At 55.7% G+C, this 57,671-nt stretch carries 57 protein-coding genes and 1 riboswitch (2 of these 58 only partly in view); of the genes, 52 read left to right on the top strand and 5 right to left on the bottom strand.

Annotated features, from left to right (window positions below):
* From SDD30_RS03265 to SDD30_RS03025, 49 genes are all read left to right on the top strand, one after another.
* Positions 1 to 1,687: the final stretch of a PolC-type DNA polymerase III gene (locus tag SDD30_RS03265; RefSeq protein WP_434073501.1), read on the top strand. Its footprint begins 1,958 nt before the window's first position; only the last 1,687 of its 3,645 coding nucleotides appear in the window; the start codon falls outside the window, past its left edge; the stop codon is at positions 1,685 to 1,687.
* A 533-nt stretch (positions 1,688 to 2,220) separates the two neighbouring features.
* On the top strand, positions 2,221 to 3,267 hold the full coding sequence (locus SDD30_RS03260; protein WP_434073500.1) for a LacI family DNA-binding transcriptional regulator: 1,047 nt from the start codon (positions 2,221 to 2,223) through the stop codon (positions 3,265 to 3,267).
* Positions 3,268 to 3,688: 421 nt separating this feature from the next.
* A complete protein-coding gene (locus SDD30_RS03255) occupies positions 3,689 to 3,979 on the top strand; it encodes a hypothetical protein (protein ID WP_434073499.1) in 291 nt (96 codons plus the stop codon).
* A gap of 178 nt (positions 3,980 to 4,157) precedes the next feature.
* Positions 4,158 to 5,282, top strand: coding sequence for an ABC transporter substrate-binding protein (locus tag SDD30_RS03250; RefSeq protein WP_434073498.1), 1,125 nt, complete (start codon positions 4,158 to 4,160; stop codon positions 5,280 to 5,282).
* A gap of 78 nt (positions 5,283 to 5,360) precedes the next feature.
* On the top strand, positions 5,361 to 5,699 hold the full coding sequence (locus SDD30_RS03245) for a hypothetical protein (RefSeq protein WP_434073497.1): 339 nt from the start codon (positions 5,361 to 5,363) through the stop codon (positions 5,697 to 5,699).
* Between the two features lie 32 nt (positions 5,700 to 5,731).
* Entirely contained in the window at positions 5,732 to 6,520 is a 789-nt protein-coding gene (locus SDD30_RS03240) for an ABC transporter ATP-binding protein (RefSeq protein WP_434073496.1), read from the top strand.
* On the top strand, positions 6,517 to 7,302 hold the full coding sequence (locus tag SDD30_RS03235; RefSeq protein WP_434073495.1) for an ABC transporter permease: 786 nt from the start codon (positions 6,517 to 6,519) through the stop codon (positions 7,300 to 7,302). Before SDD30_RS03240 ends, SDD30_RS03235 begins: the two co-directional genes overlap by 4 nt.
* Before the next feature lie 5 nt (positions 7,303 to 7,307).
* Entirely contained in the window at positions 7,308 to 8,102 is a 795-nt protein-coding gene (locus SDD30_RS03230) for an ABC transporter permease (protein ID WP_434073494.1), read from the top strand.
* A gap of 162 nt (positions 8,103 to 8,264) precedes the next feature.
* Positions 8,265 to 9,773, top strand: a complete 1,509-nt coding sequence (locus SDD30_RS03225) for a sulfatase (RefSeq protein WP_434073493.1) — start codon at positions 8,265 to 8,267, stop codon at positions 9,771 to 9,773.
* 91 nt (positions 9,774 to 9,864) lie between these two features.
* Positions 9,865 to 10,860 carry a DsbA family protein gene (locus SDD30_RS03220; protein ID WP_434073492.1) on the top strand — a complete coding sequence of 332 codons (996 nt, stop codon included), beginning with the start codon at positions 9,865 to 9,867 and terminating at the stop codon, positions 10,858 to 10,860.
* 97 nt (positions 10,861 to 10,957) lie between these two features.
* Positions 10,958 to 11,281 carry an L-rhamnose mutarotase gene (locus SDD30_RS03215; protein WP_434073491.1) on the top strand — a complete coding sequence of 108 codons (324 nt, stop codon included), beginning with the start codon at positions 10,958 to 10,960 and terminating at the stop codon, positions 11,279 to 11,281.
* A 195-nt stretch (positions 11,282 to 11,476) separates the two neighbouring features.
* On the top strand, positions 11,477 to 13,270 hold the full coding sequence (locus SDD30_RS03210; protein ID WP_434073490.1) for an L-fucose isomerase: 1,794 nt from the start codon (positions 11,477 to 11,479) through the stop codon (positions 13,268 to 13,270).
* 28 nt (positions 13,271 to 13,298) lie between these two features.
* The gene (locus SDD30_RS03205; RefSeq protein ID WP_434073489.1) at positions 13,299 to 14,441 is read left to right on the top strand and encodes a uroporphyrinogen decarboxylase family protein; all 1,143 of its coding nucleotides are present in this window, start codon (positions 13,299 to 13,301) and stop codon (positions 14,439 to 14,441) included.
* A 76-nt stretch (positions 14,442 to 14,517) separates the two neighbouring features.
* Positions 14,518 to 15,315, top strand: a complete 798-nt coding sequence (locus SDD30_RS03200; RefSeq protein WP_434073488.1) for a class II aldolase/adducin family protein — start codon at positions 14,518 to 14,520, stop codon at positions 15,313 to 15,315.
* Between the two features lie 253 nt (positions 15,316 to 15,568).
* Positions 15,569 to 15,841, top strand: coding sequence for a BMC domain-containing protein (locus SDD30_RS03195; protein WP_434073487.1), 273 nt, complete (start codon positions 15,569 to 15,571; stop codon positions 15,839 to 15,841).
* A 205-nt stretch (positions 15,842 to 16,046) separates the two neighbouring features.
* Positions 16,047 to 16,343, top strand: a complete 297-nt coding sequence (locus SDD30_RS03190; RefSeq protein ID WP_434073486.1) for a BMC domain-containing protein — start codon at positions 16,047 to 16,049, stop codon at positions 16,341 to 16,343.
* 1 nt (position 16,344) lies between these two features.
* Positions 16,345 to 16,617, top strand: coding sequence for a BMC domain-containing protein (locus SDD30_RS03185; RefSeq protein ID WP_434073485.1), 273 nt, complete (start codon positions 16,345 to 16,347; stop codon positions 16,615 to 16,617).
* Between the two features lie 14 nt (positions 16,618 to 16,631).
* Positions 16,632 to 18,143: an aldehyde dehydrogenase gene (locus tag SDD30_RS03180; RefSeq protein ID WP_434073484.1), complete on the top strand. Its 1,512-nt coding sequence runs from the start codon at positions 16,632 to 16,634 to the stop codon at positions 18,141 to 18,143.
* A 46-nt stretch (positions 18,144 to 18,189) separates the two neighbouring features.
* On the top strand, positions 18,190 to 19,542 hold the full coding sequence (locus tag SDD30_RS03175) for a 4Fe-4S dicluster domain-containing protein (RefSeq protein ID WP_434073483.1): 1,353 nt from the start codon (positions 18,190 to 18,192) through the stop codon (positions 19,540 to 19,542).
* Positions 19,543 to 19,710: 168 nt separating this feature from the next.
* Positions 19,711 to 20,256: a BMC domain-containing protein gene (locus tag SDD30_RS03170; protein WP_434073482.1), complete on the top strand. Its 546-nt coding sequence runs from the start codon at positions 19,711 to 19,713 to the stop codon at positions 20,254 to 20,256.
* 322 nt (positions 20,257 to 20,578) lie between these two features.
* On the top strand, positions 20,579 to 21,262 hold the full coding sequence (gene pduL, locus SDD30_RS03165) for a phosphate propanoyltransferase (protein ID WP_434073481.1): 684 nt from the start codon (positions 20,579 to 20,581) through the stop codon (positions 21,260 to 21,262).
* 4 nt (positions 21,263 to 21,266) lie between these two features.
* The gene (locus SDD30_RS03160) at positions 21,267 to 21,545 is read left to right on the top strand and encodes a EutN/CcmL family microcompartment protein (protein ID WP_434073480.1); all 279 of its coding nucleotides are present in this window, start codon (positions 21,267 to 21,269) and stop codon (positions 21,543 to 21,545) included.
* Between the two features lie 197 nt (positions 21,546 to 21,742).
* Complete coding sequence (locus tag SDD30_RS03155) at positions 21,743 to 22,930, top strand: acetate/propionate family kinase (protein WP_434073479.1); 1,188 nt, start codon at positions 21,743 to 21,745, stop codon at positions 22,928 to 22,930.
* 61 nt (positions 22,931 to 22,991) lie between these two features.
* On the top strand, positions 22,992 to 24,458 hold the full coding sequence (locus SDD30_RS03150) for a rhamnulokinase (protein WP_434073478.1): 1,467 nt from the start codon (positions 22,992 to 22,994) through the stop codon (positions 24,456 to 24,458).
* 354 nt (positions 24,459 to 24,812) lie between these two features.
* Positions 24,813 to 25,289, top strand: a complete 477-nt coding sequence (gene rimP, locus SDD30_RS03145; protein ID WP_434073477.1) for a ribosome maturation factor RimP — start codon at positions 24,813 to 24,815, stop codon at positions 25,287 to 25,289.
* A 7-nt stretch (positions 25,290 to 25,296) separates the two neighbouring features.
* Positions 25,297 to 26,385, top strand: coding sequence for a transcription termination factor NusA (gene nusA / locus SDD30_RS03140; protein ID WP_434073476.1), 1,089 nt, complete (start codon positions 25,297 to 25,299; stop codon positions 26,383 to 26,385).
* Positions 26,386 to 26,387: 2 nt separating this feature from the next.
* Entirely contained in the window at positions 26,388 to 26,669 is a 282-nt protein-coding gene (gene rnpM, locus SDD30_RS03135; RefSeq protein ID WP_434073475.1) for an RNase P modulator RnpM, read from the top strand.
* Complete coding sequence (locus SDD30_RS03130; protein WP_434073474.1) at positions 26,662 to 26,970, top strand: L7Ae/L30e/S12e/Gadd45 family ribosomal protein; 309 nt, start codon at positions 26,662 to 26,664, stop codon at positions 26,968 to 26,970. The genes rnpM and SDD30_RS03130 overlap by 8 nt, the downstream gene beginning before the upstream one ends.
* A gap of 18 nt (positions 26,971 to 26,988) precedes the next feature.
* The gene (gene infB, locus SDD30_RS03125) at positions 26,989 to 29,793 is read left to right on the top strand and encodes a translation initiation factor IF-2 (RefSeq protein WP_434073473.1); all 2,805 of its coding nucleotides are present in this window, start codon (positions 26,989 to 26,991) and stop codon (positions 29,791 to 29,793) included.
* Positions 29,794 to 29,800: 7 nt separating this feature from the next.
* Positions 29,801 to 30,169, top strand: coding sequence for a 30S ribosome-binding factor RbfA (gene rbfA / locus SDD30_RS03120; RefSeq protein WP_434073472.1), 369 nt, complete (start codon positions 29,801 to 29,803; stop codon positions 30,167 to 30,169).
* A complete protein-coding gene (locus SDD30_RS03115) occupies positions 30,162 to 31,130 on the top strand; it encodes a DHH family phosphoesterase (RefSeq protein ID WP_434073471.1) in 969 nt (322 codons plus the stop codon). The genes rbfA and SDD30_RS03115 overlap by 8 nt, the downstream gene beginning before the upstream one ends.
* Entirely contained in the window at positions 31,127 to 32,038 is a 912-nt protein-coding gene (truB, locus tag SDD30_RS03110) for a tRNA pseudouridine(55) synthase TruB (RefSeq protein ID WP_434073470.1), read from the top strand. The genes SDD30_RS03115 and truB overlap by 4 nt, the downstream gene beginning before the upstream one ends.
* A gap of 10 nt (positions 32,039 to 32,048) precedes the next feature.
* Positions 32,049 to 33,014 carry a bifunctional riboflavin kinase/FAD synthetase gene (locus SDD30_RS03105; RefSeq protein ID WP_434073469.1) on the top strand — a complete coding sequence of 322 codons (966 nt, stop codon included), beginning with the start codon at positions 32,049 to 32,051 and terminating at the stop codon, positions 33,012 to 33,014.
* 71 nt (positions 33,015 to 33,085) lie between these two features.
* Complete coding sequence (locus SDD30_RS03100) at positions 33,086 to 33,307, top strand: hypothetical protein (protein WP_434073468.1); 222 nt, start codon at positions 33,086 to 33,088, stop codon at positions 33,305 to 33,307.
* A gap of 180 nt (positions 33,308 to 33,487) precedes the next feature.
* A complete protein-coding gene (gene rpsO, locus SDD30_RS03095) occupies positions 33,488 to 33,757 on the top strand; it encodes a 30S ribosomal protein S15 (RefSeq protein ID WP_109206169.1) in 270 nt (89 codons plus the stop codon).
* A gap of 142 nt (positions 33,758 to 33,899) precedes the next feature.
* Positions 33,900 to 36,146 carry a polyribonucleotide nucleotidyltransferase gene (locus tag SDD30_RS03090; protein ID WP_434073467.1) on the top strand — a complete coding sequence of 749 codons (2,247 nt, stop codon included), beginning with the start codon at positions 33,900 to 33,902 and terminating at the stop codon, positions 36,144 to 36,146.
* Between the two features lie 114 nt (positions 36,147 to 36,260).
* Positions 36,261 to 36,992, top strand: a complete 732-nt coding sequence (locus tag SDD30_RS03085; RefSeq protein ID WP_434073466.1) for a polysaccharide deacetylase family protein — start codon at positions 36,261 to 36,263, stop codon at positions 36,990 to 36,992.
* Between the two features lie 132 nt (positions 36,993 to 37,124).
* A complete protein-coding gene (locus SDD30_RS03080) occupies positions 37,125 to 38,252 on the top strand; it encodes a D-alanyl-D-alanine carboxypeptidase family protein (protein WP_434073465.1) in 1,128 nt (375 codons plus the stop codon).
* Between the two features lie 84 nt (positions 38,253 to 38,336).
* On the top strand, positions 38,337 to 39,602 hold the full coding sequence (locus SDD30_RS03075) for a M16 family metallopeptidase (protein ID WP_434073464.1): 1,266 nt from the start codon (positions 38,337 to 38,339) through the stop codon (positions 39,600 to 39,602).
* A gap of 11 nt (positions 39,603 to 39,613) precedes the next feature.
* On the top strand, positions 39,614 to 39,991 hold the full coding sequence (locus tag SDD30_RS03070) for a dUTPase (RefSeq protein WP_434073463.1): 378 nt from the start codon (positions 39,614 to 39,616) through the stop codon (positions 39,989 to 39,991).
* Between the two features lie 45 nt (positions 39,992 to 40,036).
* Positions 40,037 to 40,351 (top strand): hypothetical protein, encoded by a 315-nt coding sequence (locus SDD30_RS03065; protein ID WP_434073462.1) that lies wholly within the window; start codon positions 40,037 to 40,039, stop codon positions 40,349 to 40,351.
* A 9-nt stretch (positions 40,352 to 40,360) separates the two neighbouring features.
* Positions 40,361 to 40,624, top strand: a complete 264-nt coding sequence (locus tag SDD30_RS03060; protein ID WP_434073461.1) for a YlmC/YmxH family sporulation protein — start codon at positions 40,361 to 40,363, stop codon at positions 40,622 to 40,624.
* Positions 40,625 to 40,685: 61 nt separating this feature from the next.
* A riboswitch (Lysine riboswitch) is annotated at positions 40,686 to 40,873 on the top strand.
* 83 nt (positions 40,874 to 40,956) lie between these two features.
* Positions 40,957 to 41,760 carry a 4-hydroxy-tetrahydrodipicolinate reductase gene (gene dapB / locus SDD30_RS03055; RefSeq protein ID WP_434073460.1) on the top strand — a complete coding sequence of 268 codons (804 nt, stop codon included), beginning with the start codon at positions 40,957 to 40,959 and terminating at the stop codon, positions 41,758 to 41,760.
* A 78-nt stretch (positions 41,761 to 41,838) separates the two neighbouring features.
* Entirely contained in the window at positions 41,839 to 42,732 is an 894-nt protein-coding gene (gene dpsA / locus SDD30_RS03050; RefSeq protein WP_434073459.1) for a dipicolinate synthase subunit DpsA, read from the top strand.
* Positions 42,733 to 42,753: 21 nt separating this feature from the next.
* Positions 42,754 to 43,365, top strand: coding sequence for a dipicolinate synthase subunit B (locus SDD30_RS03045; RefSeq protein ID WP_434073458.1), 612 nt, complete (start codon positions 42,754 to 42,756; stop codon positions 43,363 to 43,365).
* A 12-nt stretch (positions 43,366 to 43,377) separates the two neighbouring features.
* Positions 43,378 to 44,391 carry an aspartate-semialdehyde dehydrogenase gene (locus tag SDD30_RS03040; protein WP_434073457.1) on the top strand — a complete coding sequence of 338 codons (1,014 nt, stop codon included), beginning with the start codon at positions 43,378 to 43,380 and terminating at the stop codon, positions 44,389 to 44,391.
* 412 nt (positions 44,392 to 44,803) lie between these two features.
* The gene (gene dapG, locus SDD30_RS03035) at positions 44,804 to 46,045 is read left to right on the top strand and encodes an aspartate kinase (protein WP_434073456.1); all 1,242 of its coding nucleotides are present in this window, start codon (positions 44,804 to 44,806) and stop codon (positions 46,043 to 46,045) included.
* Positions 46,032 to 46,910, top strand: coding sequence for a 4-hydroxy-tetrahydrodipicolinate synthase (dapA, locus tag SDD30_RS03030; RefSeq protein WP_434073455.1), 879 nt, complete (start codon positions 46,032 to 46,034; stop codon positions 46,908 to 46,910). Before dapG ends, dapA begins: the two co-directional genes overlap by 14 nt.
* A gap of 153 nt (positions 46,911 to 47,063) precedes the next feature.
* Complete coding sequence (locus SDD30_RS03025) at positions 47,064 to 48,731, top strand: ribonuclease J (RefSeq protein WP_434073454.1); 1,668 nt, start codon at positions 47,064 to 47,066, stop codon at positions 48,729 to 48,731.
* Between the two features lie 266 nt (positions 48,732 to 48,997).
* Here SDD30_RS03025 and SDD30_RS03020 read toward each other — a convergent pair whose 3' ends face one another.
* From SDD30_RS03020 to SDD30_RS03000, 5 genes are all read right to left on the bottom strand, one after another.
* Positions 48,998 to 50,101 (bottom strand): GerAB/ArcD/ProY family transporter, encoded by a 1,104-nt coding sequence (locus SDD30_RS03020; RefSeq protein WP_434073453.1) that lies wholly within the window; start codon positions 50,099 to 50,101, stop codon positions 48,998 to 49,000.
* The gene (locus SDD30_RS03015) at positions 50,102 to 51,280 is read right to left on the bottom strand and encodes a Ger(x)C family spore germination protein (RefSeq protein ID WP_434073452.1); all 1,179 of its coding nucleotides are present in this window, start codon (positions 51,278 to 51,280) and stop codon (positions 50,102 to 50,104) included. It lies immediately after the preceding gene.
* Positions 51,277 to 52,872 (bottom strand): spore germination protein, encoded by a 1,596-nt coding sequence (locus SDD30_RS03010; RefSeq protein WP_434073451.1) that lies wholly within the window; start codon positions 52,870 to 52,872, stop codon positions 51,277 to 51,279. Before SDD30_RS03010 ends, SDD30_RS03015 begins: the two co-directional genes overlap by 4 nt.
* A 26-nt stretch (positions 52,873 to 52,898) precedes the next feature.
* Positions 52,899 to 53,174, bottom strand: coding sequence for a YlzJ-like family protein (locus tag SDD30_RS03005; protein ID WP_434073450.1), 276 nt, complete (start codon positions 53,172 to 53,174; stop codon positions 52,899 to 52,901).
* 74 nt (positions 53,175 to 53,248) lie between these two features.
* Complete coding sequence (locus tag SDD30_RS03000; RefSeq protein ID WP_434073449.1) at positions 53,249 to 54,040, bottom strand: ClpP family protease; 792 nt, start codon at positions 54,038 to 54,040, stop codon at positions 53,249 to 53,251.
* Positions 54,041 to 54,352: 312 nt separating this feature from the next.
* On the opposite strand from SDD30_RS03000, the gene SDD30_RS02995 reads away from it, so the two are divergent.
* The 3 genes from SDD30_RS02995 to rimO all read left to right on the top strand — a co-directional run.
* A complete protein-coding gene (locus SDD30_RS02995; RefSeq protein WP_434073448.1) occupies positions 54,353 to 56,713 on the top strand; it encodes a DNA translocase FtsK in 2,361 nt (786 codons plus the stop codon).
* Between the two features lie 115 nt (positions 56,714 to 56,828).
* Positions 56,829 to 57,587 (top strand): helix-turn-helix domain-containing protein, encoded by a 759-nt coding sequence (locus SDD30_RS02990; RefSeq protein WP_434073447.1) that lies wholly within the window; start codon positions 56,829 to 56,831, stop codon positions 57,585 to 57,587.
* Positions 57,587 to 57,671: the 5' portion of a 30S ribosomal protein S12 methylthiotransferase RimO gene (rimO, locus tag SDD30_RS02985; protein ID WP_434073533.1), read on the top strand. Its footprint extends 1,211 nt past the window's final position; 85 of the gene's 1,296 nt are visible here — the first part of the coding sequence; the start codon lies at positions 57,587 to 57,589; its stop codon lies beyond the right edge, outside the window. Before SDD30_RS02990 ends, rimO begins: the two co-directional genes overlap by 1 nt.

Here is a 57,671-nt window from a genome sequence, read left to right as displayed (position 1 = left end):
CGAAGACGGCTACCTGGTGGGTTCCCGGGGTTCTGTGGGTTCTTCCCTGGTGGCTACCATGGCCGGGATCACCGAGGTCAACCCCCTGCCACCCCATTACCGCTGCCCCGCCTGCTGTTACAGTGAGTTTATTACCGGCGGCAGCGCCAGGTGCGGCGCCGACCTCCCGGCCCGGGACTGCCCCTGCTGCGGCTCCAAGCTTTTGAAGGATGGCCATGACATTCCCTTTGAAGTCTTTCTGGGCTTTAAAGGGGATAAAGTACCGGATATTGATCTCAACTTTTCTGGTGAATACCAACCCCGGGCCCACCAGTATACCGAGACTATCTTCGGTAAAGATCACGTTTTCCGGGCCGGCACCATTGCCACCCTGGCCGAGAGGACGGCCTTCGGCTTTGTCCATAAATATCTGGAGGAAAAAGGGCTTAAGGCCCGCCAGGCGGAAATCAACCGCCTGGTGAAGGGGATAACCGGCGTCAAACGCACCACCGGCCAGCACCCTGGCGGGTTAATGGTCGTCCCCCGGGGGGTTGATATGCACCAGTTTACCCCCCTGCAGCACCCGGCCGATGACACCGGCAGCGGCACCATTACCACCCATTTTGATTACCACTCCATCAGCAGCCGCTTGGTGAAGCTCGACCTTCTGGGTCACGACGATCCCACGGTAATCAAAATGCTGGAGGATCTCACCGGCGTCAACCCCCGGGAGATCCCCTTGGACGACCCCCGGACCATGTCCCTCTTTTCCAGCGTCGCAGCCCTGGGGGTGAAGCCGGAGGACATTGGCTCCCAGGTGGGCACCTTGGGCATACCTGAGTTCGGCACCCGTTTCGTCCGCCAGATGCTGGAGGATACCCGGCCGCGCACCTTTGCCGAACTGGTGCGCATCAGCGGCTTTTCCCACGGCACCGACGTCTGGTTGAATAACGCCCAGGATCTGATTAAGAGTGGGATGACGCGTTTGAACGAGGCCATTTCCACCCGGGACGACATCATGAACTACCTCATGGAGCATGGCGTGGTGGCGGACATCGCCTTCCGCACCATGGAGGATGTGCGCAAGGGCAAGGGTGTGAAAAAGGAGTACGAAGAGGCCATCCGGGCAGCCGGGGTCCCGGACTGGTTTCTGCAGTCCTGTAAAAAAATCAGCTACCTCTTCCCCAAGGCCCACGCTGTGGCCTATGTAACCATGGCTTTCCGGATAGCCTATTTCAAGGTCTATTACCCGGAAGCCTTCTACGCCTCTTTTTTCAGCATCCGCGCCGACGAATTCGACGCCGACGTGGTGGCCGGCGGGTTGGAGCGGGTGCAGGAGGAGATTGCCACCCTGGAGAAAAAAGGCAACGAGGCCACGGCCCGGGAGAAAAATATCCTCACGATTATGGAGGTGGCCCGGGAGATGTATTACCGGGGCATTATCCTGGAGCGCATCGACCTGCAGAAATCAGCCGCCGGCCGCTTCCTGGTGGCCCCGGGCCGCCTCCTGCCGCCCCTGGGGGCTTTGAGCGGGGTAGGCCAGGCCGCGGCCGAGGCTATCGTCCGCGCCCGGCAGGAGCGGCCCTTTACCTCCATTGAGGACCTGCAGTACCGTTCCCGGGTCAGTAAGACGGTCATCGAAGCCCTGGAAAAGCACGGCGCCCTGGCCGACCTGCCGGCCTCCGACCAGCTGGTGTTTTTCGGGTAGACCCTCACGTTATATCTGGGACACCAACTGGGTATGCAGCTTGCCGGTGGTAGGCTCCAATTCTGGGCTGCCAATCCTGGAACTGGCTTCAGCTGGTTCCTACGGGATTCCGGCCTCTCACTTCCAGCTGCCGTTACATGAACACTTCCCGGTTTTACGCCGGGGGGTGTTTTTAATTTTAATACGATGCCTGTCGAAAACAAAGGAAAGGTGAGACTGCATGTAAACGATAACAAGGCGGACAAGACAGATAATAGCAGTAAAATAAGGAAAGTATAATTAAATTACCTTAACTTTTCCTCATACCACCATACTGACCTGGTAACAGGGGCCAATTTAAGCCGATATTTGCGAAAACAAACCCTCTTGGCACCCCTAATCTTCAGGCTAAAAGATAAATTTCACTCAAAAAAATTTTATTAGGTAGCAGGAATCTGAAAACCCATGGCGAATATATAGAATTAAATAGTAATCGATTACATAAATAATATCAGAATTACCATCAACGATTAAACAGCGGAAGGAACAAGATAATGCCGACCATTAAAGATGTAGCGGAGCAAGCCGGCGTTTCCACCGCCACCGTATCCCGGGTTCTCAACGGCGACAAAGTGAAGGAAGAAACAGAAAAGCGGGTCCTGGCCGCCATTGCAACCCTGGGTTACCGGCCCAACCAGATCGCCCGCAGCTTAAAGACCCAGAAGACCCAAACTATTGGCTTTGTGGTTCCCGATTTTGGACCTTTCTTTATGCAGGTGGCCCAGATGGTGGAGGATATCTTGAACGGCTATGGTTATAGTTTAATCGTCTGTAATAGCAAAGAAAATCTGGCGCGGGAACAAGACCGGGTGAAGATGCTGGCGCAAAAACAGGTTGACGGGCTCCTGGTTGTTCCAACCAGTGATACGGCCGACCATTTGGTAGAAATCCAGGAGGAAGGTACTCCCGTAGTCCTGGTCGACCGTATGGTTAAATATATGGAAGCCGACTGCGTCCTGGTCGATAATGTTAACGGCGCCTACCAGGCGGTAGAGCACCTGGTAACCAAAGGCTACCGGCGCATCGGCCTTATTAATGGCCGCCTGGAAGTCACCACCGGCGAAGAACGCTATCGCGGTTACCTGCGGGTTTTTGAAGATTACAACCTCCCGGTCGATGAGAGCTTAATTCGCAGCGGCGATTTTTCCACTGAGAGCGGTTACGCCCTGATGAAGGATTTGCTGGCCCTCCCGACCCCACCGCCGGCAGTCTTTGTAGCCAATTATTATATGACCATCGGCGCCATGCTGGCTGTTAATGAAATGGGTATTGAAGTACCTCGCGATCTGGCCCTGGTAGGTTTTGACGATATGGAATTAACCAGATTAGCCAACCCGCCCTTAACCGCTGTTGTCCAACCCATGCAGGAGATGGGAGAGAAGGCGGCCCGGCTCATTTACCAGCGGGTGAGTGGTGACAATACCGGTTTCCCGCAGATGTACCGCTTAAAGCCGGAACTGGTCGTTCGCCATTCCACCTGCGTTGTAAATGGAGGTGGGAAGTTGGAAGTGGGTGGTTGGCGAGTTGTGGAAACTGGGTAAACCTATGAAGGGAAATGATGCTAAAAATACAGGATATACTTAAGGAAGGAATTATTGAATAACCTACAAATAATAATAGGCACCCAAAATTCCAGATAAAGATAATATTAAAGCTATGTAGCTTTATAAAAACCCTGGAACTATTAAGTGGAACGTAGTAATTATCATAAATTAACGAGTAGATTACATTTTAAAGCTCATATTAATGACAAAGATGTTAATTATCACAACTTGAATATAAATAACCGGAAACGCCAGATTTTAAGAAAATTGGCTTCTAAAATAACTGAAATTGTAGTTAGGCCTGAACAAGAGACAAAAAAGGAACTCTGGATACAACATAATTTTCTCCCACATATGTTTGAGGAATTTATTTTTCCTTATCAACTACCCATATTGCAAAAATTTGGGTTGAATTGTTATGGATGTTGTGGAGCTAAATTTGAGGTGGGATATAATTAAAAAGATTCCTCGACTCAGAAGAGTATTTGTATCACCTTGGGCAATATCGAAGATATGGCAGAAAAAATTACAAGATGAATATATTTTTTCCATGAAACCCCATCCAGGGGTATTGGCAGAGTTTAATATTGATGAAGATAAAATTCGTAAAGATTTGAGGCATGCCCTGGAGATAACCCGTAATTTTAGAGTCGAAATTATAATGAAAGATAATCACACATTAGGTAATAATCCCCAAAATGTTATTTGATGGTGTAAAATTGCTAAGGAGGAAGTGGAAAGGTTTTAAAGTCCTCTATATACTTTACGATCTCTCAAAAAAAGGAGGTTATAATCGGATATTGGAAAATTAATCTGGGAGGTGGAATACTAAAACAGAGAATAGCGAAGTATAACTAACGGCTTTAAAAAAAGAAAGGAGGAAAAGTATGTTTGGTTTAATTAAGATTAAGAAAAGTAATTATGTCAGGATTTTATTGGGATTAGTTGTTTTGACAAGCCTTTTGTTGTTTACTGCCTGCGGTAGTCAAGGAAAGGAAACACCTTCTGCTAAAGATAACAAAGAAAATGGCGCCCCTAAAGTTAGTGACAAGCTTATTGATTTACGGGTAGGAGTTTCACCCGACGCTATTGATCATGTGACGGTTTTTGCGGCTGCGGATAAGGGCATTTTTGAAAAGCATGGTTTAAATGTAAAATTGAAAACCTATGCAACTGGAGTTGAGTTGGTTAATGCTCTCCAGGCAGGGGACGTGGACGTTTCAGTACTAGGAGTTCCACCTTTTTTATCGGCTGCCTCGAAAGGTATTCCCCTGGTATTAATTTCAGCGAATCACGGCAAACCTGAAACAAATGCCTATAATACCGATCATGCAATAATTGCCCGTCAAGGCTCAAATATTACAGCTGCAAATCTTGAAACCCTGTATAATAAAAAAATCGGTGTTGCTTTCGGAACCAGTAGTGAGCTTTATGTAAAAGGCGTTTTGGATGCTGCAGGAAAGGATTCCAGTAAACTCAACCTTATTAACATGACACCTCAGGACGCGATCTCTGCCCTTGCCAGTGGTGCTATTGATGCACTTGCTTTCTGGGAACCTATACCCTCGAATGCGTTAAAGAAAATACCTGGATCTTATTTAGTTATACGTGGCCAATCTACTTTTAAAAACGTCGGGACGATACTTTCGACTAAAAGTTATGTTGAAAAAAATGGCGAAGCTATTAAACGGTTTCTAGTAGCTGCTGCCGAAAGTCAACAATGGATACGTGGGCATAAAGCGGAAGCAAGTGAAATAGCCTCGCATTGGGCTTCGGGTTTAGACAAGGAAGTAGCTTTAATGGCAATCGATGCAATATCATTTGATATGCGAGTTTCAAAAAATAGCATAGATGCCTTAAATTATATGATGGACTTACTTGATAAGCAGGGTAAGTTAAAAAAGTTTAATTTGGATAATAACCTTATGCTTAAATACAATCAAGAAGTTCAGAAGGAATACCCTCAGTACTTTAAAGATTTACCACCTATTCCCCAGGATAAACAGTTATAACCGGTGTTAAATAAGGTGGGGCATGAGTTTAGGAAACTAAATTCATGCTCCCTAACCTCAACGGGGGGTTACAGAAAAGTGTTTAATAAGTCTCGTTCCTTTATCCGTCATCCCAGTATATGGTTTACTTGTTTGATTTTGGTTTTATTACTTGCCTGGCAGGGGTGGGCGTTTGCAACGATGAATGAAAGAATTACCCCTGATTTAAAGACGGCCTTAGAATCCCAAAAGTATGTAAACATCAAGGTGGTATTACCTTTTTCGCCGGAACCCTTTCACATGGAAAAATTTCATGACATGGGAACGGTTATATTTGCTAATGAAAATTCTATTATGATTAATCGGGTTAAAGCTAAAGATGTCTGGAGCTTGGCGCGGGAATATTGGATTACCAGTATTGCTCTTAATCATCAGTAATGTTTTGCGAGATGACCGGAGGTAAAAAATTTATGATAGCCAAAGCATCACATGAGCCCTTACTTTCTGTGGAAAACCTAAGTCATACTTATAAACATCCTCAGACTAACGAACAGATAAATGCGTTAAACAACATCAATTTGTCAATTTATGAAGGGGAATTTATCTGCCTTTTAGGTCCCAGTGGGTGTGGCAAATCTACTTTACTTTCTATAATAGCCGGCTTAGTTCGCCCATCAACGGGGAAAGTTCTTATGGAAGGAAAGTTAGTAGAAAAGCCGGGCCGTGAACGGGGTGTAGTTTTTCAGGATTACGCCCTCCTTCCCTGGAAAAATGTATACGAAAACATTGGGTTAGGCTTGCAGATACGTAAGGTACCCCGTAAAGAAATAAGACAAACCGTTGATATATTTATTAAACTGGTTGGCTTAAATGGTTTTGAAAATAAATTTCCCCATGAACTCTCCGGCGGTATGAAGCAGCGGGTTGGTGTCGCCAGGGCTCTGGCTAATGATCCAAAAGTTGTTTTAATGGATGAACCCTTTGCAGCGGTAGATGCCCAAACTCGTGCTTCTTTGCAGCGCGAATTAATTGATATCTGGGCTAAAACAGGTAAAACCATAATTTTTGTTACTCATAGTGTAGAAGAGGCAGTAATTCTGGCTGATAGAGTAGTAGTATTAACATCCAGCCCCGGTTGTATCCGTAAAATTATATCCATTGATATCGAACGCGATCAGCGTATTTCTACTAATATTAAGTTCTCTAAAACCTGTGAAGAGCTTTGGAACTTACTCCGTAAGGAGGTAAGGTCCAATTGAATGAAACCTATAGTACGAACAAAAGATGGTTAAGAGGAGTTATTTCTTTCGTAGTTCTTCTGGCCATCTGGCAAATCTCTTATTTACTGGCTAATTTCCCGGCTACGTTGTATCCTCCACCGCTAAATGTATTGCATGAATTGATTTTACTAGGCAAAAAAGGCATCCTGTTGGAATACTTTTTGGACAGTATGCTAAGGTTGCTCATTGCAGCAAGTATTTCTTTCGCTTTAAGCATCCCATTGGGTTTAATACTGGGTTACAGTTCTAAAATAGCAGATATGGTATTACCATTCATAAACTTTTTCCAGTCTATTGCTGATATGGCATGGTTACCAATTGTTATCTTTTGGCTTGGCTACGGTACGAAAACCATTATTTTAGTAGTTGCTTATACGGTTTTTTTTCCTGTTTTGTTTAATACCATTCTCGGAGTAAAACAAGTCCCCAAGAATATGATTAATGCTATTTTAGTCCTGGGCGGTACAAGGAAGCATGTGTTATTTAATATCTTATTACCCGGCGCTATACCAAATATTGTAACCGGTATAAGGGTAGGGGTAGGTTATGCCTTTCGTTCTCTAATTGCCGGGGAAATGATTGCCGGAACTAATGGATTGGGATATATGATTTTTGATGCCCAACGTTCATCTTTAACTCAACGCGTAGTGGTAGGTATGATTCTGATGGGGATTATCTGGCTGGTTTTAGATAGATTTTATCTAAAGCCTTTTGAAAAGGCTACCATAGAGCGTTGGGGTATGGTTGAAAAGGCGAGGTGATCAAATTGGGTAAAATAATTATTACAACCTGGCGGCGGACAAACTGGTTGATACCTTTCATTATAACTTTAATCGTATGGATAATCTTAGCCAATTCAAAGCTATGGCCTGATTACCTCTTGCCATCTCCTCAATCTGTCGTAATTGCCCTTGGGGAGCTGATCAAGACCGGTACACTTACCCAAAATATTATTTTAAGTCTTGAGCGCTTAATAATAGCTTTTATAATTAGCTCTGCCATAGCAATTCCTTTAGGAATAGGTATTGGTGTTAATGTAACTATAGCTCAATATTTTGAACCAGTAGTTAACTTCTTTCAATCGATTGCAGGCATCGCCTGGATACCTATTGCTATATTGTGGTTGGGTGTAGGTTGGGGGACCGTTATTTTTGTCATTGCCAACGCTATCTTTTTCGCAGTTTTATTCAATACGATAGCGGGCGTAGAGAGTATACCAGCTAACATGAAAAATGTCGTACTAACGTTAGGTGGAAACCCCTGGCATGTATTAAAAGAAGTGGTATTACCTGGCTCTCTTCCTAACGTTGTCATGGGCATGCGTCAAGGCCTGGCTATGGGCTGGCGCTCTTTAATGGCGGCAGAAATGATAGCTAGTACAAGTGGTTTGGGGTATCTAATCTGGGATGCTCGTTCTTACTATCGCAGTGACATGATATTAGTTGGTATTTTTTTCACAGGTTTAATTTGGTTAGCTATGGATCGTCTCTTGCTCAGACCATTGGAGATGCATACTATTGAAAGATGGGGCCTGGTACGTATGGGAGAGGATAATATCTAAACTAGTTGATGTTCCAATATATACTTTTGGTAGAGGGTGATATCAGTGCTCACGCATAAATTACAGCGATGCATCAGGCCTGGGTGATATAAGAGGAATGGCGGGGTTTGCGATAATTCATAGCACGGAAAAAATAAATGCATTAGGATGAGGTGGAAAAACATGAATGTAATCCTTGTTGTATCCGACACTTTTCGTTACGATAACCTTTCCTGTTATGGGCCAACTAATGTCAAGACCCCACATCTTGATCGGTTTGCCAACGAGGCTTACGTTTTCGACAATGCTTATTTAGGGTCTTTCCCAACACTACCCAATCGCCTGGATATCATGAGTGGGCGCTTCAGCTGCATTGAGCATGAATGGTGTCCTTTACCAGCTGATACGGTGACGTTGCAACAAATCCTGAGTGCCTCAGGCATCGTTACCCAAATTATTTTCGATAATCCGCATCTAGTCTCGATGGGGTTCAACTATGAGCGAGGCTTCGATGGATGGGAGTGGATCCGGGGGCAGGAGGCTGATAGATGGAAGTCTACGCCACGGAACGTTAAGTTACCTGCGGACCTCAGCAAGTTACGTAGTCCGGATTTTCTAGTGCCAATCATCCTGCGTAACACGGGTTGGTGGAAATCAGAAGAGGATCGATTTGTAGCGCGGTCTATCAAAGCAGCGTGCCAGTGGCTGGAACAAAGCCAGGGTGAAGAGAAGTTCTTCCTGCATATTGACCTTTTCGATCCCCACGAACCATGGGATGCACCCAAAGAATATGTCGATATGTACGATCCGGGCTATATTGGGCCAGAACTCTTCTATGCACATTACGACTTCTGGAGAAATTATCTCACTGAAGACCAACTGAACCACGTGCGTGCTCTATACAAGGCTGAAGTCAGCCTGGTAGATCGATGGATTGGCGTTCTACTTGATAAGATAGACGAGTTAGGTTTGAAAGAAGACACAGCAGTAATTTTCACAAGCGACCATGGCTTCCTTTTTGGAGAACATGGGATTGTTGGCAAGTCGCTTCTCAACAGGGAAGGTTACTTTGAAGCGGTCAGGATGTATGATGAGATTCGTCGGATTCCCTTGATGATCCGTCTCCCGGGCCAAACAAAGGGTCAGCATATTGGTGCGTTGGTACAGTCACCTGATTTGATGCCAACTATCCTCGAGCTCAGCGGTTTGGTGACAACGGAGTCTGTCGGCGGTAAGGAGAATATCCAGGCCCTGCAGTGTGGTGTCTTCTATACTAAAGACTGGCAATTTCGACCGGAAACTCTCCACGGGAAGTCCTTGATGCCGCTTCTGCGCGGCGAGAAGAAGAAGCTTCGTGACATAGTCGTGTCCTCCAACACTCTGATTCACCACACTCCCATTCTGGCCAAGAGTGTCGTCGTGACAGAGGACGGCTGGTGTTTACATTATGCCGGTAATTACCCGGAAGAAGTATGTGATGCAGCAGTATTCCTGAATAAACTGATCGAACCTGGAACTAACCGCGTGCCCAATGAGCCGGCCCTGTTTTATCTCCCCGACGACCCGGAGGAGGAGCGGGACCTTATTCACAGTAACGAAAAGCTGGCCAGGGAAATACACGAACGCTATGTTCACTGGCTCGAAGAAATGGGTACGCCGGAGGCGCATCTCTCCGGCAGGTGCAAGCTGTAGCGAAAAGGAACACTTTCGGGTGCAAGCCCGGCTTACGGCCGAGCTTACACCCATAGTAACTATAGATCATCAGGGAGGGTAGCAACTGCCAATGCCAACAATCTTACAGCCGGGGATCAGAGCACCCGAATTCACATTGCCCGCCGTCAACCTGGGTCAGGAGGTGACTGTTAGTAACCGGTCAACCCACATGACGGTGCTCCTTTTCTTCGGATCTGAAGTAACTGATATCATAGCCGGTCAACTGGCCGGGTACCAGGAGCGACTATCGGATTTCGAAAGGCACAACGCCCAGGTCATCGCTATTACGGATGCTACTCCAGGTGACTTGAGGAAACTGGCGCAGGAGAGAAATATCGAGTTTCCCCTGGCAGCTGATTCTGACCCACTCAGGGGTGTAGCGCGTAGCTATGGTATAGTTGCCAATGAGGCCATCCTGCCGGCTGTATTCGTAGTCGACCAGGAAGGATTGATCCGCCGGGTTTATAATCCCGAGCCAACCATGGGCCTGCCCAACCCAGCCATAGTAAACCGGGCGCTTATCAATCTAGTCAATACACCGAAACCACCTCTTATGACCGCGGATGATTGGCGCCTGGGTTACCCGGAAGCACCTGTTGCCCTGATCGAATACGGTGATTACCAGTGCGGGCACTGCCAGGAACTCTATCGCGTTATCATGGAACTATTGCCCACCTACGGAGACAAGGTGCAGTTTGTTTTCCGACACTTCCCCCTGCGCCATCTGCATCCCCTGGCGGTACCGGCAGCCGAAGCTGCCGAGGCTGCCGGTATCCAAGGTAAGTTCTGGGAGATGCATGCCCGGCTGTTTGCAGCCGATAACGCATTGGAACGGGAAAACCTCATTGAATATGCCCGGGAGATCGGACTAGATGTAGAAAAGTTTACCGCCGATCTGGAGACCCACCGATTCGAAGACGCAGTCAAAGAAGATTATCGCGGGGCGACGCGGAACAAGATCAAGTCACCGCCGACATTATTCATAAACTACATTCTTTTTGATGGACCGCCAACTGCCAAGGCTCTGCGGGATAGGATCGATAGCCTGCTTGCCTGCCATACCTAATTCAGTCAACAAGGCAGATACTTTTCCCTGGAAGACGCACTTCCCGGGTATACTGCTAAAACAAAAAAAACAAAGCGGCAAGAAAGGGACGATTTGTTTGAAACGATACGGTATGGTCCTCAAAGTCAAACCGGAAAAACTGGATGAATATAAAAAGCTGCATGCCGCTGTCTGGCAGGATGTGGCTAAAATGATTACCGAGTGTAATATTCGGAATTACTCTATCTTCCATAAAGACGGTTACCTGTTTAGCTACTACGAATACATTGGCGATGACTACGAAGCCGATATGGCTAAAATGGCGGCCGATCCTATTACCCAGAAATGGTGGGAGGTGTGCATGCCCTGCCAAGAGCCCCTGGAAACCCGTCGCGAAGGGGAATGGTGGGCGGAAATGGAGGAAGTATTTCACCAGGATTGAGTGCAGTTACCCGTAGTCAGGCAATCAACCCCGACCCTGCCACCGGCATATTCCGGTCCCCCCCGGCTCCCAGTTGTAGTAGCCGGCGGCTTAAAGCCTGCGGTTAAAGATGCAGGAAGACATGGTAGTTTAAGGTATGAAGCCAGCTTATGATAGCAGCAATGATCTGATAAATCTTGATGAAGGTGAAGAGAGATGCAGGAGATACTATTTTTAACCACTACTTTACCGAAGATTGGCATCCGGCCGGTAATTGACGGACGTCGTAATGGTGTCAGGGAGTCTCTAGAAGACACCACTATGGGCATGGCCAGGAGAGTCAAGCAGCTCCTGGAGACCAATCTGCGGTATCCCAGCGGGGCGCCGGTGGAGTGCGTCATCGCCGATACCACTATCGGCGGCGTGGCCGAAGCGGCCCGCTGTGCAGAAAAGTTCGCCCGCGCCGGGGTCGGCCTGACGATCAGCGTCACCCCCTGCTGGTGTTATGGGTCCGAAACCATCGATATGGATCCTTTCATGCCTAAAGCCATCTGGGGGTTCAACGGCACAGAGCGGCCCGGGGCAGTCTACCTAGCGGCAGCCCTGGCCGGGCACAGCCAGAAGGGGTTACCGGCCTTTGGTATTTACGGCCGAGACGTCCAGGATGCCGGCGATACGAGTATACCGGACGATGTGGCCCAAAAGTTACTCCAATTCGCCCGGGCCGGACTAGCGGTAGCTTTAATGCGGGGCAAATCCTACCTGTCAATCGGTAATGTAGCTATGGGCATTGCCGGTTCTATAGTGAACCCTGATTTTTTCGAGGGTTATCTGGGCATGCGCTGCGAATATGTAGATATGTCGGAAATAACGCGGCGCATTGACGAGGAGATATACGATCAAGAAGAATATGCCCGGGCTATGCAATGGGTAAAGGAGAATTGCCGGGAGGGCAGCGATCGCAATCACCCGGAAAAGCAGGCTACCCGGGAACAGAAGGAAAAGGAATGGAGTATGGCCGTCAAAATGGCTCTCATCGGCCGGGACCTGATGATCGGCAATTACCGTCTGGCCGAACTGGGCTTCAGGGAAGAGGCCGAAGGCCATAACGCCATTGCCGCCGGTTTCCAGGGCCAGAGGCAGTGGACGGATCACTTCCCCAACGGCGATTTCATGGAAGCCATCCTGAATTCCTCCTTCGACTGGAACGGGGTAAGAAGGCCACACATTATGGCTACGGAAAACGACAGTTTAAACGGTGTGGCCATGCTGTTCGGGTACCTGTTAACCAATACGGCGCAGGTTTTTGCCGATGTACGGACTTACTGGAGCCCGGCCGCTGTGAAACGGGTGACTGGCAAGGAACTGGAAGGTACTGCCGCGGGCGGGATTATTCATCTAATCAACTCCGGCGCAGCGGCTCTGGACGGCAGCGGCCGCCAGACCAGGGACGGTAAGCCGGTAATGAAGCCCTTCTGGGAAATAACACCGGAGGAAGTTAAAGCCTGCCTGGAGGCAACCACCTGGTGGCCGGCTGTCCGGGAGTACTTCCGGGGTGGCGGCTTCTCCTCCAAGTTTGTCACCAGAGGCGGTATGCCGGTAACCATGTCCCGGGTGAATATCATAAAAGGGCTTGGTCCTGTTCTGCAGATAGCGGAAGGCTATACGGTAGAATTGCCGGATGATGTGCATCGTGTTCTGGACGACCGCACTGACCCCAGCTGGCCGACGACATGGTTCGCACCTATCCTTACAGGTAAAGGAGCCTTCACGGATGTTTACTCCGTCATGAACAACTGGGGCGCCAACCACGGGGCTTTCAGTTACGGCCATATCGGCGGGGATTTAATTACCTTGGCATCGATTCTAAGGATACCCGTAAGTATGCATAATGTCCCGCAGGCAAGGATTTTCCGGCCCAGCGCCTGGAGTGCCTTTGGTACGGAAGACCTGGAAGGAGCGGATTATCGAGCTTGCTATAACTTTGGGCCCCTGTACGGGAGATATTAACAAATCAAGAAAAGGAGTAATTTTTCCCGTGAGTAAAACCAAAGCCGAAATCAAAACCGAGCGCGTCCTCAAGGCTCTAAACCATGAAGAACCGGACCGGGTACCAATAACCGACGCTTTTTGGAGCCTGTTCCTGCAAGAGTGGCAGAAGGAAAAGGGGCAGGACGCCTTTATCTATGATTTCTATGACCTTGATATTATGCGGATCAGCCCCAATATGGACCCTCACGTCATGCGCAGCCGTTTCATCGAGAAAAACGATGAGTATATGATTTACGAAAGCGGCTGGGGTTCCATTATTAAAAGGCAAATGGAAGCCCCGATGCCTATGTTCTTGGAGTTCGGCATCAAGTCGGCTGCCGACTATGCCAAGTTTGAGTTCGATGATCCTCTTGATCCCCGCCGCTATTACGACGAACGAGACGACATAATCAATACCGGCGATACCTATCGCGTGTTGCCCAGTTTTGCTGAGACAGTAGAGCGCTACAAAGGCGACTATTTTATATTCGGCAGCGTCTGCGAACCTTTTGAAGCCCTCTGGCGCTGCCGGGGAACCGAAGGTGCTTTGATGGACCTGGTACTCTATCCCGATGAGACCATGGCCTTTATCGACCGCCTGACGGAGCATATGCTGGCCATCGGCAAAAAGCAAATAGAGATGTTCAATTTAAAAGGCATGTACATCTGGGGCGACGTGGCTTACGACAAGGGCATGTTCTTTTCCCCGGACCTGTGGCGGAAGATGTTTTACCCGGCGGTGAAGAAGCTGTGCACCGAGTTTCACGCCATGGGGGCGAAGATTATTTACCACGGTTGTGGGAATGCCCGGGTTATTTACGAAGACCTGATCGATGCTAGGGTGGATTGCTATAATCCCCTGGAAGCCAAAGCGGGCCTGGATGTGGTGGAATTAAAGCGCCAGTACAAGGGCCGGCTGGCCTTTAACGGTAATATTGACGTCCGAGTTTTAGCCGAAGGCGATAAAGAAGCGGTCCGGCGGGAAGTCCTGCGCAAACTAAACGCTGCCAAAGGCGGGGGCTATATCGTTTCTTCCGACCATTCCGTAGCTGCCAATGTACCGCCGCAGAATTATGATTACCTGGTGCAACTGGTACGGGAATACGGGAAGTATCCTCTGGATCTAGGGGAATTTGACGAAGAAATATAGTTATAACCGGGGGCCTGAGGTTTGTAACAGTGCCCCCATGGAAGCTTTACATCTGGATACAGGTTGGGGGGTCAACATGGTACTATCGGAATTTCAATTACGCCAGGATATCTGCGAAGTAGGGCGGCGAATTTACCAGCATGGTTACGTGGCTTCCAATGACGGCAATATCAGTTTCCGCCTAAATGAAAATGAAGTATTGGCGACACCTACCGGCGTCAGTAAGGGTTTTATGACTCCAGAGATGTTGGTTAAGGTCAATATGCAAGGAAAACAATTGGCCGGTCAGTTGAAACCCTCGTCAGAAATAAAAATGCACCTGGAAATATACCGCCAGAGGCCGGATGTTCGGGCGGTGATTCACGCTCATCCACCTACGGCTACCGGTTTCGCTGTAGCCGGCATCCCCCTGGATCGCTGTGTGTTGCCGGAAATTATTATCAACCTTGGGAGTATCCCCCTGGCCGCCTACGGTACACCCTCCACGGATGAAGTGCCGGCAGCAGTGAGGAAGTACATTGGTAACCATGACGCCTTGTTGCTGGCCAACCATGGCGCCCTGACGGCCGGTAGGGACATATATAATGCTTATTATAAAATGGAGTCGCTGGAGTTATTTGCAAAGATCAGCCTGACAGCCAGATTGCTAGGTCACGAAAACGTTCTCTCGGCCGAACAGGTCCAGAAATTGATGGCAATCCGGGCCAAAGCAGGAGTTACTTCATCCAACCCCGGCTGTGTGGATTGCGGTGCCTGCAGCATCTCCCCCCGCGAAGCCCCAGGGGTGACCGGCATACCCGAGGATGAACTGCAGGAGATTATTACCCGGGTAACCCGCAGCGTCCTGGATTCCCTGGGGAACAACAAACAGTAAGGAGCAGGGCGGGAAACAGTCGGGGGCCGGCAACCTACGGCAACAAACTGTTAGGGAGAACATGAGCAGGGTACCAACCCGCAGACCCCTCGCATTGCCACTCCCCATCTTGCGCGGATTGGCCTAGCTTAGAATCACACCTGGTTAACGGTAAAAAATGGTTCATTAGCAAGCTTTAAATCAGGAACCGGCGCCGCCGGTTCCGTCAGGCATCTCACCTCCCACGTCTCACATCTCATATCGGAGGCTTTCTATGACCAAGCAGGCATTAGGCATCCTCGAAGTACGCGGCCTGGCCGCAGTAATAGCCGCCGCCGACACCGCCGCCAAGACGGCCGGGGTCACCATCCTCGGCTATGAACAGACCAAAGGCAGCGGCCTGGCGGTACTGAAGATCAGCGGCGAGGTCAGCGCCGTCACCGCAGCATTAGCAGCCGCCCAGGAACAAGCCGCCAGGGTGAGCACCGTCTTTGCCAGCCGGGTCATCGCCCGGCCCCACACAGAGCTGGCCAGTTATTTAAACTAACGGCCCGGCTGGTTAGAGCCATAGCCCCGGCAGAACTAATTTTCGCCGCCCCTACCTTGCTGGGACAACCGGAAACAGGCAAACCCGGCAGCGGCGGCCCCATAATAACCGCCGGCCAGAGCCATTCCTGCCGGCATTTCCAACTAACGGTAAACCTTACCACTAACAACTAACATCACAATTGCGTAAGGAGGCAAATTAACCCATGAGCGCTTTAGGACTCATCGAAACCAAAGGGCTGGTCGCCGCCATCGAAGCGGCCGACGCCATGTTAAAAGCCGCCAGCGTCGAACTGGTCGGCATGGAGAAGATCGGCTCCGGCCTGGTCACCGTCATGGTCAGCGGCGAAGTCGGTGCCGTCAAGGCCGCCACTGAAGCCGGCGGTGCCGCCGCCACCCGACTCGGCGAAGTAATCGCCGTCCATGTCATCCCCCGGCCCCATAGCGACGTAGCTAGTATTTTGCCAGGAAAAAAAGAAGTCGCGGCGAAAGGAGTCGATTAACATGAAAGACGGCGCCTTAGGGCTCATCGAAACCAAAGGGCTGGTCGCCGCCATCGAAGCCGCCGACGCCATGCTCAAAGCCGCTGGCGTCGAATTGGGCGGCATGGAGAAGATCGGCTCGGGCCTGGTTACCGTCATGGTCAGCGGCGACGTCGGCGCCGTCAAGGCGGCCACCGAAGCCGGGGCCGCTGCCGCCGGGAGACTCGGCGAAGTCGTCGCCGTCCACGTCATCCCGCGGCCCCATGCCGACATCGCGCGGATATTACCCTCCTGAAGTGGTGAAAGCCAATGATTGACGAAGCCACCATCGCCAGCATCGTCGCGCAAGTAGTCAAGAACCTCCAGCAACAGCAGGCCGGCAGCGGCACCATCACCCCTGCGGCAGCAGTAACCAGTTGTAGCGGTACCTGCCGGAGCGCCACCACCCCAGGGTCTACAGACGGGGTAGCCGACTGCCAGGTTGGCGGCACCAGCGCCCACGGTGACCGGGGCGTTTACAGCGATCTAGAAGCCGCCATCCAAGCCGCCAAAGCAGCGCAAAAAGAACTGGTCAATTTAAGCCTGGCCACCCGGAAAGAAATCATCACCGCCATCCGTCAGGCGGCCATCGATAACGTCGAAGCAATCGCCAAACTCGCCCACGCAGAAACCGGCTACGGCCGCGTCGAAGACAAGATCCAGAAGAAGCTCTACGCCGCCCGTCTAACCCCGGGCGTCGAAGACTTAAAGACCGAAGCCATCAGCGGTGACCACGGCCTGATCCTGATCGAGCGAGCGCCCTTCGGCCTCATCGCCGCCATCGAGCCGGCCACCCACCCCGGCTCCTGTGTCATCAACCACGCCATCAGCATGGTCGCTGCCGGCAACAGCATCGTCTTCCTGCCCCATCCCCAGGGCCTCAAGACCACCCAGTACCTGGTACGCCTCTTTAATGATGCCATCCAGCAGGCCGGGGGCCCCGCAGACCTGTTGGTAGTAGGCGACAAAGTCAGCCTGGAGAATTTAGACCTGGTCCTGGGGCACCCCGATGTTGATCTCATCGTCGCCACCGGCGGCCCCGAGGTAGTGGGCCGCGCCTTAAAGAGCGGCAAGAAAGCCATCGCCGCCGGCCCCGGCAACCCGCCGGTAGTCGTCGACGAAACCGTCTCAGATCTAAATTACGCCGCCCAATGTATCGTCGCCGGCGCCGCCTTCGACAACACGGTGCTCTGTATCGCCGAAAAAGTGATTATCGCCGTAGAGCAAATAGCCGACGAACTCCTCTACCACTTGCAGGACCACGGCGCCTATCTCGTACGGGATGAAGGGGATAAAGAAAAACTAATGCGCGCCCTCCTGCCCGCCGGCCAGACCTTTAACCCCGAACTAATCGGCAAAGACGCCGCCGTCATCCTCAAAGCAGCCGGCCTGGACGCCCCGGCGAACACCAGGATTGCTGTTCTGGAATGCCCGCCGGAACATCCCCTGGTACAGAAAGAGCAGCTCCTGCCCGTCCTGCCCTTGGTAAGGGTACCCGACTTCGCGGCCGCCATGGAACTGGCGGTAGAGGTAGAGCACGGCTTCAAACATACGGCCCTGATCCACAGCCAGGACGTCAGCCGCATCACCGCCTACGCCCGCAAGCTGCAAACCGACATCCTGGTAGCCAACGCCTCCTCCGCCGCGGGGCTCCACATCGGCGGCGAAGGCCACTTCAGCCACACCATCGCCAGCCCCACCGGCGAAGGCATCTGTACTCCCCGTACCTACACCCGCGAGCAGCGGACAGTCATCGCCGGGGCGCTACGGACGGTAGATTAATACCGGGCTGGCCGGTAAGCCAGGCCGGCCCCGAGGTGAAAAAACAATGCCAGGTATGCCGTTAGACGAACTCATAGAAAAAATAGCTGCCGCCGGCGTTGTCGGCGCCGGCGGGGGCGGTTTCCCCACCGCCTTCAAGTTAAAAACGAAAACACCCATTGCTACGATCATCATTAACGGCGCCGAGTGCGAACCCTTACTCCAAGTTGACCAGGAGTTAATGGCCCGCTACCCGGGGGAACTCCTAGCCGCCTTAGCTACCCTTGTCCGCGGCACCGGCGCCCAAACAGGAGTTATAGCCCTCAAAGAAAAATACCATAACGCCCAGGCCGCCCTGGCCGGGGCGATCAAGACTTACCCGGATTTACAGCTCCACCTTCTCCCGGACGTCTATCCCATGGGCGACGAGCACCTGCTCACTTACAGCATTACCGGGCAGGTTATCCCCCCGGGAGGCCTGCCCCTGCACGCTGGAGCCGTAGTTCTAAACGTCGAGACCCTGTATAACCTCCACCACGCCCTGGCCGGGCAGCCCGTCACCCATAAATACGTGACTATCACCGGCGCCGTCCGCCGGCCGCTGACCGCCAGGGTGCCCCTGGGTATCCCGGTAGCGGAACTCCTTACCCTGGCCGGCGGCCCCCTAAGAGAGGATTACCTCCTCATAGCCGGTGGCCCCTGCATGGGCAAGCCCGTAAGCAGCAATGCCCTGATTACCAAGACCACCAAGGGCATTATCGTGCTGCCCCTGGACCATCCCCTGGCCGCCACCTATCGCCGCGATTTAAACCAGGAGCTCAAGCTGGCATTAAAGGTCTGCTGCCAGTGCCAGCAGTGCACCGACTTCTGCCCGCGCCACCTTCTGGGGCGCCCCCTGGAGCCCCACCGGGTCATGCGCGCCGCCACCTACGGCCTGGCCGACGTAACCTTACCCCAGGCCCTTCTCTGCAGCGAGTGCGGCCTCTGCGACCTCTACGCCTGCCCCTTTAACCTCTCCCCCCGGCAGGTGAACCGCAAAATCAAGGCCGAACTACAGCAGCAGGGCTTTAAGCCCGGCCCCTGGCAGGCTACTAATCCCTCCCCTTTCCGGGCAGGACGGCAGGTACCCACTAAAAGTATTATCAGCCGCCTGGGCCTAAAAGAATACTACGCCCGCCCGGTGGCCTTCCAGGAAGAAGAAATAAACGTCCAAGAGGTCCGCCTACCCTTAAAACAGAGCGCCGGCGCCGCTCCCGTACCGGTAGTCAAAGCGGGCGACCGGGTCCAGGCCGGCGACCTCCTGGCCCTGATAGGCGAAAACACCCTGGGGGCCAGCCTCCACGCCAGCAGCAGCGGCACCGTCGTCGCCGTCAACGACAGTATCATTATCAAGGAAGGAGCCATCCGTGGTGAACGTTGACCGCCACCCCCAAATGAACCTCACACGACGGCTAATGGCACCTGTTGCTGGCGCAACATGGAAGTGGCAGGTTTCAGCTTTCCATCAGGAACTGGCACAGCCAGTTCCTTCCCTGGATCCCACCTCCCACTTCTCACTTCCCATATCTCAATTTGGAGGTGGCGCCTGATGGGCATAGCCTTAGGTCTGATCGAACTCAAGAGCCTGGCGCGGGGATTACAGGTCGCCGACAGCTGCCTTAAAGCCGCGCCGGTAACCGTAAAAATACGCACCACCTGCCCGGGGAAAAGCCTCATCGCCGTCAGCGGCGAGATTAGTGCCGTCCAAAGCGCCGTTGCCCACGGCGTCACCAGCGGCGGGGTGACGGTCATCGCCAGCCTGGTCCTGGGCAACCTGCACCCCGGGGTATGGCCGGCCCTGGCCGGGGTGGTCCCGGGCGAAACAAAAGGCGCCCTGGGCGTCATCGAAACCTTCAGCGTTACGGCCGCCATCAAAGCCGCCGACACCGCCGCCAAGGCCGCCATTATCGAGCTCCGGGACATCCGCCCCGCCTACGGGCTGGGAGGGAAAGGCGTAGTCATCCTGACCGGAAGCGTCGGCGCCGTCCAGGCCGCTGTAGATGCCGCCACCTTACCCCTTAAAGAAGAAGGAGAACTCGTAGATGCTGTTGTTATCCCCTCGCCTCACCCGGAAGTCTGGGAGCAACTAGCGTAAACCCAAGCCCCAGCGGCGAAAGGCGGACTATTCCCCCCCAATTTATTTATATTATATTTAAATGCTACTTTAGCAACCGGTTGTTCATAAATCGGAGTGGGTACGGAGTTGGTAGGGAGCAGGTAGCCAAAATCATTTAAACCACATTTAATTTAATCCCCTCCCGGGTGGCCAAGAAAAGCCGGTTCACCAGCCGGCAGGCTAAATGGCCGGCCTGCCGCCAACTTCCGGGGCATTGCCAGCCGCCTATTAGGGAGGGCTGCTGCCATCCAGATTGGCAGTCCTGACAGCCAACCATACTTAAAAGCAAGGTGACCGCTCAATGACCACAACCGCCCTAATTGAATTAATCACCAGGGAAGTACTGGCCGAACTAAAGGAACGCCGGGGTAAAACCGCCGGGATCAATACGGCAGCCGCTTCTAACCCGGCAGCCAAACGGGTACCTGTCGCCGTCTCCGCCCGCCACGTCCACCTGGCGCAGCAGGAGATCGCTATCCTCTTCGGCCCGGGCTACCGGCTGACCAAACGGAACGACCTCTACCAGCCGGGGGAATTCGCCACCAACGAGGTCGTCACCCTGGTAGGCCCCAAACTGCGGCCCCTGACCGGCGTCCGCATCCTAGGGCCGGTGCGCGACCGTACCCAGGTGGAGATCTCCCGCACCGACGCCATCCTCTTAGGTATCCCGGCACCGGTGCGCCGTTCCGGGGACCTGGCCGGCTCCGCCCCCATTACCCTGGTGGGGCCTAAAGGCTCCGTCACCCTGCCCGAAGGGGCCATCATCGCCAACCGCCACATCCACATGAGCCCGGTGGAGGCAGAAAAGTGGGGCCTCAAGGACAACGACGAAGTCACGGTACGGACCATCAAGACTGAAAGGCCCACCATCTTCGGCGGCGTCCAGGTGCGGGTCAGTCCCCAATTCAAGCTTATCATGCACATCGACACCGACGACGCCAACGCCGCCGGTCTCCGGTGTGATGACGAAGTAGAAATCAGGTGAGAAGATGCTGATTGCTGAAGTGACCGGTACAGTGGTCGCCACCCGCAAGCACGAAAGCCTGACCGGCAGCAAACTCCTCCTCATCCGGCCCCTCCAGGGCAGCCGCCGCGGGGAAACCCTGGTGGCCGTCGATGCTGTGGGCGCCGGCAAAGGAGAACTGGTGCTGGTGGTCACCGGTAGTGCCGCCCGGCTGGGCCTCAATGTGGCCTATGCCCCGGTGGACCTGACCATTGTGGGTATAATCGACCAGGTGGAAGGGGACATCAAGGGGCTGTCGCGGTAGGCTGATGCTCGCTACGTCTGGGGTAATCAAATCAATTACCTGCAGGCACCGCCAGGAGTCCCCCGTGGCGGTAATTAACCTAACTGGCCCCAGGGTAAAATGCGGGGGAGGCGGGGGTGCAGCCAGAAAGGTGTAGGTAGTTTCCCTGGAAGATCCCAACTGTCACTAACTGCCTTTTATAGTAGGAGGAAAAACCGGTGCAAATCCTGGCCTTAAACTGCGGCGGGTCTTCGGTAAAGTATAAAGTCTTCGCCATGCCGGCGGAGAAAGCCCTGGTCCAGGGCAGCGTCGAGCGTATCGGCAGCTCGAAAACCACTTTGCACCACCGGGATTTAATGGATGGGTCCAGAGATTGCCAGAAACACCTGCCCCGGGGGGGTTACGTGGAGGCCCTGGCAGAGATTCTTAACTTGCTGCAGCCTTACCACCTGGATGCCGTCGGCCACCGGGTGGTCCACGGTGGCGCCAGTTTACGCCGCCCGACCCGCATCGATGCCACGGTGCTGGGCACCCTAAAGGCCTGCTGCCAGCTGGCGCCCCTGCACAACCCGGCCAACATTGCCGGTATCGAGGCCGTGACCAGGCTCCTGCCTGGAATACCCCAGGTGGCCGTCTGCGACAACACCTTCCACCTGAGCCTGCCGCCGCAAGCCTACCTTTACGGCCTGCCCTACGAGTATTACGAGGGCTATGGCCTGCGGCGCTATGGGTTTCACGGCATCACTTTTACCTATATGGTCAACCGCGCCGCCGAGATCCTGGGGCGGGACTTGAAAGAACTAAAGATTGTTTCCCTCATGCTCGGTAGCGGTACCACGGCCAACGCCTGCTGTCACGGGGAATCTATCGACGTCTCCACCGGCTTTACCCCCACCGAGGGGCTCCTCCAGTCCACCCGCTGCGGCGACGTCGACCCCGGCGCCCTGATTTTTCTCCTGCGGCAGGAAGGCCTTTCCCCCGATGATTTGGAGGAAGTAATCAACAAGAAAAGTGGTTGGTTGGGTATCTCCGGCGTCAGCAACGATTACCGAGAGTTAGAAGTAGCAGCCGTTGCCGGGCATGAACGGGCTCGCCTGGCCCTGGAGGTCCTGGCCTACCGGGCGCAGAAATATGTGGGCGCCTACGCGGCGGCCATGGGCGGGATTGATGTTTTAATCTTTTCCGGCGGTATCGGGGAAAAGAGCGCCAGGTTGCGCGAGGAGATCTGCCGCAACCTGGAGTTCCTGGGCATCGAACTGGATGGCGACAGCAACGAAAACGGCAGCGGTGACCGCCTGATCTCAATCCCGGAAGCTAGAGTTCAGGTCCTGGTGGTGCATACCGACGAAGAAGTTATGATTGCCCGGGAAACGATAAGGGTGCTGATTGGAGAGGACCTCATTTAAGATGGTTTGCGCCCGTTACTCTTCCACTTTCTACCTCATTCCTTAAAGGAGATGTCAAATTATGCGCTATCTCGCCTTTGACCTGGGGGCGGAGAGCGGCCGGGCCATAATCGGTACCCTGAGCGAGGGCCGCCTCACCCTGAAAGAGATCTACCGTTTCCCTAACGAACCCATCAGGATCCCCAACGGCCTGCACTGGGATGTTTTACGCCTCTTTCACGAAATGAAAGAAGGCCTGCGCCGGGCTGTGGCCCGCTACGGGACGGGCCTTAAAAGCCTGGCCATTGACACCTGGGGCGTGGATTTCGGCCTCCTGGGGGAAAAGGATATCCTCCTGGGCAATCCCTACCATTACCGGGACGGCCGCACCCGGGGCATAATGGAAGAAGCCTGCAAGGTAGTATCCCGGGAAGAGATTTTCCGGCAAACTGGCATTCAGTTTATGCCCATCAACTCCCTTTACCAGCTCATAGCCTGGCAGCGACAGCAGCCAGGCCTGTTAAGCCAGGCCCGGACCCTGCTAATGATGCCCGACCTCTTTAACTTCTTTTTTACCGGCATAAAAGCTAGCGAATTTACCATCGCCAGCACCACCCAGATGTACAACCCCTGCACCGGTAGTTGGGCTACCGGCATGCTGGAAAAATTGGGGTTACCGGTTACCCTGCTCCCGGCCATCAACTCGCCGGGGACGATTATAGGCCGTCTCTTACCCCGGGTAGCCCGGGAAACGGGAGCGGTGGAAATAGCCGTCATCGCCACCGGCAGCCACGATACGGCCAGCGCTGTGGCCGCCGTCCCGGCAGCAGGGCCGGAATACCTGTACATCAGCTGCGGCACCTGGTCCCTGGTAGGGGTAGAGGTCAAGGAACCGGTAATTAACGAACAAACCTTTAGCCTTAACTTTACCAACGAAGGTGGGGTGGGCGGTACCTTCCGGCTCCTCAAGAATGTCACCGGCCTGTGGCTGGTCCAGGAGTGCCGCCGCACCTGGGCGCGCCAGGGGGAAGCTTTAAGCTACGCTGAGCTGGCGGCCCTGGCCCGGGAAGCCAAGCCATTGACAGCAGTTGTCGACCCGGATCACCCGGCCTTCCTGAACCCGGAAGACATGCCGGCGGCCATCCAGGTATACTGCCGGGAAACGGGCCAGCCTGTGCCCCGGACTAAAGGCGAGATCGTCAGGTGCGCCCTGGAGAGCCTGGCCTTGAAATACCGCTGGGTGCTGGAAAAGCTGGAGGGCATCCTGGGGAAGCAACTGCCGGTCATCCATATGGTAGGCGGCGGCACGCAGAACGAGCTCCTCTGCCAGTTTACCGCCAGCGCCATCGGGCGCCCGGTGGTGGCCGGCCCAGTGGAAGCCACGGCCGCCGGCAACCTGCTGGTCCAGGCCATGGCGCTGGGGGAAGTGGAGGATTTAGCCGCAGCCCGGGAAATCGTGCGCCGTTCTTTCACCCTGCAAAACTATGAACCAGAGGGTACAGAATTATGGGATAAAAGGTACAACAGGTTTGTAGAAATACTTAGCTAGCGAGATTACTATTACCCAGGCTTTTTAGAGCGATAATTCAACCATGGAAATTCAGGAATATCACGGCCTGAAGCAGATTTTAGCTGCGTCAGGCCTACTTTTTTGGTTTTTTTGGGGCGACTCATTGGCAAGGGCCATGCTATGGCTCCAGCATGAAATAGTTCAAAAGTGCTCTTTTTTCCGCTTAAAAACGGCTCAGATAATCAGCCCCGGCTTGATTTTTCCCTTGCGGGACGGGAAATCATATGCTATACTATTTTCAGGTTGTTTTCCGCTAGATATTACTTTGTTGCTTTGCTGGAAAAGAGTGGGTTGCTACCCACTCTTTTATGTTGACGGCCGGGAGGTAAATCTTTGAGTAAACTGACAACCCTAATCCAGGACCTGGTGGAACCGGTGCTTACCCCCCTGGGCTATGAACTGATCGACCTGCAATACGGCCGAGAGGGGGGCCGTTATATCCTGCGGCTCTTCATCGATAGGCCGGAAGGAATCGGCCTGGATGACTGTGAAAAGGCCAGCCGGGCTGTGGGGGAGATTCTGGATCGGGAAGACCCTATACCCAACAGCTACTACCTGGAAGTATCTTCCCCGGGCCTGGAGCGCCCGTTGAAGAAGGAAGACGATTTTAAACGCTTTACCGGGCGCAGGGTCAAGCTGCGCACCTTCACTCCCATTGACGGGCAGCGCCACTTTCAAGGGCGGTTACGCGGTTACCAGGAGGGCGCGGTCACGTTAGAACTCCCGGAGGGGCAGCAACTGGCCATACCCCTGGAACAGGTAGCTACTGCCAGGCTGGTGTTTGACCCGGCAGATGACGAGGAGGCCTAGTTTAAGGATGAATAGTGAGTTTATCCAGGCCCTGCGGGACCTGGAGAGGGAAAAAGGCATTAATGCCGGCGTCTTGCTCGAAGCAATTGAAGCGGCCTTGATTTCGGCCTATAAAAAGAATTTCGGTTCCCTGCAGAATGTGAGGGTTGATATCCAGCGGGATACCGGGGAGATTAAAGTCCTGGCCCAGCGCCAGGTGGTAGAAGAGGTTACCGACCCGCGGCAGGAGATTTCCCTGGAGGAAGCCCGGGCCCTTAATAGCAATTATGAACTCGGCGATATAGTTGAAAGGGAAGTAACCCCGCGGGATTTTGGCCGCATTGCCGCCCAGACGGCCAAACAGGTGGTCGTCCAGAGGATCCGCGAAGCCGAGCGGGGGATGATTTATGAAGAATTTATTGGCCGGGAAAATGATCTCATTACCGGCGTGGTCCAGCGCCAGGAGGGTAAAAACGTCATCCTGGACCTGGGCCGGGCTGAGGCCATCCTGCTTCCCAGTGAACAGAGTCCCGCCGAAACCTATCGCCAGGGGGAGCGTTTAAAGGCTTACGTCCTGGAGGTCAGGAAGACCAACAAGGGGCCCCAGATTTTAGTATCCCGGACCCATCCAGGCTTGATTAAACGACTCTTTGAACTGGAAGTCCCGGAGATTCATGACGGTATCGTCGAAGTCAAGGGTGTGGCCAGGGAGCCCGGGGCCCGGTCGAAGATCGCCGTTCATTCCCGGGATGAAAAGGTCGACCCGGTGGGTTCCTGCGTAGGCCCCCGGGGGTCGCGGGTCCAGGCTGTAGTCCAGGAATTGCGGGGGGAAAAGGTAGATATTATTAAATGGAGTGAGGACCCGGCTGTTTATGTGGCCAACTCCTTGAGCCCGGCGCGGGTTCTGGATGTCACCGTCGATGAAGAGAACAAGGTCAGCCAGGTAATCGTGCCCGATAACCAGCTCTCCCTGGCTATCGGCAAGGAAGGCCAGAATGCCAGGCTGGCGGCCAGGATTACCGGTTGGAAAATCGATATTAAACCGGAATCGGAAGCCGGCGATTGGGACGACTGGGAGGCCGACCTGGATCTTGACGGCGGCCTGGAGGAGGAGTAAGCTTGCCTAAGCCCCGCAAAATACCCGTAAGGATGTGTGTCGGTTGCCGGGCCCGCAATGACAAACGCAATTTACTGCGGGTAGTGCGGACACCGGAACAGGAGGTAGTTGTTGATCCTACCGGTAAACGGGCCGGGCGTGGCGCTTATCTCTGCCCGCGGGTGGAATGCCTGCGGAAAGCCGTTAAGAGCCGGGCCCTGGAGCGGGCCCTGGGTGTAGTCGTTTCTCCAGAGGTATTGGCCCGCCTCGAGTCCGGTTTTAACCGGGGAAGCAGTGATGAATAGAATCTATAGTCTTCTCGGCCTGGCCTGTCGGGCCGGTAAAATCGCCTGGGGTTACCAGGCGGTGGTGGCCGCCCTTAAAGGTCATAAAGCAGAACTGGTTTTACTGGCCGGGGATAGCAGTCCCCGGCTCCAGGCAAAACTGCTGCGGTCTTGCCGGGAGTACGGCAGTCAGGGGTTGATTTACGGGCAAAAAAACGAACTGGGAGCAGCACTGGGTAAGCCCCCGTGTGCTGTCGTCGCCATTACTGATAGAAACTTCGCCGCCTTAATTCAAAATGGGGTACGGGAGGTTGATGTATGAAAATATGGGGGTGGTTTAATGGCCAAAACGCGCGTTTACGAATTAGCCAAGGAATTAAAGGTTACCAATAAAGATCTCATAGATACCATGGCCCGGCTGGGGATTTATACCCGTTCCCACATGAGTGTCCTGGAAAATGGGGAAGTTATCAAAGTACGCAATCACTACCGGCAGCAGTGGCGGGCGGCCAAGCTGGCCCGGATGAAGCGGGAACAGGCCGGGGTCAAGGCTAAGCAGGCTGAGGCCGGAGCCCAGGCACCAGCAGCTACCCAGGCGGAGGCACAGCTAGCCCGTCCGGAAGGATCGCCGGCTCGACAAGAAGCTTCCCCCGTAGCCCCACCGCCAGCCCCGGCAGCCGGGGTAGCGGCGCCACAGGCTACCGGGACGGTAACTGCCCCGCCGGCACCGGCCACAACGGCAGGACCAGGTCCCTTAACTGCCGGCGGGCCTCGGGGGCAGGCTCAAGAGGCTCCGGCCCCGGAGGAATCCCGGCCCCGCCAGCAGGCGCAGTCTCAGCCGCGGCAACAACGCCCACAGGGACAACAACAGCAGCCCCGGCACAGGGATAATAGGGTCTATAATCAAAGGCAGCCGGCAGGTCGAGAGCCCCGGGCCCAGGTGGGCCTACCCCAACATCCCCAGGCCGGCGAGGCCGGCCAGCGCCAGCGTCCCCAGGGCGGCGAACCCGGCCGGGGGCAGCAACCATGGCGGGATAAAAGGCACCGGGGCGAAGGACCCCACCGCCAGGAAGAGAATAGAGGCCCGTCCCGGGAAACCCCGGCGGCCCGGACCGACACCAGGGACCAGGGAGTTGGCCAGCGACCGGCGGCCGACAGGGGCCAGCGCCGTCCAGGTCCGGCTTACAATAAACCCCTGCGGATTCCCAAACCCCCGGAGGCAGTCACTAAAGACTTGCCGGAAAAACGTCGTGAGCGGCCTAACGCCAAACCGGCTACCAAACCCGAGGCCGGGCGCAGTCGTAAAAAAGAGCTGGAACACCAGCGGGAAGAGCGCCTGCTGCGGCGGGATAGGAATAAAGGCAAGGCTCAGAAGCATAAAGAGACCCCCAAAGTGGTCTTTAAGATTACCCTAACCGGAAACATCACTGTTCAGGAACTGGCCAAGAGGATCGGGAAAACGGCGGCCGAGGTTATTAAGTACCTCATGGGCCAGGGTATAATGGCCACCATCAACCAGGAACTGGACATCGACACCGCGGCCCTGGCAGCCCAGGATCTGGGTGCGGTTGTGGAGATTAAACAAGAGAAGCCGCTTACCGAACTGGAAGACCCGGTCGACCCGCCGGAGACCCTGCGCGAACGGCCGCCGGTGGTTACCGTCATGGGCCACGTCGATCACGGGAAAACCTCCCTGCTGGATGCCATCCGCCGTACCAACGTTACTGCCAGCGAAGCTGGAGGTATTACCCAGCACATCGGGGCCTACCAGGTCAGGCTGAAGAACCGGAAGATCACCTTCCTGGATACTCCTGGTCACGCGGCCTTTACCGCTATGCGCGCCCGGGGCGCCCAGGCTACAGATATTGCCATCCTGGTGGTGGCTGCCGACGACGGCGTCATGCCCCAGACCATTGAGGCTATCAACCACGCCAAAGCAGCCGGCGTGCCCATTGTCGTGGCCATTAATAAAATTGATCGCCCCGATGCCAACCCGGACCGGGTCAAACAACAGCTGACGGAATACGGCCTGGTCGCGGAGGAATGGGGTGGCGAGACCATTATGGTTCCGGTGTCGGCGGTGACGAAACAGGGCCTCAACGAACTTCTGGAAATGGTCCTGCTGACGGCCGATGTGGCCGAGCTTAAGGCCAACCCGGATCGCCCCGCCCGGGGTATCGTTATTGAAGCCCAACTTGACCGGGGTCGTGGCCCGGTGGCCACCATGCTGGTCCAGAAGGGCACCCTGAAGGTAGGCGACAATCTGGTCGCCGGTGCGGTAAGCGGTCGCGTCCGGGCCATGGTGGATGATCGCGGCGAACGGGTGAACAGCGCCCCCCCGTCCACCCCGGTGGAAGTCCTGGGTTTGTCGGAGTTGCCTGAGGCCGGCGATGTCTTCCAGGTAGTCGAGGATGAGAAGCTAGCCCGCCAGATCGCCACCTCCCGCCAGGAGGAAAAACGCCAGGAAGAGATGCAGGTTGCCGGCAAGACCTCCCTGGATGATCTGTTTAAACAGATGGAAGCCGGGGAAGTTAAAGAACTGAATCTGGTAATTAAGGGGGATGTCCAGGGTTCGGTAGAGGCTTTGCGGAGCGCCCTGGAGCAACTCTCGACCAAAGAGGTCAAGGTGAACCTCCTCCACGGCGGGGTGGGGGCGATAACGGAGACCGACGTCATGCTGGCAGCGGCTTCCCGGGCGATTATCATCGGCTTCAACGTCCGGCCGGAAGCCAATGTCCGCAAAGCAGCCGAGGAAGCCGGGGTGGAGATCCGGCTCTACCGGGTCATTTATGAGGTTGTTGATGACGTCCGGGCGGCCATGTCCGGCCTCCTGGAACCGGAGCAGCGCGAGGCCACCCTGGGCCGGGCCGAAGTCCGGGCTACCTTCAAGGTTCCCAAGGCGGGTACAGTAGCCGGCTGCTTGGTTACAGAAGGCAAGATCCAGAATCATGCCCTGGCCCGGGTTATCAGGGACGGCGTTGTGGTCTTCGAGGGCCGCATCGATTCCTTGAAACGCTTTAAAGACGATGCCCGGGAAGTAGCCCAGGGCTACGAATGCGGTGTTGGCCTGGAGAAGTTCAACGACATCAAAGAGGGCGACGTCATCGAAGCCTACACCATCGAAGAGATCAAACGGGAACTTTAGGGAGGCGATGGCCGTGACCGCGAGGAACCAGCGGGTAGCTGAAGAGATGAAGAAAGAAGTCGCCCGGATTATCCGGGATGAAGTCAAAGACCCGCGCCTGGAAGCTGGCCTGGTGAGCGTTACGGGAGTAGAACTATCCAACGACCGCCACTATGCCAAGGTCTATGTCAGTATCTACGGCGACGATGAGGTTAAAAATCAGGCCATGGAGGGACTGACCAGGGCTACCAGCTTTATCCGGCGGGAGATCGGCCAGTGTTTGAGCCTCCGTTATACACCGGAGATCACCTTTAAAATAGATGCCTCCATCGAGCACGGGGATCATATCAACCGGTTGCTGGCCCGGGTGAGGGCCGGGGAACAGCCTGATGAGTGACATCGCTAGGATAGCGGCCACCTTAGCCACGGCCCGGGACGTGGCGGTGGCCACCCACATTATCCCGGACGGGGATTGCTTGGGCTCTATGCTCGCCCTGACCCTGGCCCTCAGGGACCGGGGCGCCAGGGTAGTGGCTATTAATGCCGACCCGGTCCCGGAGATGTTCCAGTACCTGCCGGGGCAGGAGACCATTATACCCCCAGCCAGGGTAACCCAGATGCCGCCGTTACTCGTCATGGTGGATTGTACGGACCTGGAACGAGCCGGTAACGGCTTTGGCGCCTGGCAGAACCGGGTGGAGAAGATAATCAACATCGACCATCACGTCAGTAATACCCGTTTCGGCCACCTGAACCTGGTGGATGGCCAGGCGGCGGCAACGGCGGAATTAATCTACGCCATCCTTGAGGCTATACCGGTAAACATTACCCCGAAGGTGGCTACCTGTCTTTATACGGGTCTGGCCACTGACACCGGCTCTTTCCAGTATGAGAGCTGTACGGCCCGGACCCTGCGCCTGGCCGCCAACCTCATGGAAAGGGGAGCCCTAATGCCCCTCATCCGGGAATACCTGTGGGAAAGGAAACCCTTGCATAGTATCCGCCTCCTGGCGGCTACCCTGCCTACTCTCACCCTGGCCTACGACGGGCGGGTGGCCTGGCTGACGGTAACCAGGGCGACCCTGGAGGCCACCGGTTGCGGGCCGGAACATGCTGAGGGCCTGGTCAATTATCCCCGCAGCATTGCCGGGGTAGAAGTCGGCCTGCTCTTCCGGGAATTACCCGAAGGTAAAATCAAGGTCAGCCTGCGTTCGAAAAAAATTGTGGATGTCAACCAAGTGGCGGGCTTATTTGGCGGCGGCGGTCACCGCCGGGCCGCCGGCTGTACCCTTGCCGGCGAACTGGAGACAGTAGTCGCCAGGGTGGTGGCCGCCGCCGGTGCGGCCCTGACAAAATGATCACGGGCTTTATTAACGTCTTAAAACCACCGGGGCTGACCTCCCACGACGTCGTCCAGCAATTACGCCGGATTCTAAAAGAAAAGAAAATCGGTCACGCCGGCACCCTGGATCCCCTGGCAGCCGGCGTCCTGCCGGTGGCCGCCGGCAGGGCCACCCGTTTGCTGGAGTACCTTCAGGGGGATAAGGCTTACCGGGCTGAATTTATCCTGGGCCTCAAGACCGACACCCAGGACCTGGACGGCCGGATCCTGGCCCGGACGCCCTGCCCGCCCTTTACAAAGGGGGAATTGCAGGCGGCTGCTATACCCCTGACAGGACCGATCCTCCAGGTACCGCCCATGGTATCGGCGGTACACTATCAGGGGCGCCGCCTGTATGAACTGGCCCAGGAGGGCCTGGAAGTGGAACGGCCGGCGCGGCCGGTGACCGTCTACCAATTTCAAGTCCTTAAGGCCTGGCGCGACCCTCCCTATTACCGGGCTTTAGTGGATATTACCTGTTCCCGGGGCACCTACGTTCGTACCCTAGGGGCTGATTGGGGCGACCGTCTGGGCGTGGGGGCCACCCTGGCCTTTTTGTTGCGCACCCGGGCCGGGAGCTTCCGGCTGAGCAGTGCCTGGACCCTGGAAGAAATCGCGGCTATGGCCAGGGCGGGCAGCCAGGAGTTTCTCCTGCCCCCTGCCGCCGGCCTCCAGCACCTGGCGGCGGTTACTGTACCCGAGGATTTTATTCCGGCCGTGCGCAACGGCGTCGCCCTCAAAAGAGAGGTATGCCCGTTGCTGCCGGTAGTTCAGGCCGGCGATATCGTGCGCCTGGAGGATGGGGCCGGGGAGCTCCTGGCCCTGGCTCGGGTGGAGGACAATAACCAGGGGGCATATCTTTTTAAGCCCCATAAGGTTTTGTGAAGGGGTAGTAATGATGCAGGTATGGCAGGGATTACCCCGGGGTTTGGCTACAAGCGGCTGCTACCTGGCCCTGGGGAACTTCGACGGGGTGCACCGAGGTCACCAGCATTTAATCAGCACCATTGTCCAGCGCGCCCGGTCCGGCGAAGGGCCGGCCATAGTAATTACCTTTACCCCGCACCCCTCCCGGGTCCTGGGTGGCAACCCGCCCGGGCTGTTAACTACCACTGAGCGCAAGATAGAACTCATTGCCAGGTTGGGTGTAGATCATTTATTCCTTTTACCCTTTACGAAGGAAATGGCGGCCCTGGACCCGGAGGTCTTCAGCCGGGAGATTTTATGGTTCCATTTCCATCCCCGCCTGGTGGGGGTAGGTTTTAATTTTACCTTCGGCTACCGGGGGGCGGGCACCCCGGCCCTGCTACGCCGTCTGGGGGCGGAGCTGGGTTTCAACGTGCTGGTAATGGCGCCGGTAACCCACCGGGGCCTTATTGTCAGCAGTACGGCCGTCCGCAATGCCCTGGGCCAGGGGGATATCACCCTGGCCAGGGAGCTCCTGGGTTACTGGCCGGTCCTGGCCGGGAGGGTGGTGCCGGGCGAACAGCGCGGCCGCCGCCTGGGCTTTCCCACGGCCAATCTGGCGTTACCGCCGGAGTTGCAGCTGCCCGCCTATGGCGTTTATGCCTGTTTTGCTTCCTGCCGGGGAAAGAGCCATGGGGCGGTAGTAAACATCGGCCGGCGGCCGACCTTCGGCCCTTCTTTACCGGCGACCATTGAGGCCCATCTCCTGGATTTCAGTGGGGATCTCTATCACCAGGACCTGGCCCTGGAGTTCCGGGCTTTTTTACGCCCGGAGCGCAAGTTTACCAGCCCCGGGGAGTTAAAAAACCAGATGGAGGTTGACCGGGACCAGGCGCGGCTGATCCTGGCAGGCGAGCCCGCGCCAATAATGTCATCACGGGACCAGCAGGCGTAACCAGCCCGGAATTCCTGGCGTAATATATACTGGTTTAATAAATTTTACCAGGGTAGATTGGGGCTGGGACGATGAAAGTTATTATTACCGCCCACGCCAGGAAACGCCTGCAGGATCTACGCCAGGAGCAGATAGAAGAGGAAGATATCTATACTGCGACCCGGAGTATACCTGGTTATATACCCACGGCGACCCGGTTCCGGGGCTTCGTGGCCAGTACGGGACGGCCCTTTGACCTGGTGGTGAAGGATGTTCTGGCCGGGCGACTGGTAATTACCATTATCGGCAGATAAGGGAGATCGTTTATGGAGGGGCCGATGCCCCGACGATCGTTTTTATTTTTAATTTTTAATGGTTGCGTTCAATCCCGGGACAGCTTATAATAGAGCTAATGAACCCGTGGCGAGGATTGGCGAGGCTCCGACGCCTTTCTTGGCCCGCTGGGGATATTGTTATTAAAGGAGGTGAAGTTGATGGCCCTGGATACTGCTAAGAAAAAGGAGATCATTACCCGTTATCAAAAGCACGAAAATGATACGGGCTCGCCAGAAGTGCAGATAGCCATTCTGACGGAACGCATTAACCACCTGACGGAACACCTGCAGGTACATCACAAGGACCATCACTCGCGCCGGGGCCTGCTCAAGATGGTCGGTCAACGCCGGGGTTTACTCAATTACCTGCGTGACAACGATATTGAGCGTTACCGGCAAGTTATCGAGGCCCTCGGTTTGCGGCGCTAAGTTTTTACAGGGAGCGGGAGAACCGCTCCTTTTTAGTGACTTTTTAACAGTATTTAAGGGGCTGTTGGAAGGAAATACTATGATCAATGTCGAATGAATTTAGGTTTATAAGGATATGCGTAGAGGAGGCTATTTAAAAGTAATGCAAGGGGTATTACGTAAAACCCTGGCTGTTGCTGGCCGGGATTTAACCCTGGAGACCGGGCGCCTGGCCCGCCAGGCCGGCGGGGCCGTCATGGTTAATTATGGCGGCACCATGGTCCTGGTGACGGCAACAGCTTCCGCAGAACCCAGGGAAGGAATCGATTTCTTTCCCCTCACCGTGGATTATGAGGAGCGGCTCTATGCCGCCGGTAAAATCCCGGGCGGGTTTATTAAGCGGGAAGGGCGGCCCAGTGAAAAGGCCATTCTGTCGGCCCGCTTAATCGACCGCCCCATCCGGCCCCTGTTCCCCAAGTCCTATCGTAACGATGTCCATGTAGTGGCCACGGTGATGTCCGTGAACCAGGACTGCCCCCCCAATATAGCCAGTATTATTGGGGCTTCGGCGGCCTTAACCATCTCGGGCATTCCCTTTGCCGGTCCCATCGGGGCGGTGAGCGTCGGTTTAATTGACAACCAACCAGTTATCAACCCCACCCTGGAGGAGGACGTCCGCAGCAGTCTCCAGCTGACGGTAGCCGGTACCGCGACGGCCATTATGATGGTTGAAGCCGGGGCGAAAGAGGTACCCGAGGACCTGGCGCTAGAGTGCATCATGCGGGGCCATGAGGAAATCAAGAGGATTGTCGCCTTTATCAATGAATTCTGGGAAGAAGCCCTGGCCCTGGGACTGGCAAGGGAGAAGCCGGAGGTCGTGACCCCGCACCTGGACCAGGAGTGGGAGAATAGGGTGCGGGAAATAGCCACGCCCAGGTTGCAGGAGGTTGTTTACCGCAGCCGCAATGAGCGCTGGGTCAAGCAGGAACGGGAGAAGCAGTTCGACGCCTGCCGGGAAGAAATCAATAATCTAATCCTTGCGGGACAGGAGGGGGCCCTGGCAGCCAGCCCTGAGCTACCCGGTCTCATTAACGAGCAGATTACCAAAATTGAAAAGGAAATAATCCGCCGCATGATCCTGACGGAGGGCGTGCGGGTGGATGGTCGCACCCTGGAAGAAATCCGGCCCATTACCTGTGAAGTGGGAGTTTTAAGCCGCACCCATGGTTCCGGCCTTTTCACCCGGGGGGAAACCCAGGTCCTGACGGTGACCACCCTGGGACCCATCAGCGATGAACAGATCCTTGATGACCTGGGAGTCGATGAATCGAAACGCTACATGCACCATTACAATTTCCCGCCCTATAGCGTGGGTGAAGCGCGGCCCATCCGGGCCCCCGGAAGGCGGGAGATCGGCCATGGCGCCCTGGCGGAGCGGGCCCTGGAGCCCATGATCCCTTCGGAAGAAGAATTCCCCTATGCCATCCGGCTGGTCTCCGAGGTCCTGGGGTCCAATGGCTCTACTTCCATGGGCAGTGTCTGCGGCAGCACCCTGGCCTTAATGGACGCCGGGGTACCCATTAAGGCGCCGGTAGCCGGCGTGGCCATGGGCCTGGTCAAGGAAAACGACCAGGTGGCCGTCCTGACGGATATTCAGGGCCTGGAAGACGCCCTAGGGGATATGGACTTCAAGGTGGCCGGGACGAAGAAGGGTATCACCGCCCTGCAGATGGATATTAAGATCGCCGGTATCGACCGGTCCATCCTGGAGCGGGCCTTGGAACAGGCCCGGCGCGGGCGCCTTTACATTCTGGAAAAGATCCTGGCGACCCTGCCGGGGCCGCGGCTGGAGCTGTCACCCTATGCGCCTCGGATGCTGACCACGACCATTGATCCCGATAAGATCCGGGATATTATCGGCCCTGGGGGCAAGGTCATTAAAAAGATTATCGAAGAAACCGGGGTCGATATTGACGTCGAAGATGACGGGCGCGTCTTTATTGCCTCCACCGATGCCGCCGCTGGGGAGCGGGCCCTGGAGATAATTGAAGCCCTGACCAAAGAGGTGGAGACAGGCAAGGTTTACAACGGCCGGGTGACCCGGGTGACGGACTTTGGTGCTTTTGTCGAAGTAGTACCCGGGGTCCTGGGCATGCCCGGTAAGGAGGGCTTGGTCCATATTTCCCAGCTGGCCAGGGAGAGGGTGGAAAAAGTGGAGGATGTGGTCCACGAGGGCGATCACATCCTGGTCAAGGCCATCGGTTACGATCCCCAGGGGCGCCTGAAACTCTCCCGTAAAGAAGCCCTGGCTCCGGCGGCAACAGGTGAGGAAGGCGGAATCCACCGTCACTTTCGCCGGCCGGGCCGGGAAGGCGGCAACCGGGGATTCAATAACCGGAAACCACGGTAACATTTTACCACCATGAGCAGCTTGGCAGTGTCTTTACAACCGCTGGCCCTGTTAGTCTGATTACGGACCGGGGGGCATATACATTGATCAGGTAAGTTAAAGGTGGTGTGATCAATGTATGTGTTTTTCTACCCCCGGCGGGGGCTCCGGCGCTGGGGCTTAGTAGTGGTCCTGGTCCTGGGGTTACTATTGCTTCTGGGGTTTACTTGCTGGCGTTGGCTGGGTGGGGCTGCAGTACCGGCCCTGAAAACCCAACCCATTTACCAGGGCGACCCGGGCCGGAAGGCAGTAGCCCTGACCTTTACCATTGATTGGGGGGAAGAGCACCTGCCGGCCATGCTTACGGCCCTGGCCCAGGCCGGTGCCCGGGCAACCTTCTTCCCTACGGGGCAGTGGGCCGAACGTCACCCCGACTTGGTCCGCCAGATAGCCGCCGCCGGCCATGAGATCGGCAACCATGGCCAGGGTCACCCCCACCCGGATAACCTGAGCCGGGAGGAAAACCGCCAGGATATCCTGCAGGGTGAAGCCACCCTGAGGGCGATTACCGGTAAGAAACCCGTCCTTTACTCCCCACCCTACGGGGAGAGTAAGCCCCAGGTGGTGGCTGCCGCCGGCGACCTGGGCTATAAGTTTATCATGTGGACCATCAATACTGGTGATTACCTGCCCAACACCCGGCCGGAAGATATCCTGGCCACTATCCTTCCTAAATGCCAGAACGGGGCTATTGTCCTGCTGCACCCGACGGCGGTGACGGCCCGGGCCCTGCCGGAGCTGTTGCAGCAGCTCAAGGAGCGGGGATATGCCCTGGTAACAACTTCCGAGATCCTGAAAAACGGGTAAGCGCCCGTTTTTTTATAAGGCATTTCCCGGAGGGATATAATAACCTGGGATTAACTGCCGGGGAGTCCGGAGACCCGGGCCTTTTTGCCGGGGCCTACCCCAGAGCAGTGATTTTACCAGGGAGTGATGGGCATGAAGCGTTTACCGGGGTTTTTGCTGCTGGGGTGCCTGCTTTTTTTCTTTACCGTTACACCGGCCCGGGCGGCCGGGGAACCAGAAATTACAGCGCCGGCGGCGGTGTTGATGGAAGCCAGTACGGGGCAGGTCCTCTATGAACGTGGGGCCAGCGAAGAACGTCCCCCGGCCAGCACGACGAAGATCATGACGGCCATCCTGGCCCTGGAACTGGGCCGGCTTGATACCCCAATTACCGTAAGCGCCAATGCTGCGGCTACGGAGGGGGCCAGTATCTACTTACAAAAGGGCGAGGTTTTAACCCTGGGGGATCTGGTCAAAGGGGCCCTTTTGGAGTCCGGCAATGATGCCACCGTGGCCATTGCCGAGGGGCTGGCCGGCTCCGAAGCCGGCTTTGCCTTTTTGATGAATCGCAAGGCCTGGCTTTTAGGAGCCCGCCACACCCACTTTAATAACCCCAACGGCCTCCCGGATCCAGGCCATTACACCACGGCTTACGACCTGGCCCTCATTGCCCGGTACGCCCTGGGTAACCCGGTCTTTCGCCACCTGGTAGCCACGGTGGAGGATCAGATACCGGGACCGGCAGGGGTGCGTTATCTCTATAACACCAATCGCCTTCTGGAAAGTTACCCGGGGGCCGACGGGGTCAAGACGGGTACTACGGCAGCCGCCGGCCAGTGCCTGGTTGCTTCGGCCACCAGGAACGGGCGCCAGTTAATCGCCGTCGTCCTGGGGAGCGCCGACCGTTATAGCGATACCAGGAACCTCCTGGATTACGGGTTTAAGGATTTCTGCTATGAAGGAGTTAAGGCCGGGGAACCGGTGGGTCAGGTCGCAGTCGCTAACGGGGAAACTGCCGGGGTGGGGGTGGCTCCCGTTAGTGATGCCGGCTTTACCGTTCCCCTGATCCAGGCCAGCTTGCTGGAAAAAAGGGTCCTCCTGCCGCAGGTAGTTAAGGCCCCCATCAGGAAAGGCCAGGAACTAGGCCGGGTCCAGTTCCTTTACCAGGGCCGGGAAGTAGCCGCCGTAACCCTGGCGGCTACGGCGGGCGTCGCGGCCATCCCCTGGTGGTCGCGGGTGTGGCGGGCTTTTGCCGCCAGGCCAGCAACAGGCTATAAATAAGGCGATCTAATATTACGCCGGCAGCGGTAAATGCTGTAGCACTAATCCAGGCTGTTATTATAGAAAAAAGTTAGGGGGAAGGGAATGTATCAGAAAGAAACCCTGGCCAATGGCATTCGGGTGGTCACCGAGGCCATTCCCTATGTTAATTCCGTAGCCCTGGGGGTATGGGTACGCACCGGGTCCCGCAACGAAGACGAGGAAAACCAGGGCGTTTCCCATTTTCTGGAGCATCTCCTCTTTAAAGGAACCACCAGGCGTACTGCCAGGCAGATTGCCGAGGAACTGGAGGCCGTCGGCGGGGTGATCAACGCCTTTACCACCAAAGAATATACCTGCTTTTACAGCCGGGTCCTGGCTGAGGATCTGGATCTGGCCGTCGATGTCTTAAGCGATATGCTCTTTAATTCCCTCATGGACCCGGAGGAGATTGAGAAAGAAAAAAGGGTCATCCTGGAAGAGATCAAGATGTACGAGGATTCCCCGGATGAACTGATCCACGACCTCTTCGCCCGGACCGTCTGGCCGGGGCACCCCCTGGGCCGGGCCATCCTGGGGACCTATGAAACTGTGGCCGGTCTAAACCGGGAGCGGATCTATAACTACTACCGGGAACAGTACAACAGCGCTAATATAGTCCTGGCCGCCGCCGGGAAATTTGCTAGCAGGGAGCTGCTGGCCAAACTGGAGGAAGCCTTTGGCCGGCAGGAATGCCCAGGCGTAGAAGCCCAATTCTACCCGCCGCAGAACCAGGCTGATGTCAGGATGCAGGTCAAGGACACCGAGCAGGTCCAGATTTGCCTGGGGGTGCCGGGAATGGCCCAGGACGACCCGGATATTTATGCCGTCCAGGCCTTAAACAATATCCTGGGGGGTGGCCTGAGTTCCCGCCTTTTCCAGCTGATCCGGGAAGAGCGCGCCCTGGCCTATTCCGTCTACTCCTACCATGCCGGTTTCGCTGATAGCGGTCTTTTTACCGTTTATGCCGGTACCAGTCCGGACAACTACCAGCAGGTGGTGCGGCTGATCCTGGCGGAAATGGCCTCCCTCAAAGCTAAAGGGGTTACTGAGGTTGAGCTCAAGCGGACCAAGGACCAGATCCGGGGCAATCTCCTCCTGGGCCAGGAGAGTGTCAGCCAGCGGATGAGTCGCCTGGGAAAGACGGAGGTCTCCTTTGGCCGGGTAATTACAGCCGAAGAGATCACCGAGCGCTTGAACCAGGTCACCGTTGCCGATATCCAGGCCATGGCCCGGCGCCTCTTCCAGCCCCAATACCTGGCCCTGACCACCCTGGGACCGGAGGTCGAAACCTTGGACCTGGCCGTCCTCGCCGGCGCCGCCGGGATTTAGGAGGGAAAACCATGGATCGTTTAGAACATATCTTTGAGCTCCAGGAACGTTTTGACCGGGATCTGGCCCGGCGGCGGCAGCTACCGGACTACAACCCCGCCGAGTGGGTCCAGAAGGAAGCCCTGGCCATGGTGGCCGAGCTGGGGGAACTTCTGGACGAGGTCAACTTTAAATGGTGGAAGAACCCCCACCCCCTGGACCACGAGGCCATTAAAGGCGAACTGGTGGACATCCTGCACTTCCTCGTCAGCATGTGCCTGAAGACCGGCATCACCGCCGAAGAGTTTTACCAGGGTTACCTGGCCAAAAACCAGGAGAACTTCCGCCGCCAGCAGGGCCTAACGGATCGGCCAGAATATGTCGCAGTGGCCAGGGACAGGGAGGAATAAAGGGGCCATCTCCCCTCATAGGCTTTAGGGAGGGGTGATGGTAGGATGGAATTAGTTGTTTTTCTAGTGGCCTTGTTACTCCTTTTTCTCCTGGCCGTGCGGATTAAAACCCGTTATTACCGGAGCAGTAACATGGAAGCTGTAGCCAGCCCCGCCTCCCGGGCCCTGGCCGAGCTGGTAGCCGTAGCCGGGGGTATCTACCTTTCCCTGGTTCTCCTGGTGAGCTTCTTAAAGATTGAACTACCGGAAGCGGTGGCCATCGGCCAGGTCCGGGTCGACCCCCTGGCCATTGTTGCCCTCCTGGTAGCCCTCCTTCAGCCCCTGTTTTTTAGTCTCTGGCCGCGCATTAAGGGACGGTAGGTGGTGGGGATGCGGTTTACCGAGCTGATGGGTAAAGAGATAATCAACCTCTACGACGGTACCCGCCTGGGCAGCTTCGGTGACGCCGACCTGGTCCTGGACGCCGGGGAGGGCAGGGTGGCGGCCATTATTCTACCGCCCCGGGGTGGCTGGCGCTCCCTGTTCGCCAGCCGCCAGGAGCTGGTCATACCCTGGGAGGCGGTGCACAAAGTGGGCAGCGAGGTGGTAGTGGTCAACCTGGATCCTACTTACAACCGGCGGCAGAAAGATTGACACTTTCCAGGCCTGGTGGTATCATAAGGGCAACAATATTAAAAAAACCTCATCTCGTGTGCAGTGGGGTAGAGGTGCAACTGGCAAGAGTATTACTGGTGAGGGGGGCCCCGATGAACCGGTAGGAAAGGGCCTGTTGCCGAAGGGAGAAGCCTGACCCGGGCTATCTTCCTGGGCTGGTCTTGAATAAAGACCGGACTGTCACCTGGCGGCCAGTGCTGGTCGCCATGGTGGAGCGCTCCTCACACGAAGGACCGGCGAGATGGGTATTCTGGTAATCCGGGGGAAAACCGGGGCGGGATGCTCATGGTTTTCTCTTATTTTTTAAAGGGGTGATGTTCACGATCAGGGTTATCGTAACCGGAGCGGCCGGTCGTATGGGCCGGGAGATGACCCGGGGGCTGTTGCAGACAGAAGATATCGCCGTGGTGGGCGCCGTCGACCGCCAGCAGGTTGGGGTGGATATCGGGACGTTAAACGGGCTCCCCCCGGCGGGGGTAGCCATTACCCCCGAACTGGCAGAAGTAATTACCGCCACCAGGCCCCAGGTCATGGTAGATTTCACGGTGGCTGCGGCGGCCTTGGCCAATGCCAGGATAGCCGTAGAGAGGGGTGTGAGCCCGGTAATCGGTACCACCGGCATTAGCCTGGACCAGCTGGACGAGCTGCACCAGCTCTGCGAAGACCGCCAGGTGGGCGCAATGGTGGCACCCAATTTCTCTCTGGGGGCAGTTTTAATGATGCATTTTGCCGGAGAAGCAGCGCGTTATTTTCCCCGGGCGGAGATTATTGAAATGCACCACGACCAGAAAGTCGACGCTCCTTCGGGAACGGCCTTAAAGACAGCAGAGTTGATGGCCGCTAGGATCAGGGAGGCCCCAGCACTGCCACCGGCAGAAGAAAAGGCAGCCGGCGCCAGGGGAGCCTCCTACCAGGGCCTGGCCGTCCATAGCGTCCGCCTGCCCGGGGCGGTGGCCCACCAGGAGGTCATTTTCGGCGGCCAGGGGCAGCTTTTGACCATTCGTCACGATACTACCAGCCGGGAGGCCTTTTTACCCGGGCTGCTTCTAGCCATCAGGAAGGTCAACCAGTGCAAGGGGGTGGTCTACGGGCTGGAAAACCTGCTGGAATTATAGACCTGGCACCTACCGGAAGGCTTCCACATATATTGCAAGTAGTACAGGGGTACTAAGTTTGCAGGAGGTCGTTCCGGCATGGGTGGGAGGTTGACAGGAATCAGGGTGGCGCTGCTGGGGGGCGATGCCCGGGAGGCAATTCTTCTGGAGGAATTGCTGCGCCAGGGGGCCCTGGTCCAGGTGGCAGGGGTACCGGTACTGCCTGCGCGGGAGGGTTATACCTGGTATGACGATCCCCTGGCAGCTGTCCGGGGCGCCCAGGTGTTCATCCTGCCGGTACCCGGGGTCAATTCCGAAGGCCGCATTTATGCCCCGCAGAGCGAGCAACCCCTTTATTTGAATCAGGAATTGGCTGCTGCCATACCTGGGGGGACACCGGTTCTGGTAGGAGTGGCACGGCCCTTCCTCCAGGAAATGGCGGCCACCCGCGGCTGGCGTTTGGTGGAGACGGCCGATATGGATGAAATGGCCATTTTAAACTCCATCCCTACTGCCGAAGGGGCTTTAATGCTGGCCATGCAGGAGTTACCCATTACCCTCCACGGCAGCCAGGCCTTTGTCCTGGGGTTGGGCCGGACCGGCTTCACCCTGGCCCGCCTGCTGGCCGGGGTAGGGGCCCTGGTCACAGTAGTCGACCGGGGTGCCGCCGACAGGGCCCGGGCCCTGGTCGAGGGGTGGCGGGTGGTGGCCTTTACTGATCTGGCCGGGGTTATCGGGCAGGCCCAGGTTATTTTTAACACTGTACCCGATCTGGTACTAACGGCGGCGCTCCTGGCCGCCACCAGCCCGGAGGTGCTAATTATCGATCTGGCGTCGGCTCCCGGAGGAACAGATTTTGAGGCTGCTATGACCCTGCAGCGCCGGGCTATGCTGGCCCCGGGACTACCGGGTAAGGTTGCTCCCCGGACGGCGGGGCTGATCCTGGCCCGCATCTATCCTACCCTCATTCTAGATTGCCTGGAACGGCTGTAAACCCTACGGAGGTGCTTGAAAATGTTGCTGCAGGGTAAAAGAGTAGGGTTTGCCGTCACCGGTTCCCATTGCACCCTGGCCGCGATTATGCCCGAAATGGCCCGGGTGGTAGCCGAGGGAGCGCAGGTTATCCCCATTATCTCCCCGGCTGTAAGGGATAGTGATACCCGTTTCGGCACCAGTAGTTTCTGGCGAACCGAGATGGAACGGATTACCAGCCACCAGGCTATTGATACCATTGTCACGGCCGAACCCATCGGGCCGAAGAAACTATTGGATGTCTTGGTTATTGCCCCCTGCACCGGTAATACCCTGGCCAAACTGGCTAACGGTATTACTGATACGCCGGTACTAATGGCTGCCAAGGCCCAGTTACGTAACCAGCGACCGGTGGTGCTGGCCATCGCCACTAACGACGGCCTGGGAGCCAATGCTGCCAACCTGGGTCGGATTATGAACACCAAAAATATCTACCTAGTCCCCTTTGGCCAGGATGACCCGCAAAATAAACCCTCTTCCCTCATAGCCCGTATGGGTTTAATAGTTGATGCCATCCTGGCGGCCCTGGAAGGTCGGCAAATCCAGCCGCTTTTACTGGGTCCTCCGGAAAAGGGGTCGGTGACAGGAGGATAGTTTAACAGGAACATGGCTGATTTAAATGTTGCCGTAGTGGGTACCGGAGCCGTAGGCCAGACGATGCTCAAGGTCCTGGAAGAAAGGAATTTCCCCGTCGGCAAGTTAAAGGTCTTGGCTACCAGCCGTTCCGCCGGCAAGAAGGTAACCTTTAAAGGTGAGGAGTATTCCATCGAGGAAACAACGCCGGCATCCTTTGCGGGGATCGACGTCGCCCTTTTTGCCGGCGGCGCGGCCAGCAAGATCTTTGGCCGGGCGGCCATCGACGCCGGGGCGGTAGTCATTGACAACAGCAATAACTTTCGTATGGATCCGAAGGTCCCCCTGGTAGTACCGGAGGTCAACCCCCACGATGTACGCTGGCATAAAGGCTTGATTGCCAACCCCAATTGTTCCACCATCCAAATGGTGGTTGTCTTGAAACCCCTTTACGACGCTGTTGGTATTAAAAGAATCGTCGTCTCCACCTACCAGGCCGTTTCCGGCGCCGGCCAGGAAGCCATTGACGAACTGCGGGAGCAGAGCCGGCAGGTGCTGGCGGGCGCAGAGGTGATCAGTAAGGTCTTCCCCTGGCAGATAGCCTTTAACTGCCTGCCCCATATCGATGTCTTCCTGGAGAATGGGTATAGCAAAGAAGAGATGAAGATGGTCAACGAGACCAGGAAGATCATGGGCGACGACAACCTCCAACTGACGGCCACCACCGTCCGGGTGCCGGTCTTTAACAGCCACTCCGAAGCCGTTAATATTGAGACCAGGGAGAAGCTGACGGCCGGCCGGGCCCGGGAGCTCCTACGCCAGGCTCCAGGGGTCGTCGTGGTGGACGACCTGGAAAATAAAGCCTATCCCCTGGCCGTCCAGGCCGACGGGCGCGATGAGGTTTTCGTGGGTCGGATCCGGGAGGATTTCTCTATTGCCAACGGCCTGAACCTGTGGGTGGTGGCCGATAACCTGCGCAAGGGCGCAGCGACCAATGCCATCCAGATTGCCGAGGTACTGTTGCAGGAAGGGCTCCTCCGCAAATAGGGTTCTACCAAAAGTGTTTGTTAATGTCAGTATGCTAATATGCCGAGGGTGAGGCAGGTTCCCTTCAGGCGCTGGTTGCGCCATTATATTTGTGTCGAACTCGGCCGGCTGCGGGCGCGGCCTTAACTCGACCTGCGGCCTTAAACAAGCGGCCGCGCTTTTCCTCAGCCGGCCTCGTTCTTTTGATACTCACGCGCAAAGGCGCCCTCCGGGAACTTGCCTCACCCCTACCATAATGCTGACACTACGATCCCCATCTTGTTCACCGCCGCCTCGCTGCGGCACAGCTCGAGTTTACTAGCGCCTCGAACCAAGTCGCCTTCCGCCTATACCCGCCAGCCCTTCCCCAGCTTACCGTAGAGTTTAAGCTGCTACTGGGGTGGAGGGAAATGGGAAAGAAGGGGTGGCAGCAATGAAGGTACTGGTGCAGAAGTTTGGCGGTTCATCGGTGGCCAGCCCCGAACAGCGCCTGATGGTAGCCGGGCATATTGAAAGGGCCTGCCAGGCCGGTTACCAGGTAGTAGTTGTCGTTTCGGCCATGGGCCGCCGAGGCGCGCCCTACGCCACCGACACCCTACTGGAACTCCTGGACAACAATGCCGTAAACCCCCGGGAACGGGACCTGCTCCTGTCCTGCGGCGAGATTATCTCCGGAGTAGTCCTGGTCGGGGTGCTGGAAAACCGGGGCCTGCCGGCCCTCTTTCTCACCGGCGGCCAGGCCGGCATTATTACTGATGCTCAATTTGGTGATGCCCGCATCCTGCGGGTGGAGCCGCGCCGGATTCAATCTTACCTGGACCAGGGCCGGGTAGTGGTGGTGGCTGGTTTCCAGGGGGTGACGGAAAACGGGGAAGTAACTACCCTGGGAAGGGGTGGCAGCGACACCACGGCTGCGGCCCTAGGGGTAGCCCTGGGTGCTGAAGCGGTGGAGATTTTTACCGACGTCGACGGCGTCAAAACGGCCGACCCCCGGATCGTAAGCGACGCCAGGACCCTGGATATCATCACCTATAACGAGGTTTGCCAGATGGCCTATGAAGGGGCGAAGGTCATCCATCCCCGGGCTGTAGAGATAGCCCGGGAAAAGAATATTCCTTTGCGGATCAAATCTACCTTTAACGGCGGGCCGGGAACGCTGGTAGTTGCCTGGCAGCCTGGGGTTACCGGGGTTCATATCAGCCGCGACCGGGTCATTACCGGCATCACCCATATGGACGGCCTGACCCAGTTACGGGTTCCGCTTATCGCTAGGGAGGGAGCGGAGGCTGTTTTCCCCCTCCTGGCGCAAAATAATATCAGCGTTGATTTTATTAATGTCTTTCCCTGGGAACTGGTCTTTACCGTTAAAAGTGAGGTTGCCCCTCAGGCCATCGAGCTGATCAAAGGGCTGGGCTTGGAAGTGAGCGCCCGCTCTGGATGTGCCAAGGTGGCCACAGTAGGGGCCGGCATGCGCGGCGTCCCCGGGGTCATGGCGACCATTGTCACGGCCCTGGACCGCGCGGGGATCAAAATACTCCAGTCGGCCGATTCCTATACCTCCATCTGGTGTCTGGTGGACAGCAAGGAAATGGCCCGGGCTGTGCAGGTTCTCCACCGGGAATTCAGACTCAGCAATAGTGAAATTAACGAGGTGAAAGCTTATGCAGTGGGGTAGAATCCTCACGGCGATGGTGACCCCCTTTACAGCCGAGGGGAAATTGGATATCGACGGCGCCCGGAAACTGGCCGTCCATCTGGTGGAACACGGCAGCGACGGGCTGGTGGTGGCCGGTACTACTGGGGAATCCCCGGCCCTGACCCATGAAGAAAAGATTGCCCTCTTCCGGGCCGTCAAAGAAACAGTTGGCAATAAGGCGGCAGTTATTGCCGGGACCGGGAGTAATTCCACGGACGCCAGCATTGAACTCTCCCGGGAAGCCGAGGCCCTGGGGGTCGATGGCCTGATGCTGGTGGTACCCTATTACAATCGCCCCTCCCAGGAGGGCCTGTACCGGCACTTTGAGGCCATAGCAGCGGCCACCAGCCTGCCCATTATCCTGTATAATATTCCTTCCCGCACCGGGCGCAATATGGAAGCAGCCACGACCCTGCGCCTGGCAGCTATCAAGAATATCGTGGCCGTCAAAGAGGCCAGCGGCGACCTGGACCAGGCGACGGCCATTATCCGGCAGGCGCCGGAGGATTTCCTCCTGTACAGTGGCGACGACTCCCTGACCCTGCCCTTGATGGCTGTAGGCGGTTACGGCATTATCAGCGTGGCTGCCCACGTAGCCGGAGAGAAGATGCAGGCCATGGTCAGCGCCTTTACTGCCGGCGACACCTGGAAAGCGGCAGCCCTCCACCGGGAACTCTTCCCCCTCTTCAAGGCCCTCTTTGTCACCAGCAATCCGGTTCCGGTCAAGGAAGCCCTGAATATGCTGGGGCTGCCGGCCGGGCCGGTGCGTTTGCCCTTGGTGGGCGCCTCAAAGGAGGAAAAGGAAAAAATCGCCGCCGCACTGCGGGAAACGGGCTTATTATAGACCCGAGAAATGTTGCAAGCCGGGGCGAGATGGGTTATAATAAATATAGCTGGTTTAGAACGTGGAGAAGTACCGGGCCGGCGTCAAGCAGGCCCGGTATTTAATTGGCGCCGCAAATTAGCATCTTTGCAAACTGAAAATGGAGGTGGATTAATGGGAGAAAATGAGCGTAAGGTTTCCCTGATCCCCCTGGGCGGCCTCGGCGAAATCGGCAAGAACATGATGGCGATCAGGTACGGAAATAGCATACTGGTCATCGATTGTGGCTTGACTTTTCCCGAGGATGAATTACTGGGTGTCGATGTGGTTATCCCGGATTACACCTATCTTTTAGAGAACCGGCATATGGTCAAGGGGATTATCGTTACCCACGGCCATGAAGACCATATTGGTGCCTTGCCCTATGTGCTTAAGGATTTAAATGTGCCCGTTTATGGCACCAAGCTGACCCTGGCCCTGATTCAGGCCAAGCTTAAGGAACAGGGCAACCTCAATGGCGTCCACTTGCAGCAGGTGAAACCCAGGGAAACTTTAAGAATCGGCCCCTTTAGAGTGGAGTTTATCCACGTCAGCCACTCTATTGCCGATACGGTGGCCCTGGCTATTCACACGCCGGTAGGGACTATCGTCCATACCAGCGATTTTAAAATCGACTATACCCCCATTGACGGGGAAGTCTTTGATTTCTACAAGTTTGCCGAGCTAGGAGAAAAGGGCGTGCTGGTGCTTATGGCCGACAGCACCAACGTTGAGCGCCCGGGCTTTACCATGTCCGAACGCGTCGTGGGTGCTACCTTTGATGAGGTATTTCGCCGGGCGCAGGAAAGGATTATTATCGCCAGCTTTGCTTCGAATATTCACCGCGTGCAGCAGATAATCTCGACGGCCTATAAATACAACCGCAAGGTGGCTGTGGTGGGCCGCAGCATGGTGAATGTGGTGAATATTGCCCAGGAGATCGGCTACCTGGATGTCCCGGAAGATACCCTGGTGGAGCTGAGCGAGCTGGCCCATCTGCCGAAAAACCAGACGGTGATTATCTCGACGGGTAGCCAGGGAGAGCCCATGTCGGCCTTGACCCGGATCGCCCGTAATGATCACCGCCAGATCGAGATTGTCCCCGGGGATACGGTAATTATCTCGGCTTTACCGATTCCCGGCAACGAAAAACTGGTGGCGCGAACGGTAGACCAGCTATTTAAACAAGGTGCCGACGTCTATCACGAAGCTGTGGAGGGAGTTCACGTTTCCGGCCACGCCAGCCAGGAAGAATTAAAACTGGTCCTCAGCCTGGTTAAACCCAAATTTTTCGTGCCTGTCCACGGTGAATACCGCATGCTTATTAAGCATGCCCGCCTGGCGGAGGATCTGGGGATACCGCCGGAAAACATCTTTGTGGCTGAGAACGGCCAGGTAATGGAGTTTACCAGCGAAACCGGCAGCTTTAACGGCCGCGTCACCGCCGGCCGGCTCTTAATTGACGGCCTGGGGGTGGGCGATGTCGGCAATATCGTTCTGCGGGACCGCAAACAACTGGCCCAGGATGGCTTGTTGATTGTTGTTTTAACCCTGAGCAAGGAGAACGGCAATGTAGTTGCCGGGCCGGATATTATCTCCCGGGGTTTCGTCTATGTCCGCGAGAGCGAGGAACTGCTGGACGAAGCCAAGGAAAAGGTACGCCAGACCCTGGATAAGTGCGGCGAGCGTAAAGTAAGTGACTGGTCGACGATCAAGGGTAGTATCCGCGATAACCTAGGTAAATTCCTCTATGAGAAAACCAGGCGGCGGCCGATGATCCTGCCGATTATTATGGAAGTATAGGAAGTATAGGAAGTATAGGAAGTATAAATGGAAGTATAAGAAGTATAATTGGAGAATTAGTGTAGTGAAAAAGGCCCCGGGCAACCCGGAAGGGTGGCCCGGGGCCTTTTAAAGCACAAGCATACTTTGGGGAATTCCAGCTCTAGTCGCCGTCTAGAGCAGGATATCGTCTTTCCATAAATAAAAAAATCCGGCGCAAAGACGGACAGCCGAAAGGATCAAGTGACAATATGCCGCTAGGGTCAAGCCACTGTAGGATTTTGACTTCATGGTTTCCCCCGCCCTTTAATTCGTCTTTTAAAATGAAAGAAGGCAATAAGGGATAGCAGTGCGGGTATGCCCACCAATACCACCAGGCCCAGGGGCTGGAGAAAGAAAAAGAAATCCTTGACTGCAAAGATGTTAGTAGGCCGCTGGGCCAAATAATAAACTACCGGCAATTGGTAAAAAGCCAGCATTCTGTAGTTTGGTAAGTTCAATAGTCGCCCCAGCAAATAAGAACTGGCCCAGAGGAGGGCCGCGACCGTAGGAAAGACTAAAATGATCCACAGGAAAACAAATATCAGGCTGATGCGCTCAATAAAGGCCCCGGCAAATTCCGCCAGATGAGTAACTGTCAGGCCGGGAATTAAAGTGTATTTGAGCAATTCTACCCCCAACACCCCCTGGCAGGTTGTTATGACGGTGATCACGACTACCATGACGAGTAAATAACCATAGCTGGCCGCCCGCCAAGCTTGCCTAGGTTCATTCAAAAAAGGAACAAGGATAAGAAAAAGACTGATCTCTTCAGCATTGCTAATCCGCCATACGGCCAGTTTTAAGACCGGCCAGGGTCCATGGGGTAAGATTGGTAAGAAGTTGTCCAGGTGGAGCCGCGGTATAACCAGGGCAAACAGGAGAAAGGTAAGGGGTAAAGCCACAATAACAATGATAACCGAGGCGCGGGCCAGGGGTTCTATACCCCTGGCGGCCATATAGGCCGCTACCAACAGGAAAGAAACGAGCACCGCTGCATCGGGCGTGCGTGACAAGAGGGAATTTTTAACCGTATCGGTGGTTACCCGCCCGACTTCAGCCGCTAAACTAACCCAGTAGATCAAGACTATTAAACCCAGCACCCAGGCCAGCCACCGGCCTGCAAGCTGGCGGCTGTAGCCCACCAGGTCCAGGTGGGGAAATTGCATGGCCAGCCGCGTCAAGAGGTAGATGGCCCCCAGACTGGTTACAGTTTCCAGGGGGGATACCAACCACGTATCCACCCCCACTTTGATGGCAATATCTCTGGCACCTGTTAGCGTCCCTACTTCAATCAAGGCCGCGACAGTTAAAAAGAAGGCCTCGCTCGTTCCGATTTTTTCCCGCAGCATCTAGTTCACCATACCTACATGACGAATACTAACCTTTACCTCCACTACTACGGGCATCTGCGTAAAAACTTGCCGCCAGTTATCTTTAATACTTTCCCACCGGCGCGGGTCTCTTTGTTCTATTTTACGGCCAAACCCCAGGGTATCGGCCTGGTATTCTTGCTGGAGCTTAGTCACTAGTTGTTGAACGCGCTGCTTAATCTTCGCGCCAGCTCGCTCCTCAACTTGCTGTAACTCTTGCGCCTTCAAGGTCGACCGGCCACCTATTTTTTCGGTAATATCAGCTTTAATATCTAAATTAATAGCCATGCTCAGTCGATCGCCAGCAAATTGGGGCCGGACATCGGTATCTAGCTTATAAAGCTTGAGGGATATCATCCGTGCCAGCTCGGGTACCGACAGAGCCAGGATATCGCCGCCTTTAAATTCTCCGGTAATCCAAACGGCCGCCTGGGTTTCCGCCGGGTCGAGCCAGCCGACCAGCTTTCCTTCTTTTATTACCCCTGTCCCGCTTACCTGTAATTCCGGAGCCCCCTGTCCGGGTACCAGAGTCGCCTGTGATATTAAAATATCCCTCCCGGCCGCCACAGCCGCAATTATATCGGCGAGGTTATGTTTGACAAAACGGGAAGTGCGAAACTGGCGTTCCGCCTGCTCGTACAAAAACATGCTCACACTTTGGGCAAATTTGGGTTGGGCGGCAAGCAGATTCCGGGCAGGCCCCGCACTTAAAAGTATTGTCGTTGCCAGGTATCCTTCGCTATGGCGGGGCCAGAAATCCAGCACTTCGTTGATTTTCTGGCGTCTGGCCAGCTCTTCGCCTATAATTATCACCTTCTGGTGGCCAAAAAAGAGTCTGCGTTCGGCTCTGGTAGCTGCCTTACTGATGGCTTCATCGACGGTCAGCCCGCTTAAGGTTAACCGCCAGGTGGGAAGTTCCTTGGCCGCGCCGTCTCGCCCGCCGCCACCTCCTCCCCCTTTGGCAGCCATAAGGCGTAAAATGGGCATTTCCATGGTCACTTCAACTTGCTCATCCTTACGTTGACCTTCCCCTTTTGGGGCGAGATCGATAGCCGTTCCCAGTACCAGAGCGCGCCGTTCCAGATCCAGGTTGTCCCAACAGCCGGTTGCAATGATGGCTGTGATAATTACGATTAAAAGCCAGGCAGTTCTTCTCATTTTTTCTTCACCCCGGCGCCCATTTTTTTGGCTTCCCTGGGTTTTAGGTAGAAAGGGCGCCAGCGCTGGTTAAACAGGGCGGTACGGTAGATGCTGTCTTTTAGATCAGAAGATTGCCATGGCGCCCAGGGTTGGAGATAAGGTACGCCAAAACTTTTGAGGGAAACCAAGTGGGTGAGGATTAACATCAGTCCCAGGATGATGCCGTAGAGCCCGAATATGGTTGCCATGATCATGAGAAAGAAGCGGAGGATCCGTAAAGCTATGGCGGCATCGAATCTAGGGGCAGCGAAGCCGCTTATAGCTGTCAGGGCGACGACTATGACCATGGCCGAGCTGACGATGTTGGCCTGTACTGCCGCCTGGCCGAGAACAAGGGCGCCTACGACGCCCAGGGTTTGGCCCAGGGGTCCGGGTAAGCGGATGCCTGCCTCCCGTAAAAGCTCCAGGACAACCTCCATGATTAAAGCCTCTACTATCGAGGGAAAAGGCACCCCTTCCCGCCCGGCCCCGATGGAAATGGCCAGGGAGGTGGGTATCATTTCCGGGGAAAAGGATATCATGGCAATATACAGGGCGGGGAGAATCAGAGTCAAGACAGTTCCCAAAAACCGCAAACCCCGGATCAGAAAGGAAATCAACCAGCGATGATAAAAGTCCTCCGGGCTATGCATTAACGAATTAAAGGTAGCGGGAATGAGCAGGGCAAAGGGGGTATTGTCCGTTAAGACCACGACCCGGCCTTCGAGGAGGGCGGCGGTTGCCTCGTCGGGCCTTTCGGTACTCTGTATTTGCGCAAAGGGAGAGTACCAGTTGTCCTCGATTAGTTGCTCGATAAAGCCGCTATCGAGAATACCATCGATATCAATTTTTTGCAGCCGTTCCTCAACTTCCGTTAGCAGCCCGGGGTTAACTATACCGTCCAGGTACATAACTCCCACCGTAGTTTGGCTGCGCCGGCCCAGGAAGGAGGTCTTTAACTTGAGCTGGGGGTCACGGAGACGCCGGCGTAAAAGGGCCGTGTTGGTACGAAAACACTCGGAGAATCCTTCCCGGGGACCGCGGATTAAGGCTTCATTTTGTGGTTCCTCCACCCCCCGGTGTTCCCAACCACAGACCTCCAGGGCCAGACCTTTATTGCTGCCCTCCAGGATAAGAAGTGCAAAGCCGCTTAAAATACAAAAGGTAGCCTCACGGGAATCGGCTATCTCCCGGACGTTCGCCACTGTTAATAGGGAATCCCGCACTTGGCAGAATAACTTTTCATCCAGGGCAAAGGCTGGAGTGGCCAGGGGGGCTTCTAGCAGCAGAGACTTAACAATCTGGGTATCGATAATTTCGTTATCTACCAGGCCATCTATGTAAATCAGAGCCGTCGCCAACCCTGGCGCACCACCAATTTTCATCCGGCGGTAAACCACATCCTGGCAATCGGCAAAAATAGCTTGCAATATTTCTAAGTTGGCCGCTAAAGAACGTCGGAAGGGAAGAGCAATAGCCTTCCCCTCGTCCGCCAGGGGAGATGTATCTTTCGCTGGGTGAACTTTGGCCTTCCTTTTTTTACGTGAAAAGAGCCAGGGCTTTGGCGGCATGAAAGAATAGACTCCTTGGATAATAATCACCTGATGGAAAACTTCTGGTTGGAGGCCGGCCCCGGAATACTAGGGTCGGTTATACTCTCCGGGGCAAAATTGATAATGCAGCCCGGCTGGAAGGGGCTATTCAGGTAATCGGCCGGGTCAGTGCTGATGAGGCGTACCACCCGTGCCTGGTTAAAGCCCAGGGGTTCCACCTCCAGGGTTACTTCTCCTACCTTTAATTCCTGGCGCTGGGGGCAGAAGTTATCCATTCCCTCCCAGATAAGCTCGGGTGGTATAGGGCTATAAACATACATTATTCTCGCCTCCTCTGGTCGCACTGAAGCTCAAGCTACTGGTCTCGACTCCCACGAAAAGCACTGGTGACATATTAGTGCCGCCTCCCCGGACCGGGAGCACCGGCAGCGATAAGTTCTTTCACTTTACGGACGGCCGAGGCCAGGCCGCCGACCTCGTTGATCAGACCTACTTTAACAGCATCCTGGCCGACCAGGATGGTGCCGATATCCCGCGCCAGTTCTCCGGTGGCAAACATCAAGCGGCGCAAATCCCCTTCGGAGACATTGGCGTGCTCGACAATGAAGCGGATGACCCGGTCCTGCATCTTGTCCAGATACTCATAGGTCTGGGGGACGCCGATGACCATGCCGGTAAGGCGAATGGGGTGGATGGTCATGGTGGCCGTCTCGGCAATAAAGGAATGATTCGCCGCAACGGAGATAGGAACGCCGATGGAATGTCCACCGCCCAGGACCAGGGAAACTACCGGCTTGGACATACTGACCAGCATTTCAGCAATGGCCAAGCCGGCCTCCACATCGCCGCCGACGGTATTGAGGACTACCAGGAGCCCTTTAATATTGGGGTCCTGTTCTACGGCCACCAGCTGGGGAATAATATGCTCATATTTAGTTGTCTTGTTCTGGGGCGGCATCACCAGATGGCCTTCGATCTGGCCGACGATTTGCAGGCAGTGAATCTCGCTTTTAAAATCTGGGATGCTGGTCTGCCCCAGTTCTTTGATATTCTCTACTTCCGGGTTGGTGGAGCGACGTACTATATTACCCCGGGCCGGCTCCCGTTGGGGTTGGGGCTGGGTCAGGGGTGGGGGTGTTGCTGGCGGGTTAGGTACGGGGTTAGGGGAAATGTCAGGGCCAGGCATTATGGATTCCTCCTTAAATCTTAAGCTAATGCAGAATATGGATGTAGAGGGCAGGGTGATCCTGGTCGGGGTTTGCTTTGCAGTATAAAGGCGCCAGGCTTTCCCGAATTAGTATAAGAAAGAGGGGCACCAATCATACATTAGGCCTCCTAAAAAACGGTGCTGTATAATAGTTTTGACAGGGGCCATCTTCCCGGCAGTCAAAACCCAGGCCTCGCATTAAATAGGCCAAATCATCATTAATACTTTTTCACCTTGGAGCAAGGAATCTGGCCATCAGGCGTAGAATAGTAGCAACCAGGGTGATGGAAAATGCCTCCTGCCAGGATTATCAACGAGAAAATCAAAAATGAAATTATGGGCATAACTCTAGTGGCCCTTTCCCTCCTGTGCCTGGCGGGCCTTTATGTCCTTGATCTGGGTTATGTAAGTTCGGCGGCCAGTATCGGCGCCATCGGCCAGTTGCTGGTCCAGTTTTTGCGGGCTTTGACCGGCGAGGGCAAGTATTTGTTCCCCTTACTGCTGGCTGCCTGGGGCGTGAGACTCATAATCGGCGGCCGGGTCAAAGATACTCGTCCCCGCCTGGTTGGAGGGGTGTTGCTCCTTGTCACCTTCCTAAGCGCTCTCCATCAACCCTTGCTTCCCGGTAATGATTATAAAGTGGTCCTGGCCAGCGGCCTGGCCGGCCAGGGCGGTGGCTTCATTGGCGCAGTAGGGGCCTTAATATTAAAATCAATCTTTGGTCGCCTGGGCACCTGGATTGTCCTGGGCGCCCTGGCGGTGATTTCCTTTCTCCTGGCGACGGGGGTTTCCCTGACCAGACTGTTGCGCCGGGCCGGACAGGTCCTCGTGCCTATATTTCCCACCCTCAGGAACTGGCTCCTGGCCTTCCTCTTTACCGAGGTAGAAGAAGAACCAGCCCTTGGGTCCGGGGAGAATGAGGAAAGTAGTAAGGCCAAGATTAAGGCCAGGACCAGGGGCCGCTCCATCCCGGAAAAGGAGACCTTGCCGGAAAGGGAACCCGTGCCGGTCGTTATCAACCCGCCGCCGGAACCCCACTCTCCGGTCATCACACCCCCGGCGAAGGAAGAACCGGTCCCGGTCCGGGTCTACCCGGAGAATCCGGCGCCGTCGGTATTGGAGGATGATAAGAAGCCCCGGCGTAAACCGAAGTTTAACCTCCAACCGGAAACCCCGCCAACCCTGGAAGAGGGGGAAGGCAGTGGGGACGAGCCGGGGGTGTATGTCTTGCCTCCCTTAAGCCTATTAAGCCGCCCGGTAAGGGTCAAGAATCCCCGCCTGGAAAAGGATATCACCGACCGCATCAAAATCCTGGAGGATACCCTGGACAGCTTTGGGGTCAAGGTCAAGGTGACCCAGGTCAGCTGCGGCCCGGCCGTTACCCGTTATGAGGTCCACCCGGCTCCAGGGGTCAAGGTGAGCCGGATTGTCAGCCTGGCCGACGATATCACCCTGAGCCTGGCCGCCTCCCAGGTACGCATCGAGGCCCCCATTCCCGGGAAGGCAGCCGTAGGCATTGAGGTGCCCAATAAAGAGATTGCCGTCGTTCACCTGCGGGAGGTCCTGGAGGACCCGATTTTTACTGAAGCCAACAGCCGCCTGACTGTAGCCCTGGGCAAGGATATAGCCGGCAACCCGGTAATCGCCGACCTGGCCAAGATGCCCCACCTGCTCATTGCCGGGGCTACCGGGTCAGGTAAGAGCGTTTGCTTAAACGCCTTGATCTGCAGCCTGCTTTTTAAAGCCACCCCCCAGGAGCTCAAACTGTTGATGATCGACCCCAAGATGGTGGAGCTAACCCAGTATAATGGCATCCCCCACCTGCTGGCGCCGGTGGTCAGCCAGGCCAAAAAGGCGGCTACTGCCCTGCACTGGATAGTTAACGAAATGGAAAAGCGCTACCAGCTCTTTGCCGAAGCCGGGGTTAAGGATATAACCCGGTATAACCGCTGGCTGCAAAAGGAGAATAACGGCCAGGGAAGCCTCCCCTTGGTGGTGGTGCTGATTGATGAACTGGCCGACTTGATGATGGTCGCCCCGGCGGACGTTGAGGATGCCATTTGCCGCCTAGCCCAGATGGCCCGGGCTGCCGGCATCCACCTGGTAGTAGCCACCCAACGACCTTCGGTGGACGTCATTACCGGGTTGATCAAGGCCAATATCTCTTCTCGCATCGCCTTTGCCGTCTCTTCCCAGGTCGATTCCCGGACTATCCTGGACATGGCCGGCGCGGAAAGACTTCTGGGCCGGGGTGATATGCTTTTCATGCCTATCGGTGCGAGCAAACCCATTCGCGTGCAGGGGGTCTATGTCTCCGACCGGGAGGTAGACGACCTGGTAACCTATGTCAAGCAGCAGGGCCGTCCGGAATATAACTCCAGCTTTTTAAAGGGTGAAGAGAGCGGGGAAGAGAATAATGAAGCCGAGGATGAACTTTTCCCTGCTGCCGTCCGGGTAGTGCTGGAAACGGGGCAGGCCTCCATCTCTATGCTCCAGCGCCGCCTGCGGGTGGGCTATACCCGGGCGGCCCGGTTGATGGATATGATGGAGGCCCGGGGCTTCGTCGGCGGCCATGAAGGCACCAAGGCCCGGGCCATCCTCACTAACTGGGATGAATACCAGGAACTATTTGGGGCAAATGATGAACCATAGAAGGAATCTTTCTGCGCAATGTAGAAGTTGGATGTGAGCATAACACCAATTAAAGAAATGATGGGCAGGAATCTTTTCGCTTGTTGTCGAAAAGTAAGAATCAGGAGGTGAGGCCATGGGACAGGTGGGCGAAATCCTGCGCTCGACCCGCCAGGAGAAAGGGATTTCCCTGCGGGAAGCAGAAGAAGCCACTAAAATCCGCCGGAAATACCTGGAGGCCCTGGAGAACGGCACTTATGATGAAATTCCCGGCCGCGTCTATGCCCTGGGCTTTGTGCGTAATTATGCCCGTTACCTGGGCCTGGACCCGGCCGAAGTAACCGCCAGGTTTAAGGAAGAGTATCCGGCTAAAGAGGACCCCTATTCAGTGGAGGAGACCAGTATTACTGTACCCCGGTTAACAGCAGGGAAGTGGGGCCGCTGGTTACTGGTGCTGGGTGTTATCCTGCTTCTCTGGGGCGTAAACCGGCTCTATGGCTATTATCGACCCACCCCGGTGCCACCACCACCGCCGTCGGTGGCTGAACCAGCGCCAGGCACACCGCCGTCAGCAACCTCGCAACCACCTGTAACCCCGCAGCAACCCCCGGCCCCACCACCCCAGGTCCAGGGTGTGGAGATTAAGGTAAAGGCTACCGGTGATTGCTGGATCGGGGTTGCCATCGATGGCAAAAACGATTTCTCCGGTACTTTGAAATCGGGTGAAGAGAAGACCTTCCAGGGCCAGGACAGAATAAACATCACCCTGGGTAGCGCCGGTGCCGTCGAGGTAACCCTTAACGGTCAGGCTCAACCTCCTCTAGGTAAAAGAGGGGATGTAGTCACCTTTGAGGCTGATAAGGGCGCGAACCAGTTGCGGATAATTAAAAAGTGATGCCTAAAGTTGCCGTTATCACCCTTGGTTGTGCCAAAAACCAGGTCGAGAGCGAATATATGCTGGGGGTGCTGGAAAAGATCC

The sequence above is a fragment of the Moorella naiadis (nom. illeg.) genome (assembly GCF_051020825.1).
Taxonomy (GTDB): Bacteria; Bacillota; DSM-521; order Neomoorellales; family Neomoorellaceae; genus Neomoorella; species Neomoorella naiadis.
The sequence above is the reverse complement of the archived record's forward strand: the minus strand, read 5'-3'. Positions and strand labels throughout refer to the sequence as shown.

Coding starts and splice junctions, on each gene's coding strand:
- rpsO (WP_109206169.1), top strand. CDS start 33,488: ATGGCCCTGGATACTGCTAAGAAAAAGGAGATCATTACCCGTTATCAA.
- SDD30_RS03020 (WP_434073453.1), bottom strand. CDS start 50,101: ATGCTGCGGGAAAAAATCGGAACGAGCGAGGCCTTCTTTTTAACTGTC.
- SDD30_RS03160 (WP_434073480.1), top strand. CDS start 21,267: ATGCTGATTGCTGAAGTGACCGGTACAGTGGTCGCCACCCGCAAGCAC.
- truB (WP_434073470.1), top strand. CDS start 31,127: ATGATCACGGGCTTTATTAACGTCTTAAAACCACCGGGGCTGACCTCC.
- SDD30_RS03150 (WP_434073478.1), top strand. CDS start 22,992: ATGCGCTATCTCGCCTTTGACCTGGGGGCGGAGAGCGGCCGGGCCATA.
- SDD30_RS03065 (WP_434073462.1), top strand. CDS start 40,037: ATGGAATTAGTTGTTTTTCTAGTGGCCTTGTTACTCCTTTTTCTCCTG.
- SDD30_RS03115 (WP_434073471.1), top strand. CDS start 30,162: ATGAGTGACATCGCTAGGATAGCGGCCACCTTAGCCACGGCCCGGGAC.
- SDD30_RS03260 (WP_434073500.1), top strand. CDS start 2,221: ATGCCGACCATTAAAGATGTAGCGGAGCAAGCCGGCGTTTCCACCGCC.
- nusA (WP_434073476.1), top strand. CDS start 25,297: ATGAATAGTGAGTTTATCCAGGCCCTGCGGGACCTGGAGAGGGAAAAA.
- SDD30_RS03175 (WP_434073483.1), top strand. CDS start 18,190: ATGCCAGGTATGCCGTTAGACGAACTCATAGAAAAAATAGCTGCCGCC.
- SDD30_RS02995 (WP_434073448.1), top strand. CDS start 54,353: ATGCCTCCTGCCAGGATTATCAACGAGAAAATCAAAAATGAAATTATG.
- SDD30_RS03250 (WP_434073498.1), top strand. CDS start 4,158: ATGTTTGGTTTAATTAAGATTAAGAAAAGTAATTATGTCAGGATTTTA.
- SDD30_RS03040 (WP_434073457.1), top strand. CDS start 43,378: ATGGCTGATTTAAATGTTGCCGTAGTGGGTACCGGAGCCGTAGGCCAG.
- dapG (WP_434073456.1), top strand. CDS start 44,804: ATGAAGGTACTGGTGCAGAAGTTTGGCGGTTCATCGGTGGCCAGCCCC.
- SDD30_RS03190 (WP_434073486.1), top strand. CDS start 16,047: ATGAGCGCTTTAGGACTCATCGAAACCAAAGGGCTGGTCGCCGCCATC.
- infB (WP_434073473.1), top strand. CDS start 26,989: ATGGCCAAAACGCGCGTTTACGAATTAGCCAAGGAATTAAAGGTTACC.
- SDD30_RS03045 (WP_434073458.1), top strand. CDS start 42,754: ATGTTGCTGCAGGGTAAAAGAGTAGGGTTTGCCGTCACCGGTTCCCAT.
- SDD30_RS03015 (WP_434073452.1), bottom strand. CDS start 51,280: ATGAGAAGAACTGCCTGGCTTTTAATCGTAATTATCACAGCCATCATT.
- SDD30_RS03005 (WP_434073450.1), bottom strand. CDS start 53,174: ATGTATGTTTATAGCCCTATACCACCCGAGCTTATCTGGGAGGGAATG.
- SDD30_RS03170 (WP_434073482.1), top strand. CDS start 19,711: ATGGGCATAGCCTTAGGTCTGATCGAACTCAAGAGCCTGGCGCGGGGA.
- SDD30_RS03085 (WP_434073466.1), top strand. CDS start 36,261: ATGTATGTGTTTTTCTACCCCCGGCGGGGGCTCCGGCGCTGGGGCTTA.
- SDD30_RS03090 (WP_434073467.1), top strand. CDS start 33,900: ATGCAAGGGGTATTACGTAAAACCCTGGCTGTTGCTGGCCGGGATTTA.
- SDD30_RS03025 (WP_434073454.1), top strand. CDS start 47,064: ATGGGAGAAAATGAGCGTAAGGTTTCCCTGATCCCCCTGGGCGGCCTC.
- SDD30_RS02990 (WP_434073447.1), top strand. CDS start 56,829: ATGGGACAGGTGGGCGAAATCCTGCGCTCGACCCGCCAGGAGAAAGGG.
- SDD30_RS03185 (WP_434073485.1), top strand. CDS start 16,345: ATGAAAGACGGCGCCTTAGGGCTCATCGAAACCAAAGGGCTGGTCGCC.
- SDD30_RS03195 (WP_434073487.1), top strand. CDS start 15,569: ATGACCAAGCAGGCATTAGGCATCCTCGAAGTACGCGGCCTGGCCGCA.
- rbfA (WP_434073472.1), top strand. CDS start 29,801: ATGGCCGTGACCGCGAGGAACCAGCGGGTAGCTGAAGAGATGAAGAAA.
- SDD30_RS03010 (WP_434073451.1), bottom strand. CDS start 52,872: ATGCCGCCAAAGCCCTGGCTCTTTTCACGTAAAAAAAGGAAGGCCAAA.
- dpsA (WP_434073459.1), top strand. CDS start 41,839: ATGGGTGGGAGGTTGACAGGAATCAGGGTGGCGCTGCTGGGGGGCGAT.
- SDD30_RS03255 (WP_434073499.1), top strand. CDS start 3,689: ATGGATGTTGTGGAGCTAAATTTGAGGTGGGATATAATTAAAAAGATT.
- SDD30_RS03130 (WP_434073474.1), top strand. CDS start 26,662: ATGAATAGAATCTATAGTCTTCTCGGCCTGGCCTGTCGGGCCGGTAAA.
- SDD30_RS03210 (WP_434073490.1), top strand. CDS start 11,477: ATGCAGGAGATACTATTTTTAACCACTACTTTACCGAAGATTGGCATC.
- SDD30_RS03080 (WP_434073465.1), top strand. CDS start 37,125: ATGAAGCGTTTACCGGGGTTTTTGCTGCTGGGGTGCCTGCTTTTTTTC.
- SDD30_RS03240 (WP_434073496.1), top strand. CDS start 5,732: ATGATAGCCAAAGCATCACATGAGCCCTTACTTTCTGTGGAAAACCTA.
- SDD30_RS03105 (WP_434073469.1), top strand. CDS start 32,049: ATGATGCAGGTATGGCAGGGATTACCCCGGGGTTTGGCTACAAGCGGC.
- SDD30_RS03000 (WP_434073449.1), bottom strand. CDS start 54,040: ATGCCTGGCCCTGACATTTCCCCTAACCCCGTACCTAACCCGCCAGCA.
- SDD30_RS03220 (WP_434073492.1), top strand. CDS start 9,865: ATGCCAACAATCTTACAGCCGGGGATCAGAGCACCCGAATTCACATTG.
- pduL (WP_434073481.1), top strand. CDS start 20,579: ATGACCACAACCGCCCTAATTGAATTAATCACCAGGGAAGTACTGGCC.
- SDD30_RS03100 (WP_434073468.1), top strand. CDS start 33,086: ATGAAAGTTATTATTACCGCCCACGCCAGGAAACGCCTGCAGGATCTA.
- SDD30_RS03060 (WP_434073461.1), top strand. CDS start 40,361: ATGCGGTTTACCGAGCTGATGGGTAAAGAGATAATCAACCTCTACGAC.
- SDD30_RS03070 (WP_434073463.1), top strand. CDS start 39,614: ATGGATCGTTTAGAACATATCTTTGAGCTCCAGGAACGTTTTGACCGG.
- dapA (WP_434073455.1), top strand. CDS start 46,032: ATGCAGTGGGGTAGAATCCTCACGGCGATGGTGACCCCCTTTACAGCC.
- SDD30_RS03200 (WP_434073488.1), top strand. CDS start 14,518: ATGGTACTATCGGAATTTCAATTACGCCAGGATATCTGCGAAGTAGGG.
- SDD30_RS03225 (WP_434073493.1), top strand. CDS start 8,265: ATGAATGTAATCCTTGTTGTATCCGACACTTTTCGTTACGATAACCTT.
- SDD30_RS03180 (WP_434073484.1), top strand. CDS start 16,632: ATGATTGACGAAGCCACCATCGCCAGCATCGTCGCGCAAGTAGTCAAG.
- SDD30_RS03075 (WP_434073464.1), top strand. CDS start 38,337: ATGTATCAGAAAGAAACCCTGGCCAATGGCATTCGGGTGGTCACCGAG.